Below are 57,182 nucleotides of genomic sequence, written 5' to 3'. Positions count from 1 at the left end.
GACGCCGGCGACTACCGGCTGATGACCCGGCCGGTCGTGGACGACCTGCTCGCGCTGCCGGAGCGGGCCCCGGTCTACCGGCTGCTCGTGCCCTGGCTCGGCTACCCCAGCGCGACCGTCGCGTACGAGCGGGAGGCCCGGGCCGCCGGGCGTACCCACTATCCGCTGGGCCGCATGATCCGGCTGGGCATCGACAGCGTCACGGCGTTCACCGCGTCCCCGCTGCGCTACGCCACCTGGCTCGGCCTCGGGGTGAGCACGCTGTCCGCGCTGCTCGCGGTCTGGGCGGTCGCCGCCCGGCTCGCCGGCCACGTCGTGCCCGGCTGGACGTCCGTGCTGGTCGCGGTCCTCTTCCTCGGCTCGGTGCAGCTGCTCTGCGTGGGCCTGCTGGGGGAGTACCTCGGCCGGCTCTACGCCCAGGCGCAGGGCCGGCCCGCCTACTACGTTGAGACGGCCGGCCGACGGCCGGCTAGGGATGTCGAGGCCGATCTAGCGCGGACGCTAGAGAGCCGCAGAGAGGCTGAGAAACACCTCGAGACGCCCGGCCGGGGCTGACCCGGCGGCTGCTGCGGCCGTGCGCACGAGCGCCCGTGCCGTTTCCTGTCACCCGAGCGGGGGAAGAGAGGGCCGTACCGAGCAGGAGGGAGCACCCGGTGCTCGCGTCACCTGAGGTGGTCGCCAGTGCGATGACCCTGGTCCCGCACGCCACGACGAGTGTCGCCGCGGCGCGCGAGCGGGCCCACTCCGAGCTGCTCGCCCAGGGGCTGCCGCCCACGGTGGTCGAGGACTCCGTGCTCGTGCTCTCCGAGCTGCTCAGCAACGCCCTCAAGCACGCCCGCCCGCTGGCCGACGGCCGGATCCGCGTGACCTGGGCCCTCGCTGAGCACGGCATCGAGCTGCAGGTGACCGACGGCGGGGCGTCGACCCGCCCCCGCGTGCTCCCGCTGTCCGCGTCGGCCAACGGCGGCCGCGGGCTCGGGATCGTGCGCGATCTCTCCACCGACTGGGGCGTCGTCGAGGAAGGCGCGGAGACGACGGTCTGGGCGCGCATCGACCTCGACGACCGCGCCCTGCGGTTGCGCCCCCTGCGGCACCTGCGCAGCTGACCGGGGCGCGTTCGGCACGGCTACCCTCGGTGCCCATGCCGACCTCTCCCGCCTCCTCGCCCGACACCGACGTCCCCGTCGTCGGGCCCCGCCAGCCCTGCCCCTGCGGGAGCGGCAAGCGCTACAAGGCGTGCCACGGCAAGGCCGCGGCCCGGGAGTCCGTACGCCTCGTCACCCGCCCCTTCGAGGGGCTGGCCGGCGAGCCGGACTGGGTGGCGCTGCGCGAGGTCGTGCCCGCCGCGACCGCGCCGCTGCGGCTGGTGGACGCCCCCGAGCGTCAGGTGTCCGTGGCGACCGTGCTGCCCATGGCCTGGCCGGCGTACGTCCGGGCCGACGGGCACGTGTTCGTGGCGCTGCAGGTGCAGGGCGGCTCCGGCGACCCGAGCCGCGACGTGGCGGCCGCGCTGCTGCGCGCGCTCGAGGCCGAGCCCGGCACCCCGGTCCCGCCGGAGGGCCTGCCCGGCCCCGGCCCCCGGCTGCAGGACCTGCTGGCCGCCGACGCCCCGCTCGAGGTGACGGTCCACGAGGGGTTCGGGTTCTGGATGCCCGAGGCCGGCGAGGACGCTCCCGAGGTGGAGGCGGCGCTCTCCGGCGAGGGGCTGCGGGCCGCCGTCGACCGGGCGAACGCCGCCGCGACCCCGACCGTGCGCCTGGTGTCGGTGCAGGCGGCGTACTGGTGCCGGATGGGCGAGCGGGAGCACCTGCGCTGGGCGCTGCCGGAGGACGAGGAGGCGCTGCTCGACGGGCTCGCGCGGCTGCGCGCGGCCGGCGAGGACGGGGTCGGCACGGGGACGCGGCTGCTCGGCACGTTCCGCGCGCACGGGCTGCTGGTGCCGGTCTGGGACATCCCGCTCGGCACCGGCGCGGACGCGGTCGAGGACGAGGCCGCGGCGCTGCGTGCCCGGCTCGACGCAGCGCTGGCGTCCACCACCGCGCTCTCGGCCGCCGAGCGCAAGGCCCGCGCAGGGCTGCAGGGACGCCAGCTCACCCTGCGCTGACTCCATCGAGTTAGTGCGCTTGTACCAACATCGGCACCGCCTCGCTGGCCCGTTACCATGATGTGACTCACGTCACAGCTACGGACGGGGCGTTCGTGGAGTCGGGGCGACCGTTGGGGCGGTCTTGCTAGTAGGGTCGAGAACCGGCCCGGGCGCTGCTGCATCCCCCGTCTGCAGCGCTCGGGTCACTCCATCCCGGCTCCCGGTCAGGCTGCCCCAGCCGGCGGTTGCAGCCCCCGCGCCCCGGCCCCCGAGGTCGCCGCGCCGGCTCCCAGCGGCTCCCGCTCGACCGGGCACGACATGCAGCGCGGCCCGCCCCGGCCGCTTCCCAGCTCGCTGCCGGCGATCGCGACGACCTCGATCCCGGCCTTCTCCAGACGCGCGTTCGTCTCGGTGTTGCGCTCGTAGGCCACGCACACGCGGGGGGCGATCGCGAGCGTGTTGTTGCCGTCGTCCCACTGCTCGCGCTCGGCGACGACCGGGTGCAGGCCCGTGTCGATCACCCGCAGCCGCTCCAGCCCCATCGCGTCCGCGGCGGCCTCGAGGAACGGGCGCGGCCCCTCGACCCGCAGCGCGCCGGGCTCGTCGCCCCCGGTGACGGTGTACGCCTCCAGCGAGTGCGCGACGCCCGGGTACATCACCACGGCGTCGCGGTCGACCATCGTGCAGACCGTGTCCAGGTGCATGGTCGCCCGCCGCTGGGCGACGGGGACGGCGAGGACGGTGTGGGCCAGCCCCTGCGAGAGCAGCCGGAGGGCCAGCCGCTCGACGCCGGCCGGGGTGGTGCGCTCGCCGGTGCCGACGGCGACCACGCCCGGGCCGAGCAGCAGCACGTCCCCGCCCTCGAGCGGCTCGTCCGCCGGGTCGTAGACGTGCCGGGCGCCGGCGAAGCGGGGGTGGTGGGTGTAGAGCACCCGGGTGAGCGTCGTCTCACGCGCCCGGGCGGGCATGGCGAGCCGCGTCACCGCCACCCGGTCCCCGACCCACACGCTGGAGTCGCGGGTGAAGAGCAGGTTCGGCAGCGGGGCCAGGACGAAGTCGTGCGGCTCCAGGAGCCGTGCCACCAGGCCGGTCCCGGCCGGCACCTCCTCCGCGAGCAGGCCGGCGACCAGCGCGACCGTGAGGTCGTGCGGGTGCAGCCCCTCGAGGTGCCCGCGCACGCAGCGGCGCAGCGAGTCCCCCAGCCCCGGCCCGTCCACCGCGGCGGTGATCGCCTCCTCCCGGGCGGCGGGGGAGGCGAGCGCCTCCTCGAGCAGGGCGTCGAGGGTGAGGACCTCGACGCCCCGCGTGCGCAGCGCCTCCGCGAAGGCGTCGTGCTCGTCCTGCGCCCGCGCGACCCAGGGGATCCCGTCGAACAGCAGCGCGTCGTTGTTGCGCGGGGTCAGCCGGGCCAGCTCGGGCCCGGGGCGGTGCAGCAGGACGGTCCGCAGCCGCCCCACCTCGCTGTCGACGTACGCCATCCCGGCCTCCTTCCCCGCGCCCGCCGGACGATCACCTGCCGCAGGCTCAGGGCAGGATCGCGTCGACGTAGCCGCCGTCCACCCGCAGCGCCCCTCCGGTCGTCGCCGACGCCTGCTCGGAGCTCAGGTAGACCACCATGCTGGCGATCTCCTCCGGGCGGATGAGGCGCCGCAGCAGGGAGTTCGGCCGGTGCTCACGCATGAAGCGGGCTTCGGCCTCCTCCCACTCGAGGCCGGTGCCGACGAGCTCGCCGACGAACGTCTCGACGCCCTCGGTCCTCGTCGGGCCCGCGACCACCGTGTTCACCGTCACCCCGGTTCCTGCAACGGCCTTCGCCAGTCCGCGCGACACCCCGAGCAGCGCGGTCTTGGTGACGCCGTAGTGCACCATCTCGGCCGGGATGACGACGGCCGAGTCGCTGGCGAGGAACTGCACCCGCCCCCAGCCGCGCTCGGTCATGCCCGGCAGGTACGCCCGGGCGAGCCGGATGCCCGACAGCACGTTGACCTCGAAGTAGCGCAGCCACTCCTCGTCGCTCACCTCCAGCACCGGCCTCGGGCCGAAGATGCCGAGGTTGTTGACCAGGATGTCGACGGCCGGCAGCTCCTGCACGAGGCGCTCGACGCCGTCCGCGGTGGCCACGTCGGCGGCGACCCCGCGCACCCCGGCGCCGGGCACCCGGTCGCGGAGCTCGGCCACGACCGCGTCGACCCGGCCGCGGTCGCGGCCGTTGACGACGACCTGCGCACCGGCGGCCGCCAGGCCGGAGGCGATGGCCTTGCCGATGCCCTGTGTCGAGCCGCTGACGAATGCCGTCTTACCGGAGAGCGAGATGTCCATGGCCTCATCCTGCCCCGGCCGGAGGGGCGTCCCCGGCCGCACCGTCCGGCCACCCCGGCACCGTCCGGCCGCCCAGCCCAGGGGCCGCGGCGAGCTGCCGGCTCGTGCGCGACGACGGGGAGCGGCTCGCGCAGGCGCGGCGCTGTCCCTCGAGGGGCTGCGGGCGCGGCTGGAGCGGCGCGCGGGCGGCCCGGGGCCGGCGAACTAGCCTGTCCGCCGTGAGCGACTCCCTGCCCTTCGCGGTCGTCGTCCCGGCCCACGACGAGGGCGAGCGGGTCGCCGGCACGGTGCGGGCTGCCGCCGCGCTGCCCGGGGTCGACGTCGTCGTGGTCGTGGACGACGGCTCGGAGGACGCGACCGCCCGCGTCGCCGAGGAGGCGGGCGCGCTCGTCGTCCGGCACGCCCGCAACCGGGGGAAGGCTGCGGCACTGGAGACCGGGGCCGAGCTCGTGCGCGCGCTGGACCGCCGCGAGGGCGTGCGCCGCCACCTGCTGCTGCTCGACGCGGACCTCGGCGCGAGCGCGGCCGGGGCGGCACCGCTGCTCGGCCCGGTGGCCAGCGGAGCGGCCGACATGACGATCGGCGTGCTGCCGGCGCAGACGCGCGACGACGGCACGAGCGCGGGCGGCCTCGGCTTCGTGGTCCGGCTCGCGCGGGACGGCATCCGGCAGGCCACGGGCTGGGAGGCCCGCCAGCCGCTGTCCGGCCAGCGGGCCCTGACCCGCGAGGCGTTCGAGGCCGGGCTGCCGCTGGCGTCCGGGTTCGGCGTGGAGGCCGGGCTGACCGTGGACCTGCTCCGCCGCGGGCTGCGGGTGCGCGAGGTGGACGTGGAGCTGCGCCACCGCGCCACCGGCAACGACTGGCGCGGGCAGCTGCACCGTGCCCGGCAGTGGCGGGACGTGGCCCGCGCGCTGCGCGAGCGCGGCGCCTTCCCGCTGCGCGACACGGTCGGCGACGTGGCGGGGCGTGCCCGGTCGCTGGCGCGGCGCTGAGCCGGTGACCTCCCCGGCACGGCTCGGCGGCGCGGGGGTCGCCGGGGCCCTGGTGAGCGTCGCCCTGGTGCTGCTCACCGGGGTGCTCGGCACGTCGGCCACCCAGCCGCCCCTCGGCGAGCTCGGGCCGCTGCCGCCCTACGCGCTCGACGCCGGCGCGAGCTCCGGGCTCGTGACCGTGCTGCTGGTGTGCGCCCTCGCGGCCGGCGCCGCGGGCCTCGGCTGCGCGGCCGCGGCCGTCGTCCGGGGCTGGCGCCCGTCGCCCCGACGCCTGCTCGTGGCTTCGGCGATCTGCACTGCGGCGCTCGTGTGCGTGCCGCCCATGGGCTCCGCCGACCACCTCAGCTACGCCTCCTACGGCCGGATCGCGGCCCTCGGCGGCGACCCGTACCTCACCCCGCCGGACCAGTTCGCCGGGGACGCGGACCCGGTGGCCAGCGCCGTCCGGGACCCCTGGCGGTCGACGCCGTCGGTGTACGGGCCGGTGGCCACCGGCGTGCAGATGATCGCCTCCCGCGTGGCCGGCGACGACCTCGCGCTCACCGTGTGGTTGCTGTCGCTGACTTCAGGAATCGGGTTTTGGGGAACCGGACTGCTGCTGTCGCGGCTCCGGCCGGGTGACCCGATGCCGCTGCTGCTGTGGGCGCTGAACCCGCTGCTGCTCTGGACCCTGGTCGCCGGCGCGCACGTCGACGCCCTCGCCGTGCTGCCGGCGGTCGGCGCGCTGGCCGCGCTCGCCCGGCGAAGGCACGTCGCTGCGGGCGTGCTGCTGGCCCTCGCCGTCGCGATCAAGCTTCCCTTCGCCCTGGCCGCGCTCGGGGTGGCGTGGGCGCTGCGCCGCGACGCCCGCGCGCTGCTGAGCGCGGCGGCCGGCGGCGTGGCCACCCTCGCCGTCGCGTACGCCCTGGCGGGCCCGAACGCGCTGGACCGGCTCGGCCCGGCCTCCCAGCTGGTGTCGCTCGCGTCGCCCTGGGGGCCGGTCGCCCACGCGCTGGACGGGCCGCTCGGCTTCGGCACGTCGCGCTGGCTCACCCGCTGCGCTGCGGCGGCGCTCGCCCTCCTGCTGGCCCTCGCGCTGCACCGGCTGCTGCCGCCGGCCGGGGAGCGCCGCGAGCAGCAGGCGGCCCGGGTCTGGCTGCTGCTCGCGCTCGCGTACGTGCTGGCCGCGCCCTACGTGCTGCCGTGGTACGACGCGCTGGCGTGGGCACCGCTCGCCGCCCTCGGGGGGCCGGTGCTGGTGACCGCGGTGCTCGCGGCCCGCAGCACGGTGCTCGCCGCGGCGTACGTCCCCGGCCGCGTCGAGGGGATGTCGGCGCGGGTGGAGGACTGGACGCTCACGGGGCGGCGGGACGTGGCGCCCTGGCTGGGGTGGCTGGCCGTGGCGGCGTTGCTGGGCTGGGCGGCGCAGCGGCTTCGTCGAGCTCCAGGGCGTGGACGGTCGCCGCGAGCAGGAACGGGATGATCAGCATCAGCGCGACCGCCGGGATCGCCACGCCGGAGTCGTTGACGGCGAAGCCGACCGCCTGCAGCACGAGCAGCGCGGCGAGGGTGGGGCGCAGCAGCGGCTCGCGCTCGTAGGCGCTCTGCAGCGCGGGGGCGTGCCAGCGGGCAGGGCGGCGCAGCACCAGCACGACGAACACGATCGCGGCGGGCAGCAGCAGGGTCAGCGGCGTGCTGGTGAGCAGCCCGAGGTTGGCCCCGAGCTTGCGGGCGATGACGCTGCCGGCCTCGCCGTCGCGTACCTCGATGACGAAGCGGCCGAGGTGGGTGCGCGACCCTGCGGGGCGGGCGGCGTCGGCCACGCCGACCACGGCGAGCAGCACGACGGCCGCACCGAGCGCGGCCGCCAGCTCGAGGACGGAGACCCGGCGGCCGCTGACGAGCAGGGCGAGCACCGCGAAGCCGGGCAGGATCGCGAGCACGCCGCCGACGTCGGCCCCCAGCGACGGCGCCCCGTCGATGACGAGCGCGGCCAGGCCCACCAGGGCGACCAGGGCCGTCGCGAGCCGGCGGTTGCCGGGCGAGCGGGCGAGCAGCCAGGCGGCGAGCCCGCCCGCGGCGAAGAGCGCGCCGGTGGCGAACAGCGAGAAGGCCTGGTTGCCGAAGCCGTAGAACCGGCCGGCGACGGTCGGGAAGTAGCCCATGAGGCTGCCGAGCTGGAGCCGCGCGCCGAGCAGGACGTCGAGGCCCAGCACGAGGGCCGTGAGGGCGGCGACCGCGGACGGCGGGCCGAGCGGGCGGTGCCGCCAGGGACCCGCGGCGGCCAGCGCCCCGATCGCGACCGCGAGCCCGGCCACGAGGGCCACGATGACCGGCACGGGGGCGCCCGCCCGCCACCAGGGCACGAGGTCGGCCAGGAAGGTCGCGGCGGGCACGGCACCCGAGGCGAGCGCTCCCCAGCGGGTCGCGGTCAGCACCCGTCGGCGGGCCGCCCCCCACGACCGGCGCAGCACGAGCGTCGCGAGCAGGTAGACCACGAGCTGCAGGCCGAGCAGCGTCACCCAGAACCACGACTGGGTCCCGCGCACCACGCGCTCGGCCGTGTCCGCCGCGACCAGGTCGCCCACCGCCGACGCGAGGCCTCCTGCCGGGGCGCCGGCCTCGAGCGGCGAGCCGACCGCCTCGTCAGGCACCGGCGCGCCGACCAGCCCGAGCAGCGTGGGGGTGACGTCGGTCAGCTGGACGACCGCCTGCCGGCGGGTGGAGGAGGAGTCAAGCCAGCGGGGGGACGTCTCGGGGGCGAGGTCGCCGGCGCGCACGGCGACGCCCAGGTGCGTCTGCCCGCTCGCGTCGCCGGACAGCCCGAGCACCAGCCAGGTGGCCGGCCCCTGGCGCAGCTCGCGCACCCGCGCGGCCGCCGCGTCGACCGCCGCCACCTGCGCCGCCCGGTCGCCGGCCCGGGCGTCGACCGAGCCCAGGTCGACCAGGGTGAGCTGGCAGCGGGTCACGTCGGCCGAGGTCGCGTCCGCGACGGAGCCGGCGTAGAAGGCGACCCGGCCCTCGCCGTCCGCGGCCGCCGGCGCCGCGTCCGGGCCGACCGCGGCCACGCACGTCCCCGGTGCCTGCGCGGCCGCCTCGGTCAGCAGCCCGGGCCGGCTGTCGAAGCGCTCGTTGGCGTCCAGCCGCCCGATCGCGTCCCAGCCCTGCACCCGGGCGCCCTCCCCGTCCGGGGTCACCCGCACCCCGTCGGTGGGACAGGTCTCCTTCGATCCCGCCCGCCCGCCGTGCTCCACGGCCTGGGCCCGGGCGCCGGCGCCGACCGTCAGCCAGCCGTCGGCCGGGCAGGTGACCGGCCGGGCCGTACGCGTGACCAGCGAGCCGACCGCGCCCGCGCCGGCCAGCTCCCACAGCGTCGGGGTGGCCTCGGGCGAGACGTCGGACCAGCGCAGCCCGCCGGCGCCGAGCACGACGACCGGGGAGAAGCCGACGGGGGCCTCGGCCGCCCGCGCCGGGCCGGCCGGCAGCGCCAGGGCCGCCAGGGCCGCGAGGGCCGCCAGGGCCGTCGACGGCAGGGCCGCCAGGGCCGTCGCCGGCAGGAGGCGGGCCAGCCGCCGAGCAGATCGTCCGCGGCCGTCGGTCATCGGGCCATTCTCCCCCGCTGCGTAGGCTGGCCCGGATGGCAACGGGGGTCCGGTCCGCGCGACGAGCGGCGACGTGGTCGGCTCCGTGGCCCTGGTGGCTCCTCGGCGCCGCCGTCCTCGCGCTCGGCGTGGGGCCGGCGCTGGTCGAGGCGCTCGACGTGCCGGCCTGGCAGCGCAACGTCGACCTCGAGGTCTACCGCGCCGCCGGGGTGTCGCTGCTGACCGGGCGCCCGCTGTACTCCTACGTCACCGACGTGCCCAACCTGCTGCCCTTCACCTATCCGCCGTTCGCCGCGCTCGTCGCGCTGCCGCTGGGGCTCGTCCCCTTCGGCGTGGCGCAGGCGCTGTGGGCCGCCCTGCAGGTCGCGCTCGTCGTCGTCATCTGCGCGGTGTCGGCCCGGCCGCTCCTCGCCCGCTGCGGCCCCGCGGCGCCGGTGGTGCTGGCGGCGCTGGCCTCGGCGGCGTGCTGGATGCTCCCGGTCTCCGACGGGCTCTTCTTCGGCCAGGTCGGCATCCTGCTGACGACGCTCTGCCTGCTGGACAACGCCGTGCGCGGCCGGTGGCCCCAGGGCCTGCTGGTCGGGCTGTCGGCGGCGCTGAAGCTGACCCCCGGGCTGTTCCTGGTCCACCTGTGGCTGGCCGGCCGGTGGCGGGCCGCGTTCGTGGCGCTGGCCGCAGCCGCTGGGGCGACGACCGGCGCGGCCCTCGTGCTGCCGCAGGAGTCGGTGGCGTACTGGGGGACGGCACTCTTCGACACCGAGCGCATCGGCGTGACCGCCGGCACCTACAACGGCTCGATCACCGGCCTCGGCGCCCGGCTCGGGCCGGACGGCGCGGCGGGGTCGCTGCTCTGGGCGGCCGTCACCGTGGTCGTCGCCGTCTACGGGCTGTGGGTGGCCGCCCGGGCGGCGCGCGCCGGCGAGGACGTCGCGGCGGTCGCCGTCGTGGGCGTGCTGACCGTGCTGCTCTCGCCCGTCGCCTGGCTGCACCACCTGGTGTGGGTCGTCCCCGGGCTGCTGGCCCTGGCCGGCGACGCCCGCTCCCGCGTACGCGTCGGTGCGGCCGTCGCGGTGTGGGCGCTCTTCTCCACGCCGCTCGACCTGCCCTGGCGCGGGGCGCGGCTGCTCTACGACCCCGACGTCCCGCAGGCGTGGGCGCGGCTGCTGCAGTCCTCGTACACCGCCGGCTCGGTGCTGCTGATCGTGGCGCTGCACCTGCTGGTGGTGCGCCCGGCCCGGCGGCGGGCCGGGCCGGGCGACGGTTCTGCCACCGCGGTTGTCGAAAAGTGCGCGGCCGGCGCCGACGTCCGCTAGCTTCTGCGCACCGGAGCGCACGCCGGGTGCTCTTCGAGCCGGTGCCGACCCCCCTCGGCCGGGCTCGAGCACGGGACGTGGAGCGCCGGCCGTGCCCTGACGCGGCCGGCGCTCCACGTCCCCCCTTCCGCTCAGAAGGGGGCGGTCACGCAGCCGACGCGCGCGCCCGCCATGCCGGCCATGCCCGGCTCGGTCGAGGTGTGCTCCGCGTGGATGACCACCGAGCCGGCGCGGCGGTTCGCCGGAAACTGCCAGTCGACCTCCGCCCGGGCGACCGCGTTGCCGCGCGCGTCCGTGGTGAAGTCCAGCCAGATCTCGTTCTCCGGGTTGGCGTACGCCGGGTCGACCGACGGCTGCACCGGGTCCACCACGTACTGGTAGTGCGGGCCGGCGGCCGCGCCCGTCGCGCCGCACGCGTTGACGTGCACGTGCGCGCCGTACTCACGGTCGGGCAGCAGGCCGCGGACGCGCAGCACGACCTCGGTCCCGCCCTTGCGGTCGTACGTCGCGGTGACCCGGGCGCGGGCGTCCTCGGGGACGAGGGCGGTGTCGTAGCGGACGACGTCGCCGCGCTCGCGGACGCGGTCGGCGGCCGTGGCGGCGGGGGCGGCGATCCCGGCGGCCAGGGTGAGCGCGGCGGCGCCGGCGAGGGGGAGCAGAAGCGGGCGGTGCGAGGTGGTGCTCGGCATGGGTCGTCCCTTCTGGTAGGCAGAAATGGGTCGCCCGTCCCCTTCCACCGATGGGCCAGGGGTACGCCCCGCCCGCCGGAGGGCGTTGACGTGCCCTCGGCCGGGCTCCTAGCCTCGCCCCGCCTGCCCGCCGCCGTCGCCGGGCCGTGACACTGCCGACGGGAGCGTGCGATGAGCGACACCACCGACCTGATGCGGGCCAACCTGCTCGAGGTCTTCGACGAGCGCGACCCCGAGCGGCGCCGGGCGGCGATCGCCCGGACGTACGCGCCGGACGTCGCGTTCTCCGATCCCGAGGGCACCGTCACCGGCCACGCCGCCGTGGACGCGAAGGCGCAGAAGGTCCTCGACGACGCGCTTGGCTTCGTCTTCAGCCCGATGGGCGAGGCGTACGAGAGCAGCGACCTGGGCTACCAGGCGTGGGGCCTCGGGCCCGCGGGGGAGCCGCCGGTCGTCCGCGGCATCGACATCGCTCTCGTCGCGGACGGGCGCATCGCTCGGCTCTACACCCTGCTGCTGCGGGACTGAGCCGGATGGCCGCTGCGCTCCCGCCGTTCGCCGCCTGAGCTTCGCCGGCGGTCGAGGACGGGCGCCCGTACGCCGCCCGGCAACGACAGCCGCCCCGACGAGCGAGGCGCGCGGCCCTAGTGCGCCGCCTTCCCTTCGGCGTGCCCGCCGCGCCGGTGGACCGTGAGGGTCATGACGACGACGACCAGCGCGCCGACGGCCAGCCCGACGAGCGCACTGGCCAGGGTGTTGGCGAGCCAGCCGATGACCGAGCCGAGCGCCCCGACAGCGTCGTGCGCCCATTCCTCGAGGTGGTGGACGGCGTCGTACGGGGCGTGCAGCCCGAGCTCGTCGGCGCCGACCAGCAGGATGTGGCCGCCCACCCAGAGCATGGCGGCGGTGCCGACGACGGTGAGCACGGTCAGCAGGCGCGGCATGGCCTTCACCAGCCCGTGCCCGAGCCGGGCCACGCCCTTGCTCGCGCTGCCGGTGAGGCGGAGGCCGACGTCGTCCATCTTCACGATGAGGCCGACGAAGCCGTAGACGAGCAGCGTGATGGCGATCGCCACGATCGCCAGGATGACGGCGCGGGACACGAACGGCTCGTCGACCACCTCGTTGAGCGAGATCACCATGATCTCGGCCGAGAGGATGAAGTCGGTGCGCACCGCCCCCGCCACCACGGTGTCCTCGTTGAGCAGCCCCTGCGAGCCTTCGCCGTGCGCGTCGTGGTGGCCGGAGACCTTGGCCCACACCTTCTCCGCGCCCTCGTAGCACAGGTAGGCGCCGCCGACCATGAGGATCGGCGTCAGCAGGAAGTCGGCGAACTGGCTGAGCAGGAGCACGGCGGGCAGCAGGATGAGCAGTTTGTTGCGCAGCGAGCCGAGCGCGATCCGCCGGATGATCGGCAGCTCCCGCTCGGCGGCGAGGCCCCGGACGTACTGCGGGGTGACGGCCGCGTCGTCCACGACGACGCCGACCGCCTTGGCGCTGGCCCGCCCGGCGGCGACCCCGATGTCGTCGACGGAGGCCGCGGCCGCGCGCGCGATGACCGCGACGTCGTCGAGGAGAGCTACGAGTCCACCCGCCACAGGAGGTCCTTCCGTCGGTTCCGAGCACGCTGCGCGCCCCCGCGCCGTCACCCCGTCCGGCGGGCCGGGGCGACTTCCCGGTACCCGTTGCGGGCGGCGTCACCCCCCGGTGCTACCCCGGCCGGACGGCCCCCGCACCGCTTGCCCTGGGGGCGGGCCGTCGCTGCGGGTGGTGGGCGAGCTGCGCGGCGACGTCGCGCAGCTTGGTGTTGGTGTGCGAGGACAGCTCGACGAGCATCCGGAACGCCTGGTCGGCGTCGAGGCCGTGCCGCTCCATGAGAATGCCCTGGGCCAGGCCGATCACGTGCCGCGAGGCCAGGGCGTCGCGCAGCCCGGACAGCTCGGCGGCGGAGGCGGTGGCCGCCCGGTCGGCGGCGTCCCGGTCGCCGGCGGCACGGGCGCGGGCGGCCGCGCTGCGGTGGCGGTCCTCCTGCGCGGACCGCCGCTCGGCGTGGGACTCGACCCGGTCCGACAGCGCCTCGTCCCGGTCCCGGGCGGACAGGAAGCGGTCCGGGAAGCCCTCGTCGGTGTCCTGGCCCCGCTCGCGGGCCGCGCGGTCGCGCCCGGTGGCCGTGCCCTCCCGGGCCTCGGCGGCCTCGTCGCGCCGGAGCGCGGCCGTGTCCTTCGCGTCGGCCAGCCGGTCCCGCTGGTCCGCCAGCTCGTCCAGCTCGTCGGCGAGCGCCGCGAGCTCGCGTGGCGTCCAGTCCCCGGCGTCGGCGGCCTGCGCCGCCCGCGCGATCAGCTCGGCCTCGAGCAGGTCCAGGCGCTCCTGCCACGCCCTCAAGTCGCCCCCGGCGTTCATGGCGTCACGCTAGCGAAGGGGCCCCGGCCACGCCCGGAGCGGCCGGCCCGCGATGCACGCACGCCTTCGATCAGCGCCGCTGGGTGGTCGCGATCAGCTCGGCGGCGATGTCGCGCAGCTTGCGGTTGCTGCGGCTGGAGGCGCTCACCAGCAGCTGGAACGCCTCGTCGGAGCTACAGCGCCGCTGCCCCATGATCAGGCCCTTGGCCTGCTCGATCACGGCGCGGGACTCCATCGCCTCCTGCAGCTGGCGGGCGACGGCCGCGGTGGTCTCGTAGAGCCGGGAGTTGGCGACGGCGATCGCCGCGTAGCCGGCGAACGAGGTCGCGAGCTCGACGGCCTGCTCGTCGAAGGCGTGAGCCGTCCGGGAGTACACGTTGAGCGCCCCGTTGACCGTTTCCTGCACCGGCAGCGGGACCGACAGCGAGCTGCCGACCCCCACGCGGGCTGCGTCCGGGACGTAACCCGGCCACCGCGTCTCGGCGGTGATGTCGTCGACCAGGACGGTCGTGCCCGTGGTCGCCGCTTCGATGCACGGGCCCTCGCCCTCGCCGTACTGCTGCTCGTCCGCCTCCAGCGCCAGCTGGCCGGTGTAGGCGGGCGTGGCGGCCTCCCGCGTGCGATCAGCGAGGAGGCTGACCGAGACCTCGTCCGCGCCCGGGAGCGTCCGCTGCGCCAGCTCGGCGATGCGCTGCAGCACCGCCGGCAGGTCCGCCGTTCGCAGGTCGATCCTGGCGAGCTCGGCCAGCGCCTCGGTGGGATCGAGCCGGTGTGCCCGCTGCTCCGGGCGAGGGTCGGGGGCGGCGGTGTGGAGGATCTCGTCCAACGAGCGGTCGGAGGCCATGCGGCGACTGCTTTCACGGGGAGGCCGGCCGCCGTCGATGGCGTCGGACGACCGGGAGGAGCACCAGCCGTCCGCCGGTGCCTGCTCAGGTCGAGTTCCGCTCGACCCACGGACCGCGTCACTGCTCAACGCCGATTCGCCGCCCGCAGGCGGCGCAGAGCTTCAGGGTAGGCGCTCGGGACGTGCCCCGTCGACGGCCGCCGTGCCCCCGCTGGAGCCTCGGACGACGAGCCGGTGCGGCGTGTGCACCGCGCGGTGCCCCGCGGGCCCGTCCTCAGGGCCGGGGCGGCCGCGCTCCACCGGGAGCCTGTCGGCGAGGCAGGCGGCAGCGCCGCGGACGAGCGCGGGAAGGTCCGGGGAGACGGTTGTGAGGCTGGGGGTCGCGTACCTGCCGTCCTCGATGTCGTCGAAGCCGACCACGGCGACGTCGGCGGGAACGCGCACGCCCCGGGCGAGCAGTGCGTGCATCGCCCCCAGGGCCAGCTCGTCGGTGAAGCAGAAGAGCCCGTCGGCCTGCACCCCCTCGTCCAGGAGCCGGGCGGCGGCAGCGGCGCCCGCCGCCCGGTGCAGGGAGTCCACGGGCACCTCGAGCGAGGGGTCGGGGGCGAGCCCGGCCGCCGCGTGGGCACGCGCCCAGCCGGCCCGGCGCAGGCGTACCGTCTCCCGGCCCACGGGAGACCTGGCGCCCACCGCGGCGATGCGGCGCCTCCCCGTGGACAGCAGGTGTGCCGTCGCCTCGAAGGCGGCGGCCTCGTTGTCGATCACGACGTGGTCGGCGACGGACACGTCGCCCTGCTCGCCGAGCAGCACGAGCGGTGTGGGGTCCCGGCGCTCGCGCAGCTCGTCCGTGCTCAGCCCCCAGGGGCTGAAGAAGACGCCGTCGACCTGCTGGTCGCGCACCCCGTCGAGGAGCCGGCGCTCCCGCTCGGGGTCGCCGTGGGACTGCTCCACGAGCAGGGTCCAGCCGCGCTCCGCGCACGCCTCGCTGAGCCGGGCCGCCAGGGCGGAGAAGTAGGGCGAGTCGAGCTCGGGGACGACGAGCGCGACCAGCCCGGAGCGGCCGCGGCGCAGGCTGCGCGCTGCGGCGTTCGGGCGGAAGCCGAGCTCGGCCATCGCCTGCTCGACGCGGGCGCGGGTGCCGGCCGCGACGTACGGGGCGTCGTTGACGACGTTCGAGACCGTGCGGGGCGAGACGCCGGCGCGGGCCGCGACGTCGCGCATGCTCACCGCCACGCCGCCTCCTCCGGGCTCGTCCGAGCGTTCGGGCCCATCGTGCCAGGCGCGTCGGCAACGACCCGGTAACAGACCTTGCCACGTGGCAATGCCACGTGGCAAGGTTGAGTCACCCCAGCCCGAGGAGGAGTGACCCGTGATCGTCACCGCCGTGCGCGACACCGACGTGCTGCCCCTGCCGCCGAACGCGGACGAGGAGGCGGTGAGCATCGTCCACGCGCTCTACACCGACGGCATCACGGCCAAGAAGGGCGCCTTCAGCCGGGAGTTCGCCGAGCGGATGCGCGAGGACATCGAGGCCGCCTTCGAGGAGGCGCGCAGCCGCCCCAACGGCGCCGTCGGCCGCGGGCCCAAGCGCTGGTACGTCGAGATCCACCCGGAGCAGCTGCGCGGGTTCGTCGAGATCGTGGACCACCCGTGGTTCGGCAAGGTCTGCGCGTCGGTGCTCGGCCCGGACTACCAGATCGTCGAGGTCGGCTTCGACATCCCGTTCGCCGGCGCGGTCAACCAGCCGTGGCACCGCGACTTCCCGATGCCCGAGACGACCCGCCGCGAGGGCCGGCTGACGAGCCTCGCCTTCAACCTCACGGCGGTCGACACCGAGCAGGACATGGGGCCGTTCGAGATCGCGCCGGGCACGCAGTGGGACTGGTCCGAGGACTTCGGGCACGAGATGTTCCCGCCCAAGCCGTACTACCCGCGCTACGAGGAGCGGGCCGTCCGCAAGTACCCGCAGATGGGCGACATCTCCGCGCGGTCGGCGCTGACGATCCACCGGGGCACGAAGAACTTCTCGCAGAAGTCACGGCCGGTGCTCGTCATCGGCGTCGACGCGCCCGGCGCCGGCAACGCCGAGCACCACGACCTCGCGGTCACCCGGGACTACTGGGAGCAGCTGCCGCAGAGCGTGCGCGACCACCTCGTCTGCCCGATCGTCGACCAGCTGACGCCGATCAGCCAGAAGCACACGATCGAGGGGCTCGTGATGGGCGAGGCCGAGTAGCGACACCCTCGCCGACCCGTGGAGCGCCGGCCGCGTCATCGCGCGGCCGGCGCTCCATGCATGTGCCCGTTGTGTGCCCGCCGTGTGCCCGGCGCGGGCCGGGCACGTGCCTTAGGCTCGCTGCGCCCGCTTCACCCGTGCCCGAAGGACGTGCCCAGCCGTGCCCGAGCTCGACGCGCAGCAGGCCGCGTACCTCGCCCTCTGCGCTGGTGGCGTCGCGCTGCTCGCGCTCGTGCTCGCCCTGGTGGCACTGACCCGGCTCCGCACGGCACGGCGCGCCCTCCGCTCGCTGGGCAGCGTCGAGAACGAGGACGTCCTGGACGTGCTCTCCCGGCACGCGCACGAGGTCGTCCGGCTCCGCCAGGAGGTCGCGGCGACCCGGGCCGAGGCCGAGCGGGCGCGCGCCGAGCTGCGCGACTCGCTCCGCCACGTCGCGGTGGTGCGCTACGACGCCTTCGGCGACATGGGCGGCCGGCTGTCCTTCTCCGCCGCGCTGCTCGACGAGTCCGGCGACGGCCTCGTGCTCACCTCGATCAACGGCCGCAGCGAGACCCGCACCTACGCCAAGGGCGTGAAGTCCGGGCGCAGCGAGCAGTCGCTGTCGCCGGAGGAGGAGCAGGCGATCGGGTACGCCCGACGCGGCACCGACGGCCGCGGCGGCGACAGCCGGGGGATGGACCGCCCGTACGACGGGGCTGCGCGGTGACCGCGCACCGCCCCATCGGGCCGCTGCCCGCCGCGCGCTACGCCTACTTCGGCCCGCGCGGGACGTTCACCGAGGCGGCCCTGCGCACGCTGCCGCACGACCCCGGCGCCGAGCTGGCCCCGTACCCGTCGGTCCCCGCCGCGCTCGAGGCCGTGCGGGCCGGGGACGCTGCCGCGGCGATGGTCCCGATCGAGAACAGCGTGGAGGGGGGCGTCCCCGCCACGCTGGACGAGCTGGCGAACGGCGAGCCGCTCGTGGTGACGCGTGAGGTGCTGCTGCCGGTGCGGTTCGCGCTGATGGCGCGTCCCGGCACGCGGCTCGAGGACGTCAGGTCCTTCGGCACGTTCCCCCATGCCGAAGCCCAATGCCGCAAGTGGGTCGCCGAGAACCTCCCGCGGGCGACGTACCAGACCGCGGCCTCGACCGCTGCGGCCGCAGAGGCGATCGCGAGCGGCACCGCGACGTACGACGCCGCGCTGAGCGCCCCGATCGCCGCCGCGACCTACGGGCTGGACGTGCTCGCCGACGGCCTCGGCGACAACCCGCACGCGGTGACGCGGTTCGTCCTCGTCTCGCGCCCGGTGCCGCCCCCGCTGCCCACAGGGGCCGACCGCACCTCGATCGTGCTCTTCATCCGCGAGGACCACCCGGGCGCGCTGCTGGAGATCCTCACCGAGCTGGCCGTCCGCGGGGTCAACCTGACCCGCATCGAGTCCCGGCCCACCGGCCAGGGGCTGGGCCGCTACCTGTTCTCCATCGACTGCGAGGGCCACGTCGACGAGGCCGCCGTCGGCGAGGCGCTCATGGGGCTGCGCCGGGTCTGCGCGGAGACGCGCTACCTCGGGTCGTACCCCCGGGCCGAGGCGTCGCCCGCGCCGGCGTCCACCTCCTCGGACTCGGCCTTCCGGGAGGCCCAGGCCTGGCTCGCGCGGGTGCGTGAGCGCGGCAACGGCTGACCCTGCGTCCCGCGCAGCGGGTCGACCGCCCGCGCCGTCGCGAGCAGGTACGCCGCGGCCAGCGACCACCCGGCCACCACGTCGCTCGGCCAGTGCGCGCCGATGGCGACCCGGTCCACGCCGACCGCGAGGACGGCGAGCAGGCCGAGCCCGACGACGAGGGCGCGTACCCCTCGGTGGCGGACGAGCGGCAGCAGCGCGACGAGGACGACCCCCACCCCGAGCGCGGACGACGTCGCGTGGCCGGAGGGGAACGACCCGCCGTCCGCCGTGGTGAGCCGCTCCTCCAGGACCGGGCGCGCGCGCCCGACGAGCGCCTTGAGCAGCGGGGTGAGCACCGCGCCGGTGATCGCGACGAGCAGCGCCCAGGCCGCCACCCGCCGCCGGCCGTGCAGCAGCGCGACGGTGATCGCGACCAGCCCGAGCCCCCACCACAGCGGGGCCCGCGTGGCGATCTCCACCGTGCGCAGGGCGTCGGCCAACCCGGGGGACGACAGCGCGTGGGACGACAGCTCGCGGGAGGCCCACCGGTCGGCCCGCTCCAGCGGCTCCCACGCGGCCTCGACGAGCAGCAGCAGCACGAGGGCGGGAACGGCGAGCGCGACCGCGCCGAGGAAGCCCCCGAGGAGCCGCTCGGGGCCGGGGACGTGTCGCTGGGGGAGCGGGGCGGGGGTCACTCCTGAGGAGTGCCCACGAACGGCGGGCTCAGAGCGCGATGGCGAGGACCGCGACGTCGTCCTCGCTGTCGCCGAGCTCCGCGAGCAGGTGGTCGCAGAGCTCGCCGACCTCCTGCGGCCCGGCCGCCAGCGCGCGGCGCAGCCGCTCGATCCCGACGTCGAGGTCCTCCCCGCGCCGCTCGACGAGCCCGTCGGTGTAGGCGAGCAGGGTCGAGCCCGGGGCGACCGACACCGCGGCGCTGACCCGGGGGGTGGAGTCGACGCCGAGGAGCAGGCCGTCGGCCTCGGTGAGCGTGTCGACCGTGCCGTCGGGGCGGCGGACCAGCAGCGGCGGGTGCCCCCCGCTGCTGTAGCGCAGCCGCCAGGTGCCGTCCGGCTGCGCCTCCAGCCGGGCGTACGTGACGCTGGACAGGGTGGCGACCTGCAGGCCCTGCACCAGCCGGTCGACCCGCTCGAGCACGGCCGCGGGGTCACGCCCCGGGCCCTCCTCCACGTCGAACGCGCACGCGCGCAGCAGCCCGCGCAGGTGGCCCATGGCCGCGGCCGCGAGCACGTCGTGGCCGATGACGTCGCCGATGGCCAGCCCGATCGCGCCGTCCGGCAGGTCGATCAGCTCGTAGAAGTCGCCACCCACGTCGGCGCCGGTCTCGCTGGCGAGGTAGCGCGCCGCGGCCCTGATGCCGGGAATGGTGGGCAGGTCGGGCAGCAGGCTGCGCTGCAGCGTCTCGGCGATCCGGTGCTCGGACTCGTAGAGCCGGGCGTTGTCGAGGATCAGGCCGGCCCGGCGCCCGAGGTCGCTGGCGACGGCGAGGTCGTGCTCGGTGTAGGGCGTGCTGCCCGGGCCGCGGACGAGCGCCATGACGCCCGTGACGTGCCGGCGCCCCGGCAGCGGCACGAAGAGCACGCTCTCCGAGCCCAGCCGGTCGGACATGTCGAGCACCGACTCGTCCTCGACCCACTGGCGCCGCTCCGGGCGCCTGCTGCGGCTGCTGTAGTCGGTCAGCAGGCGGGGCGGGGCCCCTTCGAGCATCACGTTGAGGATCGACCCGCGCGTCGAGGTGCGCTCGAGCAGCTCGGTGTAGGTGCGCAGCTCCTCCTCGCGGCCGTCGCGGTGCCGGGCGCGCACGTGTGCCACCTCCCCGTGCTTGCCGGCGGTGGCGATGAGCATCCAGTCCGCGAGCTTGGGGACGACCAGGGCCATGAGCCGCTGGAGCGACTCGTCGACGTCGAGCGTCGAAGCGAGCTGGCTCGTGGCTTCGGCCAGCAGGGCGAGCTGGGCGTGGGCGGCCTCGGCGTCCTCCCGGGCGGCGCGCTCGGCGGTGAGGGCGCGGTCGCGCTCCTCGTCGACCGCCACCCGGGCCGTGACGTCGGTCTGGATCCCGACGAAGTGGGTCAGCTCGCCGTCCGGGCCGTGGATCGGGCTGATCGAGACGTGGTTCCAGAAGGCGGAGCCGTCCTTGCGGTAGTTGAGGACGGGCAGCGACACGTCCCGGCCGCTCTCGAGGGCCTCGCGCATGGTGCGAGGTGCCTCGGGGTCGGTGGCGTCGCCCTGCAGGAAGCGGCAGTTGCGCCCCACGGCCTCCTCGAAGGAGTAGCCGGTGGTCGCGGTGAACGCCGGGTTGACCCAGATCAGCGGCATGTCCTCGGCCTGCGCGTCGGCGACCGTGAACGACATGCCGGTGGCGAGCACGGCCCGGTCGCGCAGCTCGGCCTCGGCGTGCGCCGCCGTGGCCGCCGCCTCGGCGGCCTCGCGGGCCCGCAGCGGCAGGAACACCACGAGCGCGTGCCCCTCGAGCTGTGGCGCGCCGCTCATCGGCAGGCCGACGACCCAGAGCGGCTCGCGACGGCGGCCCAGGTCGGTCGCGCGTGCGGCGGAGACCGCCTGCCCGGCGACCGGCATCGAGTCGGCGACGCGGGAGAGCGGGTGGGACGTCTCGCTCAGCTCGTGGCCGTCGAGGTCGAGCAGCGCAGCGGCGTCGGACCAGGCCTCCAGCCCCACGGGAAGGCGCAGTCCCGGGGCCAGCTGCTCGGCGACCCCGTTGGCGTAGACGACGTGCCGGTCCTGCAGGTCGACCAGGAGCACGGCGGCGGGCTCGTCGCCCGCGACGTGGGCCAGCCCGGCGGTGACACCCCGAGCGAAGGAGGAGCGCGCGGCGGCGCCATCCGTCGCTGCTGCCACTGCCCGCCCGCCCTCCCGGTTCGCCGCCCGCGCGGCTGAACGCCATCAAGGGTAGTGGTCAGCGGCGCAGCTCGCCCGTCAGCGGGGTGATCCGGCGCCTGCCTTCGCGTCGGCCCGGCTGTCGTACGCCTCCCGCGCGGCGGTGACGAGGGGCACCGAGCGCTCGAGCAGGTCGGCCAGCTCGCGCAGGCGGCGGGCGACCTCCTCCCCGAGCGGGGTGAGGGCGTACTCGACGCGGGGAGGGATCGCCGTGACGACGTCGCGGGTCACCAGGCCGTCCCGCTCGAGCGTCTGCAGGGTCTGGGACAGCATCTTCTCGCTGACCCCCTCGACCCGGCGGCGCAGCGCGTTGAACCGGTAGCCGCCCTCGCCCAGCGCGAGCAGAGCGAGCTGCGCCCACTTGCTCCCGATGTCCTCGAGGGTGGCGCGGGACGTGCAGCCGCGGGCGAAGACGTCGGCGACGAGCTCCTGCGACGGGCCGTCGTTCTCGCACGCGCTCATGACCCCACCGTACCCCGGGAATGGACTGGCACTAACCCGAAGTTAGTGCCCGAGGAACGGGAAGCATCTGCGCCCCGGAAGGACCTCAGGAGGGCTCCATGACCACGTACGCCGTCACCGCCGCGACCGGGCACCTCGGCCGGCTCGCCGTCGCCGAGCTGCTGCGCCGGGGCGTCGCCCCGGCCGAGCTCGTCGCGATCGCCCGGACCCCGGCCAAGGCTGCCGACATCGCGGCGCTCGGCGTCGAGGTCCGTGAGGGCGACTACTCGCGTCCCGAGACCCTCGCCCCCGCGCTCGCCGGGATCGACCGCCTGCTCTTCATCTCCGGCAGCGAGGCGGGCCGGCGGGTCGCCCAGCACGCGAACGTCGTCGCGGCGGCCCGAACGGCGGGCGTGGGCCGGATCGCGTACACCAGCATCCTCAAGGCCGGCGCGACCTCCAACCCGCTCGCGCCCGAGCACCAGGCGACCGAGCAGGCCCTGCGCGAGTCGGGCATCCCCGTCACGTTCCTGCGCAACGGCTGGTACCTCGAGAACTACACCTCCCAGCTGGCGGGCTACGTCGCCCGCGGCGAGATCCTCGGCGCGACCGGCACGGGCCGCGTCGCCGGCGCAGCCCGCGCGGACTACGCCGCCGCTGCGGCCGCCGCGCTGCTCGCGGACGCGCCCGACGAGGCCTACGAGCTCGGCGGCACGCCGTTCACCTTCGCCGAGCTGGCCGCGACGGTGTCCGCGGAGACCGGGCGCGACGTGGCGTACCGCGACGTGACCGTCCCCGAGCTGGTGGCCGCGCTGCAGGCCGCGGGCCTGGACGAGGGCACGGCGTCGTTCGTGGCCGCTATCGACGCGGCCATCGCCGCGGGCGAGCTGGACACCGACAGCGGTGACCTGGAGCGCCTTCTCGGGCGCCCGGCCACGCCGCTCGCCGACGCCGTCCGGGAGGCGAAGGCCGCGCTCTGATCGCGGGCCTCCGGCGACCCCGCACATGCGGTGATCGTGGGCTCGGGCGCAGGACACGCGGTGTCGCGAGCCCACGGTCAGCGCGATGGCCCCGGGCCGTGGACGCGCGCTCGGCCTCAGCCCGCGTCGGGCGAGGCGGACGTCGACGGCGCGGGCGTGGTGCTCGCGCGGGGCGGAGCCGGCTCGGCCCGGCAGTAGATCTGGTTGGCCGGGTTGTAGCGGGTGTGGAACGTCTCCTTGCGGGTCTTCTTGCCCTTCTCGGTGATCGTCCGCGTCACGTCGACGTCGAACCCGCTCACCCCGCCCTGCGGCACGCAGCCGGCCGAGGTGTCGTAGACCGTGCTGAAGCCCCGGTAGTTGTAGCGCGCGGACTTCGACGCCGTCACCTCGCGGTGCTTGGTCGAGAACATGCGCACCGTCAGCGAGTCGCCCGGGTCGTGGACCGTCTGGATGAAGACGCCGTAGGACGTGTCGTTCAGGAACTTCAGATCCAACGTCGGCCAGGCGACGGTGGCCTCGCGGCCCTCCGGGTAGCGGCTGATGTAGAAGCTGTGCGGCTTGTGCTGGACGTCCTTCAGCCCGGCGAAGAACATCGCGTTGAAGGTCGTCGTCGCGACCTGCGAGACGCCCCCGCCCAGCTCCTCCGCGAAGCGGCCCCCGCGGATGATCGTGCCGACGGCGAAGCCGTTCTCGAGCGTGCGCTCCCCGACGATGCCGTTGAGGCTGAACTCCTCGCCGGGCTCGAGCAGCGTGCCGTCGATCAGCTCGGCGGCCCGGCCGATGTTGGTGACGCGATAGGCCGCGTAGGGGTAGTAGGTCGTGAACTCGGAGACGAGCTCCTTGACGCCGAGCTTGCGCGCCTCGGCGGTGGTCAGGTCGGGCTCGGCCTCCTCGAGCGAGGCGTTCACCACCCGGTCCGCGGACGCCGCCTCGGGCAGGACGTCCAGCAGGTCCGCGGCGAGCGCGGTCATGTCCACCTGACGGCCGGGCCTGGCGGGCACGACGCGCGGGCGGTCGCCCTCGATCTCGAAGGTCGCGTTCCGCGCGGGGACCTCGGCGCCGGTCAGCCGCGGGCGCAGTGACTCCGCGAGCTCGTCGGTGTCGAGCTCCGGCACCAGCCGTCCGTCCGCGCCGCCGGTGAGGGACAGCGCCTGCGTGACGGCGCCGGGCGGGACACGCACGCGCTCGCCGGCGGCGACGATCGTGACCGGCGACGCGACCGCGGGCTCGACGAACTCGGCCAACGCCCGCTGCACCTCGTCCGCGTCGACCGCAGGCTCGGTGACGGCCGCGGGCAGCGGGTGGTCCCCGGGGCGCAGGTAGGCCTCCTGCAGCGCAGCGGGCGCGGCGTCCTGGTCGAGCGTGACCCCCGGCCTTGCCTCGGTCGTCACGGGCTCCTTGCCGTCGAACGTGACGGCGCCGTCCTGCGGGGCCTTGTCCGCCTTCGCCGCGAGGCCCGCGACCGCCGAGGCCAGCTTGGCGGCGTCCGTGCGCACGACCGGGTCGACCTCGTCGCCGCCGGTGAAGCGCCGCACGATGTCGGCGGGGTTCCAGCTGCGCGCCGCGCCGGCGGCCCGCACCGTGGCCGCGGCGTCGAGGCTGAGGCCGGCGTCCTTCGGGTCGACGGTGAACTTGCCGTCCCCGACGGTCACCCGGATCGGCGCGGAGACCCGGTCCTGCAGCCCGGTGGTCAGCTTGTCGCGCGCCGCGTCGGCGGCGAGCCCCCCGATCGGGACGCCCAGCACGCTGGTGCCGCGCGGCGCGGTCTCCCCCGCCAGGGCGTAGCCGCCCACCCAGAGGACCGCCCCCAGCCCCACGACGCCACCGGCTGCCAGTCCCAGCCGTCGGCTGAGCCCGCGGTCGAGGTGCGGCACGCGGCGTTCTCCTGGCAGGGCGCGATCGGGTACGGGCGCCCGCCATCCTAGGTGAGCGGGTGACGGGCCGCGGGGAATCGAGCGGCGCGCCGGTCGGACGGTCAGCCGATGCCGAGGTGGCGCAGGGCCTCGGCGAGCGCGACGTCGGGCTCGACGAAGTGCACGGCGGTGATGCCCAGGGCTCGCGCGCCCTCGACGTTCTCGGCCCGGTCGTCCACGAAGACCACGTCCTCGGCGGCGGCGCCGAGCGCGTCGAGCGCCGCCGTGTACGCCGCCGGGTCCGGCTTGGCCGCCGGGATGTCACAGCTGAACGTCATCGCGTGCAGTGCCTGCGTCCAGGGCTGCTCCTCCAGCCGGCGCGCGATGGCTGCGGGGGCGTTGGACAGCAGCCCGAGGCGTACGCCCCGCGCCCGCAGCCCGGGCAGGGCCCCGGCGACCGCCTGGTTGACGTGGAGCCAGCTGTCGACGTCACGCCGCACCAGCTCGGCCAGCTCGTCCCCGGTCGCGGGCCGGCCGAGGACGGCCGCCCAGTAGGCCGCGTCGTCCAGGCCGAGGTCGTAGTCGAGCCGGTGCGCCCAGTACGCCTCCCACAGCGCGGCGGGCGGGACCTGCGGCACGACCGCCTCGAGGCCGCGCAGGTCCTCCTCGGTCTGGACGAAGGAGATGACGGCGCCGTAGTCGAGCAGGAGTGTGGTGGCCACGGTCGGCCATGATTCCCGACGGCCGCCCCGCCCGGGTGCCGGCACGCAGGCCACGGGCGGTTGGTGACAGACCGACATCGACCGAGGGCAGAACGTGACGAGGTGGCTCGGCCGGGCGTCCCTGATCCACTCGCGCCCACTAGGCTCGGCCCGTGATCGACCTGCGCCTTCTCCGCGAGGACCCGGACGCCGTACGCGCCAGCCAGCGGGCGCGCGGGGAGGACCCCGGGCTCGTGGACGTGCTGCTCGCGGCCGACGCGGCCCGCCGCAGCGCCATCGGCCGCTTCGAGGCGCTGCGCGCCGAGCAGAAGACGCTCGGCTCCCAGGTCGCCAAGGCCAAGGGCGAGGAGAAGGCGGCGCTGCTCGCGCGCACCAAGGAGCTCGCGGCGCAGGTCAAGGCGGCCGAGGCGGAGTCGACGGCCACCGCGGCCGACGTCGACCGCGCCCTGCTCGCGCTCTCCAACGTCGTCGACCCGGTGGCCCCGATCGGCGGCGAGGAGGACTTCGCGCTGGTCGAGGAGGTGGGCGCCAAGCCCGAGTTCGGCTTCGAGCCGAAGGACCACGTCGAGCTGGGCAAGCTGCTCGGGGCGCTCGACCTGGACCGCGGCGCGAAGGTCTCGGGCTCGCGCTTCTACTTCTTCACCGGGGTCGGCGCCCTGCTCGCGTCGGCGATCGTGCGGTGCGCGCAGGACTACGCCGTGCGCGAGGGGCTGATCCCGGTGCTGCCGCCGGTGCTCGTGCGCCCGGAGGCGATGGAGGGCACCGGCTTCCTCGGCCAGGCGGCGGAGAACGTCTACGCGATGCCCGACGACGGGCTCTACCTCGTCGGCACGTCCGAGGTCCCGCTCGCGGCGTACCACATGGACGAGATCCTCGACGCCGGCTCGCTGCCGCTGCGCTATGCGGCGTACTCGCCCTGCTTCCGCCGGGAGGCCGGCGCGCACGGGCGCGACACCCGCGGCATCATCCGGGTGCACCAGTTCGACAAGGTCGAGATGTTCGTCTTCTGCCGCCCGGAGGACGCCAAGGACGAGCACGAGAAGCTGCTCGCGCACGAGAAGGCCTTCCTCGGCCTGCTGGAGCTGCCGTTCCGCGTGATCGACGTGGCCACCGGCGACCTGGGCGCGAGCGCGGCCCGCAAGTTCGACTGCGAGGCGTGGGTCCCGACGCAGGGCAAGTACCGCGAGGTCACCTCGACGTCCAACTGCACCGACTTCCAGGCCCGTCGGCTCAAGATCCGCACCCGTGACGAGGCCGGCACCCGGCCCGTCGCGACCCTCAACGGCACGCTGGCGGCGGTCCCGCGCCTGGTCGTCGCGATCCTGGAGAACTTCCAGCAGGCCGACGGGTCCGTGCGCCTGCCCGCGGCGCTGGTGCCCTACGTCGGACGCGAGGTCCTCGAGCCCGTCGCGGCTCGCTGATCCGCTCGCCCGGCATGCGAAGCGCGTACGACGAGCCGGGCTGGTGCCCGGGCCTCGTGGCCCTCGACATCGACGGCACCCTCGTCTCCCCGGACGAGCGGGTCTCGCCCGCCGTGGCGGAGGCCGTGCGCCGGGTCCTCGATGCGGGGGTGCACGTCGTGCTGTCGACCGGCCGATCGGTCCACGCGACGCGGCCGGTGGCGGCGACGCTCGGCCTGACCGAGGGCTGGCTGGTCTGCAGCAACGGGGCGGTCACCGCCACCATCGACCCTCCCGTCGTCGTCGAGACCGTCACGTTCGACGCCGCCCCCGCTGTCCGGCTGCTCCGCCAGCACCTGCCCGACGCGCTCGTCGCGGTGGAGGAGCTCGGCGTCGGCTACCGGGTCAGCGCGCCCTTCCCGGCCGGCGAGCTCGCGGGGGAGCAGGTGCTCATGGACGTCGACGAGCTCGTCCGCGACCCGGTGACCCGCGTGGTGCTGCGCAGCCCGGAGAAGGAGCCGGGCGACTTCCTGGACGTCGTCGGCCGGCTGGGGCTGCACGACGTGTCGTACGCCGTCGGCTACACCGCCTGGCTCGACCTCGCCCCCGACGGGGTCACCAAGGCGTACGCGCTGGAGCCCGTTCGCGAGCGGCTGGGTGTCCCCGCCGACCGCACGCTGGCCATCGGCGACGGCCGCAACGACCTCGAGATGCTGCAGTGGGCGGCCTGCGGGGTCGCCATGGGGCACGCCCCGGCCGAGGTGCAGGACGCCGCCGACGTGGTGACGGGCACGTTCGACGACGATGGCGCCGCCCGGGCGCTGGAACGGTGGTTCGCGTGATCCGGCTCGTGGCGTCCGACCTCGACGGCACGCTGGTGCGCAGCGACGGCACCATCTCCGCCCGCACGGTCGACGCGCTGCGCGCCGTGGAGGAGAACGGCGGGACCGTCGTCTTCGTCACCGGGCGCCCGCCACGCTGGATGGCCGAGGTCGCGCAGGCGACGGGCCACACCGGGCTCGCGGTCTGCGCCAACGGCGCGCTCCTCTACGACCTGCACAGCGAGCGGGTCGTCGAGCGCTTCCCGCTCGCGGCCGAGACGGCCCGCGAGACCGTGCGCGTCCTGCGCCACGCGATGCACGACCTGCACTTCGCCGTCGAGAGCGAGCACGGGTTCGGGCTCGAGCCGACCTACCGCACCCGCTACTCGCTCCCGGCCGACGTGCGCGTCGCCGCGGTCGAGGAGCTGCTGACCGACCCCGTCGTGAAGCTGCTGGTCCGCAGCTCGGACCGGTCCTCGGACGAGCTGCTGGCCGCCGCCCGCGACGTGCTCGGCGACACGGTCACCGCCACCCACTCGACCCCCGGCGGCAACGGCGCGCTGCTGGAGATCTCCGCCGCGGGCGTCTCGAAGGCGACGACTCTCGCCCGGCTGTGCGCCGCGCGCGGCGTCCGCGCCGAGGAGGTCGTGGCCTTCGGCGACATGCCCAACGACCTGCCGATGCTGGCGTGGGCCGGGACCTCGTACGCCGTGGCCAACGCGCACCCCGACGTGCTCGCCGCGGTGGACCGGTCGACGGCGACCAACGACGAGGACGGGGTGGCGCAGGTGCTGGAAGGGCTGTTCCCGGCAGCGGGCTGAGGGAGCCCGCTGTCGGTAGCTGCGGCTAGGTTCCTGCCCGTCCACACGGGGAGCGCGGCTTCACGATCGGCTGCGCCGGACGGAGGAGGCCGAGGCCTGTGCTCGCTCTGGGGCTGCGCGCGGTCGGGGGCTACGCCCGCGGGGTCCGCGCGACGTGGCGGTGGGTCGGGGACCGGCTCACGCCCGCGCAACCGCTCGCCGAGCCGGTCCGCCGCCTGCAGCTGGTGCGCTCCTGGGTCGGTTTCGCCGCCGTCGTCGCCATCCTGCTGGGCAACGGCGAGGCGGCCGGGGACGCGTTCGCGGGCCGGTTGATGGAGGGCGCCTTCCAGGCGCCGCTCTACAAGGCCGCGCTCGCCGCGCCGTGCTTCCTGCTCGGGGCCTGCCTGGTCGCGGCCCTGACCCCGGGCGCGGGCCGCCACGCCAAGCTGGTCAGGGACCTCAAGCCGCTGGGCTTCGCCGTCGTCGTGACCGTGGTCCCCCCGGGCCTGGTCGGGGCGCTCGTGCTGCTCGGCCAGCGTGAGCTCGCGGACGACGGCGCGACGAACGGCCCGGTGGCCGTGCTCGCAGTCGTCGGCGCCCTGACGCTGCCCGTGCTGCTGACCGCGTACTTCCGCTCCCAGGCGCTGGCGATCCGCTACTCCTTCCGCGCGGGCGAGGTGCACCCGCTCCTGCCGGCCGCGATCGGCCTCGTGCTCGCGGTGCTCGCGTTGCGCGAGGGGATCGGGACCGTCGCGGGCTCCTCCGGACGGCTCGAGACGCAGCTCGGCTGGCTCGGTGTCGCGGGCGCGGTGTCGCTCGCGGCCCTCTCCGGGATCGAGGCCCGCCGGCTCTGGGCGTCCCTCACCGCGCTCGGCCCGCACGGGCTCGCGCGCCCCGGGAGGTCCGGCTACGCCCTGATCGCGGGAGCGGTGTCCGTGGTCGCCGTGCTCGTGGCCGGTGCGGCGGCGGGCGTCGCCCAGGTCAAGCACGCGTCCAAGGTCCGGGCGGCGGCGATCGCCCGGTCCCTGGCCGCGCTGGAAGGGCCCGCCGAGGGGCGCTACGAGATCGGCAGGACCATCGTGCGGGCGCCGGGCGCCCCCGTGCTCGTGCGCGCGGAGGCGGACGGCCAGGCGGTGCGCTACTCCGTCGCCTACCGCAACGACACCGGCAAGCCCCGGCTGGCGACGACCTGCCCGGCCGAGGGCGCCCGTTCCAGGCAGGCGCCGCGAATCCAGTACGGCCCCGAGAGAGCGGACGCCTTCATGGCCGCCACGGAGGCCTACTGCTACGAGCACCCCGGCAAGCGGGTGATCGTGCCGGCCAGGGACCGGGTCGTGCTGTGGGCGGTCTTCCCGCGCGACGGCAGGCTGCGCGAGCGGGTCACGTTCTGGTGGGGCGAGAAGGGCAAGCTCCGGGTGGACCTGACCGAGTACGCGCCGCGCGCGCTCTGACTCCGCCGCTCCGGGCCCCTGCTCCGCCCCGTTCCGCCGCCGCCTCGCGGGCGCGGTCACGGCGGCCGGGGGGTGGCGGCGGCGTACCTCCCGCTGTCGATCTGCAGCGTGCTCGTGCCGTAGCTGGCGCTCGGCGGTGCGGCCACGGCGCGGTGGTTCGGGCGACTGGGACGAGCCCGCCCTGATGGCGTCGCAACTGGCGCGATGGCAGCCTGAGGACGACGACGAAGGAGGCCGCCATGGTGCGAGCGACGTGGAACGGCGCGGTGATCGCCGAGTCCGAGGTGACCGAGCAGGTCGAGGGCAACCACTACTTCCCGCGGGGGGTGGTGAAGGACGAGTACCTGCGGCCGAGCGACACGCACACGGTCTGCCCGTGGAAGGGGACCGCGAGCTACTTCACGCTCGCGGTCGACGGGGCGGAGAACCCGGACGCGGCCTGGTACTACCCCGAGCCCAAGGACGCGGCGGTGAGCATCAAGGGCCACGTCGCGTTCTGGCGCGGGGTCGAGGTGTCCGAGGGCTGAGCTCCTGCACCGCCGGCCCCACCTCGGGGCCCTTGCACGGGGCCCGAGGTGAGGCCGGCGGTGAAGAGGACGCGGGTCAGGCCTGCGCCTTCTTGCTGAACACCATCCCGACGCTGACCACGATCAGCCACAGCGGCATCGTGAAGCCCGGCATGCCCGGCAGCGCCATCCCGATCGCCATGCCCACCGGCGGGAGCAGCAGCAGGATGCTGACGACGCCCATCCACTTGGGCAGCAGGGCGTTGCGACCGAACGACAGCGCCGTGACGCACCCCGCGGCGACGGCGCCGCCCCACCAGCCGAGGAGCAGGCCGAAGTCGAGGTACGTCCAGTTCACGAACATCGATTCCGGAGTCAGCCAGCCACTGTCGGTCCCGCCGGGCAGGTAGAGCGCCATCGAGCCGGCGAGGCTGTAGCCGATGACGTTGATCGCGGCGGTCGCCGCGAGGGCCTGGGAGACCGTGCGCGCGGCGATGCTGCGCGGTGCTCGTTCCTCCGCCCACCGTCGCCAGCCGGACGAGGCGACGAGCAACGAGGCCACGGAGACGAGGCCGAGCAGGAACGCGATGTGGTAGTTCCCGCGGTTCACGTCGTCCAGGATCGCGAGGCCCTTGTTCTCGTTCTTCTCGGCGTAGTTGCCCGTGAGGCCGATGAACGCTGCGGCGAAGCTCGTGGCGCCCCCCAGCACGCCGGCGAGCGGCCAGAGCGCGCGCCGCGGGGTTGCAGGGCGCCCGGAGGCAGCGGTGGAGGTGGAGGCGATCGAGGGGGCAGCGGTCGGAAGCGTGCTGGTCACGGGAGGCTCCTGGCGTGGACGCGTTGTCTGACACCAGAACTCTGCTCCGGGCGGGCGCGCGGGCCCACCGTGCTCCCTGGCGGCTTCCGGGTGTGGCCAGCACACCCGGAAGCCGGGCGGAGGCAGGAGGTACGGCCCCTGCGGACCGGCCCCTGCGGCTACCGCCCTAGAGGTACTGGCCGGTGGGCCGCTCGGCCGGCACGCCCTGCACGGCGCCCGGCGGCAGCGCCCGCCGCCCCCCGGCCTCCATCTGCGCCCGGGCGTTCATCTGCTGGGCGAAGAGCGCGGCCTGGATCCCGTGGAAGAGGCCCTCGAGCCACCCGACCAGCTGGGCCTGCGCGACCCGCAGCTCCCCGTCGGTCGGGATCTCGGACTCGCTGAAGGGCAGCGTGATGCGGCGCAGCTCCTCGACCAGCTCCGGGGCGAGGCCGGCCTCGAGCTCCCGGATGGAGGAGGAGTGGATCTCGCGCAGCCGGGCCCGGCTCGCCTCGTCGAGCGGGGCGCTGCGCACCTCCTCGAGCAGCTGCTTGACCATGCTGCCGATCCGCATGACCTTGTCCGGCTGCTCGACCAGCTCCGTGACCGGCGTCGAGTCGTCGTCCTGCTGCTCCTGCTGCGGCGGGGTCCCCGTGCTGACGCCCATGCCGTCCGGTCCGACGACGACGATGCGGGGGGTCGGGTCGGCGCTGCTCGGCTCAGTCATGCACACCATCCTGCCAACGCGGGAGCCGGGGAAACCGCTCGCCTCGAACGGGGTCGGGCTGCCATGGTCGTCGGCGTGCTCGCCCTGCGCCCTCCGTACTCGTCCCGCCGTGCCCTCCCGTCCGACGCCGAGGCCGCGTACGCCGTGGCCGGCGCGGACGACGAGCGCGTGCTCGGGCACCCTGACGGCACGCTGGCCGACCTGCGCGACGACCTGGAGAGCGCGACGCTCGAGGCCTGGCTCGTCGAGCATCCGCAGGCCGGCCCCGTCGGGTACGCGACGGTCGAGCCGAAGGGCGACGCGGTCGTCTACCTCGATCTCTACACCGTCGACCCCGGGCTCGGGCCGCAGCTGCTGGCGGCGCTGACCGCGCGCGGCCGCGAGCTGCTCGCCGTGGCCGGTGAGCTGCGGACGAGCATCCTGCGGCCCGACGAGCGGACCGCAGCGTGGCTGGAGGACGCCGGCTGGCGGCGGGCCACCAGCTGGGCGCGGCTCCGGCTCGAGCTCGCCGACCCGCCGCCCGCTCCCGCGCCGCCGGGCGACGTGACGGTCCGCCGCGTCCCGCCCGGCGACGAGCAGGGCCTGCGGGCGGTGCACGGGGTCATCGACGCGGCCTTCGCCGACTCGTACGGCCATGTCCCCGAGCCGTTCGAGGAGTGGTTCGCCCGCCTCGACGCGCGCAGCACCGTCGACTGGTCCCAGGTGTGGCTCGCCGAGACGGCGTCCGGCCCGGTGGGCGCCCTCTACGGCAGCGACGACTACGTCGAGGACGAGCAGGCGGGGTACGTCGCCCGGCTCGGCGTGCTGCGCGCGGCGCGCGGCCGAGGGGTCGCCCGCGCGCTGCTGCTGACCGCGTTCGCGGACGTCCGGGCGCGCGGCCTGCCCGCGGTGCTGCTGCACGTCGACGAGCAGGGCACGACCGGGGCGTACGCGCTCTACGAGTCGGTGGGCATGCGGCGCGTCCTGCAGGTCGACGCCTGGGTGCTGCCGGCCGGCTGACCCGTGCTCAGGCCGGGGCGCCGGCGTCGCCGGGGAGCAGGGCGTACATCACCACGTCGGCGCGGCGGCCGTGCAGCAGCAGCCGGCCGCGCAGGACCCCCTCGGCGGTGAAGCCCGCCGCCTCCGCGACCCGGCGCGAGGCCGTGTTGCCCGGCTCGACGACCAGCTCCACCCGGGCCGCCCCCCGCTCGGCGAGCAGCCAGCGGGTGAGCGTGCGCAGCGCGTCCGAGACGTAGCCGCGGCCCCGGGCGGGCGCGGCGCCCCAGTAGCCCACGTCGGCGACGCCGTCCACCACCGAGTGCGCGGCGATGCTCGCCACGAGCACGCCGGAGCCCCGCTCCGTCACCGCGAACGCCCCGCCACCGGCGGCCCAGGCGGCCGGGGCGACGCCGGTCACGAACGCGACCGCGTCCGCGCGGGCGTACGGGGAGGGCACGCGGGTCCACCGGGAGAGCTCGGGGTCCTGGCAGGCCGCGGCGAGCGCGTCCACGTCGGCGAGGCTCCAGGGGCGCAGGACCGTGCGGCTGCCCTGCAGCGTGGGCTGCGCTCCGCTCATGCCCGGAGCAGGACCTTGCCCGTCACGTCCCCGCCGGCCATGCGCCGGTGGGCCTCGCCGGCCCGCTCCATGGGGTACGTCGAGTCGACCACGACGCGCACCCGGCCGTCCGCGACCATCGGCCACACGTGCTCGCGCACCTGGGCGACGATCTGCGCCTTCTGCGCGATCGGCCGGGAGCGCAGCGCGGTCGCGTGCACCGCGCCGCGCTTGGCCAGCAGGGTGCCGAGGTCGAGCTCGCCACGGGTCCCGCCCTGCATGCCGATGACGACCAGGCGCCCGTCCGGGGCGAGGACGTCGACGTTCGGGCCGAGGTACTTGGCGCCGATCGGGTCCAGCACCACGTCGGCGCCGCCGCCGGTGATCGCGCGGACGTCGGCCACCCAGTCCCCGCGGTAGCTGACCGCGGCCTCCGCGCCGAGCTGGCGGCAGAGCGCGAGCTTCTCCTCCGACCCCGCCGTCGCGACGACCCGGGCGCCCAGGGCGGCTCCGATCTGGACGGCGGCCGTGCCGATGCCGCCCGCCCCGCCGTGGACGAGCAGCCACTCGCCGGCCGCCAGCCCGGCCCGCATGACCAGGTTCGACCACACGGTGCAGGCCGTCTCCGGAAGGCCGGCCGCCGTCACCAGGTCGACCCCGCGCGGCAGCGGGAGCACCTGCCCGGCCGGCACCGCGACGCGCTCGGCGTAGCCGCCGCCGGCGAGCAGCGCGCACACCTCGTCGCCGGCCGCCCATCCCGTCACTCCGGGCCCGAGCGCGGCCACGCGCCCGCTCACCTCCAGCCCCGGGTACGCCGGGGCGCCCGGGGGCGGCGGGTAGTGGCCCTGGCGCTGCAGCAGGTCCGCGCGGTTGAGGCCGGCGGCGACGACGTCGAGCAGCAGCTCGCCCGGCCCGGGCGCCGGGTCGTCCACCTCGGCCCACACCAGCGCCTCGGGACCGCCCGGCACCGGGATCGTGACGGCGTGCACAGGGCCGCCTAGCGCCGGACGCGGTCCACGAGCGCCCACGTCGCGGGCAGCAGCCCCGCGGCGGCGGCGGACTTCACCAGGTCGCCGGGGACGAAGTCCCAGAGGCCGTAGTCGAGCCCCTGCGCGAGGCCGACGTCCAGCGTCGCCATGAGCCACGGCACGCCGACGGCGTAGATGAGCACCGAGCCCAGCAGGTTGAGCGCCAGGACCCGCCACGGGCTGCGCGTGCTCATCCGCTCGCTGAGCCGGCCGACGACCAGCGCCGCCAGCAGGAAGCCCAGGATGTAGCCGAACGAGGGGCTCCCGCCCCAGCCGGACCGGCCGTCGGAGAACCACGGCACGCCCGCGACGCCGATCAGCAGGTAGACCGTCGTGGCCAGCAGGCTGCGCACGGAGCCGAGCGCGGTCGCGGCGAGCAGGACGGCGAACGTCTGCAGCGTCAGCGGGACCGGCCAGAGCGGGATCGACACCTGCGCGCACACGCCGATCAGCGCGGCGGCCCCGACGACGAGGACGGCGTCGGCCGTCAGCGACCGCGGGACGAGGTCGGCGAGGACCCGGGGGACGCGCGGGGCGTACGGCGAGGCGGGATGCGACAGCGAGCTCATGACCGGACAGCCTGCCAGCACCCCGTACCGTTCTGCAGTGCCTCCCACCCCTGCCCCGGCGCCGGGCGCCCCCGCCGCGCAGCTGCCCGCCGACGCCCCGGTCGTGATCGCCGCGCACGGCACCGCCGAGGAGGCCGGGCTGCGCACCGTCGAGGCGATGGCCGAGCGGGTGGCCACCGCGCTGCCCGGGCGCCAGGTCCGGGTCGGCTACCTCGACGTCGTGGGGCCGACGGTCGGGGAGACGCTCGCCGCGCTCGACGCGCCCGCCCTGGTCGTCCCGCTGCTGCTCGCGCCCGGCTACCACGTCGACGTCGACCTGCCCGCGGTCGCCGCCGCAGCGGCCCATCCGGTGGTCTGCACAGCACCCGTCGGGCCCGACGAGCGGCTGGTCGGGTTGGCCCTCCGGCGGCTGCTCGAGGCCGGCTACGAGCCGGGCGGCCCGGTCGTGCTCGGCGCCGCCGGCTCCAGCTCGGCCCGCTCGGCCGCCGCCACCGCCCAGGCGGTGCGCTGGCTCGCGGCCCGCACCGGCGGCGAGGTGGTCGCGGCGTACGCCTCGGCGACCCCGCCGACGCCGGCCGAGGCGGTGGCGCGGCTGCGGGCCGGGGGAGCGCGCAGGGTCGCCCTCGCGACGTACCTGCTCGCCCCCGGCTTCTTCGCCGAGCGCATGCACGACGCCGGCGCCGACCTGGTGTCCGCCCCGCTGGGCGACGCGCCGGAGGTGACCGAGGTGGTGCTCGACCGGGTCGCGGGCAGGGGGCCGGCGCCGCTCCCCTAGGCTGGCGAGCCGTGATCCCCTCTGGCGAGCAGGTCGAGCTCTCGGCGGCCGGGTACACCGCCGTCGTGACGCAGGTCGGCGCCGGGCTGCGCAGCCTGCGCGCCCACGGGCGCCCGCTCGTCCGCGAGTACCCCGCGGACTCCCTCACGCCCGTCAGCAGCGGCGTGGTCCTGGCGCCCTGGCCCAACCGCATCCGCGACGGGGCGTACTCCTTCGACGGCCGGGACCACCTCGTCCCGATCAACGAGCACGACCGCGGCAACGCCCTGCACGGGCTGGTCGCCTGGTCGGCCTGGGACGTCGCCGAGCGGTCCGCCGAGCGCGCGGTGCTGCGCACCCGGGTGTGGCCTTCCCCGGCGTACCCCACGATCCTCGACCTCGAGGCGGAGTACGCGCTCGGCCCGGACGGGCTGGAGTGGACGCTGCGCGCGGTCAACGCCGGGGACGTCAGCGCCCCGTACGGCGCGTCGATCCACCCGTACGTGCTGCCGGGCGCGGCCGGGACCGTCGACGACTGGACGCTGCGGCTGCCCGCGGCGCGCTATCTCGACGTCGACCCCGAGCGGCTGCTGCCGCGCGAGGTGCTGCCCGTCGAGGGGACGCCGTTCGACTTCCGCGCCGGCCGGGCCGTCGAAGACCTGTTCGTGGATCATGCGTTTACCGAAGTGTCGTTCGGCGAAGACGGCTACGCCCGCGTGCAGGTGCTCGGCGCCGACGGCACCGGGGTCGAGGTGGTCTGGGACAGCGCGAGCCCCTGGGTCCAGGTGCACACCGCCGACCGCCCCGAGCCGGAGCTGAACCGCACCGGGCTCGCGGTCGAGCCGATGACCTGCCCGCCCGACGCGTTCAACAGCGGCACCGACCTCGTCACGCTGGCGCCCGGCGCGGAGCACGCGGTGAGCTGGCGCATCCGGGCGCTCGACGGGAGCTGAGCCCGCTCAGGCGACGGCCACGTGCCAGTCGGCCCGGTCCCCGCTGAGCCACCGGTCGTGCCAGGCCTCGAACTGCGGCGCGGGCATGGGCGGCGCGAACAGGTAGCCCTGCCCGCGGCGCACGCCGAGGTCCCACAGCATGCGGGCGACGTCGCGCGTCTCGATGCCCTCGGCGATCACGTTCATCCCGAGCTCGTCGGCGAGCGCGACGATCGAGCGCACGATCGCGACGTCACGCCGGTCGCCGGTGATGCCGGTGACGAAGCTGCGGTCGATCTTCAGCGTCTGCACCGGCAGCTGCTTGAGCCGGCCGAGGGACGAGTAGCCCGTGCCGAAGTCGTCGACGGCGACCCGGATGCCCTCGGCGTTCATGCGGCGCAGGGCCGAGACCGCGGACTCGCTCACCAGCGTCGTCTCGGTCACCTCGACCTTGAGCAGGCTCGGGGGCAGGCGCAGCTCGCGCAGCGTGCGCTGCAGCTCGGCGGGGTAGCCGGGGTCGGCGAGCACCACGCCGGAGAGATTGACCGCGACCGGCATCCGCCGCCCGCTGCTCTCCCACGCCACGCACTGGGCGGCCGCGCTGCGCAGCACGACGTCGGTCAGGCCGCCGATGAGCCCGCTCTGCTCGGCGAGCGGCACGAACGTGGCCGGTGACTGGACGCCGCGGGCGAGCGAGGCCCAGCGCACCAGGGCCTCCGCGCCGGTGGCCGTCCCGGTGGCGAGGTCGACCACGGGCTGGTACGCGACCCGCAGCTGCCCGCCCTCGATGGCGCTGCGCAGGTCGTTGACCAGGCCCAGCCGCGCGCTGGCGTCCTCGTCGACCTGGGGGTCGAACGCCGCCCAGCCGGTGCGCTCGCGCTTGGCGCGGTACATCGCCAGGTCCGCGTGCTTGAGCAGGGTGTGGGTGTCCGGGCCGTGCCGGGGCGCGATGGCCACGCCGATGCTGCCGCCGAGCAGCACCGGCCCGGCGGGCGTGTCGAAGGGGCGCAGCAGCTGCTCGTAGAGCCCGGCGGCGACGGTCACCGCGTCGTCGGCGTCCTTGAGGTCGAGCAGCCCCACCGCGAACTCGTCGCCGCCCAGCCGCGCGACGACGTCCCCGCGGCGTACGCGCTCGCGCAGCCTGGTGGCGACCTGGCCGAGCACGACGTCGCCTGCCTGGTGGCCGAGCGAGTCGTTGACGTCCTTGAACCCGTCGAGGTCGATGAGCAGAAGGGCGGTCGCGGTGCCGGCCGCCCGGTCGGCGCTCAGGGCGGCGCCCATCCGCTCGTGCAGCAGCCCGCGGTTGGGCAGTCCCGTGAGCGCGTCGTGCGTCGCGCTGTAGCGCACCTCGGCCTCGACCCGGAAACGCTCCACCGCGGCGGCGACGACGTTCGAGACCGCGTGCAGGAAGTGCAGCGCCTCCTCGCCGAAGGCTCCCTGCTGGCGCGAGTGGACCGCGAGGACCCCCCACCGGCGCACGCTGCCCACGACGATCACCGCACTGCTGCGGATGCCGGCGTCGGTGAGCAGCGGGTGCTCGCCGGGGTCGCGCAGCGCATGGTCGGAGATCACGACCGGCGCGCCGGTCTCCAGCGCCTGCGCGGTGATCCCGCCGTTGACCGGGCGCGCGCCGGGCGGGAAGCTCGCGCCGTACGTCGCGGCGAAGCGCAGCCCGTCCGGGACGCACTCGATGAGGTTGGCCATGGGCGCGTCCAGCGTGCTCGCGACCGTCGCCACGACGGTACGCAGCAGCTCGGGCAGGTCGTCCGCGGTCAGCGCGGCCTGCCCCAGCTCGGCGACCGCGGCCTGCTGGCGCTCCCGGGCGCGCAGCTCGCGGTCGAGCGCGGCCTTGGCGTCCGCGACCAGCTGGGCGTTGTCGATCGCGAGGGCGGCCTGCGCGGCGAAGGCCTCGAGCAGCTCCAGCTGCGACCCCGAGGGCCGGGGCGCGCCGTGCGGGAGGTCCACGCAGAGCACGCCGAGCAGCCCGTGGCGGGTCGAGCGCAGGGGCGCGCAGAGGATGTCCTCGGCGTGCCACCGCCCCGGGGCGTCCGGCCCCTCGGCCCGCGGCAGCTGCCAGCTCTGCAGCCCGTTCGCGGGCTCGCGCCCGGCGGGCACGAAGCAGAGCTCGCCGAACGGGCCCACGGGGTCGCCGGCGGCGAGCAACGCCTCCCAGTCCGCGCGCGAGCCCGAGCCGCCGAGCAGCGCGGCACTGGCCTCCTCGGAGCCGGCCACCGCCACCGTGCGCAGGTCGCCCGACGGCTCGACGAGGCTGAGCGTCGCCACCGTGAACCCGAGGTCGTGCACCGCCGCGGCGGCGACGGCCTCCAGCGTGGGCTGCAGCCCGCGCAGGGCGCTGATGTCGCGGACCAGCCGGGCCAGCGTGGTGAGCGGGGCGGAGCCGGGCGCCACGGGCGCGGCGGAACGAGCGTCCGGCACTCCAACTCCCTTGCGTCCGTGGGTCAGCGGCGACCTATCGGACGAGGGCGGCGACAGCTGAGCGACAGCTCCCGTCGTGACCCCCGTCTAGACCAGGATGCGGGATGCGGCCGCGGGGCGGAAACCCCCCAGGAGGGAGCCCCAGAGCTGCGCGAGGCGGTCGACCGCGTCGACCAGGACGGGCTCGGGTGCCGTGAAGGGCAGCCGCACGAAACGGTCGAACGCCCCGTCGATGCCGAAGCGGGGCCCGGGCGCCACCCGCAGGCCGGCCTCCGGCGCGGCCGCGGCCAGCGCCGTGCTGCCCGGGGCGTCGAGGCCCACCCACAGCGACATGCCGCCGCGCGGGACCCGCGCCGACCACTCGGGGAGCCGCTCGGCGAGCGCCGCGACGAGCACGTCCCGGCGCGAGCGCAGCAGCTCGCGGCGCTCCGCGACCACGGCGTCGAGGCGGCGCAGCAGGGCCAGCGCGACCAGCTGGCCGTGGACGGGCGGCCCCATGTCCGAGACCGCCCGGACCTCGGCCACCCGGCGGACCAGAGCGGGGTCGGCGCGCAGCCACCCCGTGCGCAGCCCGCCCCAGACGCTCTTGCTCAGCGAGCCCACGCACACCAGCTGGCCGCCGTGGGGCAGCCGGGCCGTGCGCGGGGGCTCCGGCCCCTCGAGCACCAGGTCGGCCATTGCCTCGTCGACCACGGTGACGGTGCCCGAGCGGGCAGCCGCGTCCAGGACACGGGCGCGCACCTGCTCGGGCATGACCGCGCCCGTCGGGTTGTGGAAGTCCGGCACGACGTAGGCGAGCCGTGGCCCCCGCCGCAGCGCGTCGACCAGCATGACGGGGTCCCACCCCTCCGCGGCGTCGACGGGGACCGGGTGCAGGCGCGCACGCGCCGTCCGCAGCGAGTCCAGGGCGTTCGGGTACGTCGGCACCTCGACCAGCGCGGTGTCGCCCGGCCCCAGGACGGTCCGGGCCAGCAGGTCCAGGGCGGACTGGCCCCCGGTCGTGACCAGGATCTGGTCCGGGGTCGTCGGCGCGCCCAGGCTCGTGTAGCGATCGGCGATCGCCGCCCGCAGCTCCGGCATCCCGAGCAGGTCGTAGCCGTGACCGCCCAGGTGGGCCGGGAGCAGCTCGCCGGCCTCCGCGACCGCCGCCAGCATCGCGGACGCCGGTGCCGGCAGGCTCGCGATCGTCATGTCGACGACGTCCGGGCCCCCGGTCCGCGGCACCCACGCCCCGGCCGGCAGCGGCGACTCCAGCGGAAGGGCGGTGAAGCTGCCAGCGCCCACGCGGCGCTCGAGCAGCCCCTCCTCGCGCAGCCGGTCGTACGCCGCGGACGCCACCCCGCGGCTGACTCCCAGGGCCGCAGCCAGGTCCCGGTCGGCGGGCAGGCGGGCCCCGACCGGCACGCGCCCGTCGACCACCAGAGCGCGCAGCGCCGTGCTCAGCAGGTCGGCCATGGGGCGGCGGGTGGGGGACGGCGACGTGCGCCAGTCCCCGAGGAGCACGACGAGCCGACTGGCGGGCATGGTCCGGATCACGGAGGCCATTCCACCTCGATCGGCCTGCGTCGCGCCAGCCATTTCCGCCGATCGCGCAGGCCCTCGTGCCGGGTCCGCTCCCGGACGGGTGACTCAACCGGGTGGATCAGGGCGCCGACATTCGCCCCGTGAACGTACGCCTGCACCCCGGCACCGCTGACGACGCCGAGGCCGACGCCCAGCGCCGAAGCCTGCAGGGGGAGCTGCGCCGGTTCTGGCGCGCCCTCGCGCTCGCTCTCTCGGTGCTGCTCGTCACCATCGCCTCCAGCGCGGCGTACAGCCAGCTCGTCGTGCAGCCGCGGGCGCTGCTCACCACCGCCGTGGTCAAGCAGCTGCGGCTGCTGCACGAGGGGATGCTCGACCAGGAGACGGGCCTGCGCGCGTACGCGGCGACGGGCAACCCGTCCTTCCTCGCGGCCTACTCCGCCGGGGCGACGAAGACCAACCGGGCCGAGGACGAGCTCATCGGGCTGGTGGCCGGGGACCCCACCGAGACCCGCATGCTCGTCGACACCATCCTGGCCCACCGCGCCTGGGCGGTGAGCTGGGCGAGCGAGGGGCTGGCCGTGCCGCCGGGCGAGCCCCTGGAGACCGCGAAGCTGTCGGCGTTCCTGGCCCGGGGCAAGACGCTGTTCGACCGCTACCGCGCGGTGCAGTCGGTGGCGACCGAGCGTGCCGCCAACCGCCGGGACGCCGCCCTCGACAGCCAGCGCCACACCCTGCTGGTGGCCGGCGGCATCAACGTGCTCGTCGTCGCCGGCATCTTCGGGGTCGGGATGCGCCGCCGGCGCCAGCTGGCCCTCGTCATCGACGCCCCCGTGCGCGCGCTGCTGGACATGATCTCGCGGATGGAGGCCGGCGAGCTGGGCGTCCAGGCCCCCGGGCTCGGGTCCTCGGAGTTCCGCCGGCTCGGCGACGGCCTGGCCGCGATGGCCCGGCGCATCGAGGCCCAGCAGGCCCGCGGGATGATGCGCGAGGAGGCCGCGAGCCAGCTCGCCGCCCGGCTGCAGGTCATCCTGCGCGTCGCCCGCGAGACCTCCGGGTCGCTCGACCCGCGGTTCGTCGCGGAGTCGGTCGCTGCCGCGGCCGTCGAGCTGGGGCGGACCCGCGCCGTCGTGTGGGAGCGGCAGACCGACGGCGAGTTCGTCGCGATCCGGCGCAGCGACGACCCGAAGGGCGCCCGCCCGCCGGCGGGCCTCGTCGCCCCGCCGCACGTGGAGGTCTCGGCCGCGGAGGCCCGCACGGTCACCGTCGGCACCATGACGTACTTCCCGCTCGTCGTCCGCGGCGCCGTCGTCGGCGTCATGGAGGTCGAGGCCGAGGCCTGGGACGACGAGGACTCGGCCCAGGTGGACTCGGTGCTCGAGGCCCTCGCGCTGAGCGCCGCGTCCGCCCTGGACTCGGCCCGCCTGCACGCCAGCGTCACCGAGCAGGCGCGCCTGGACGGGCTCACCGGCCTGCGCAACCGGCGCAGCCTGGAGGAGGAGACGCCGCACGAGTACGGGCGCTCCCGCCGCTACGACCGCCCGCTCAGTGTCTGCATGATCGACCTGGACCACTTCAAGCGCATCAACGACACCGCCGGGCACGCCATCGGCGACGAGTGGCTGCGGCGCTCGGCCCAGGCCGTCGTCGCGGGCCTGCGCGGCAGCGACGTCGCCTACCGGTACGGCGGGGAGGAGCTGGTCGTGGTGCTGCCGGAGACGGCCGCGGACGCCGCGCTCATCGTGGCCGAGCGCATGCGCCGGGCGATCGAGGAGATCGACGGGCCGCCGGAGTACCCGAAGATCACCGCCTCCGTGGGCGTCGCGACCCTGACCTACGCGATGCGCGACATGACCGACCTGATCGCGGCCGCCGACACCGCGCTCTACGCGGCCAAGTCCGGCGGCCGGAACCAGGTCGTCGCCGCCGCGCCCCCGGCGGTTCTCTCGCTTCCCGGGCCCCAGTCGGGCTGAGGGACGGCTAGCGTTCGGCTCGCCGGAACCGACGACGGAGTCGGGGACGAAAGGGGCGAGTCATGGTCTCGATCCATGAGCTGTCACGGCGCAGCGGCGTCTCCGTCTCCACCGTCAGCCGCGCGCTGAACGGCTACACCGACGTCAGCGCCGCGACCCGGCAGCGGGTGCAGGAGCTGGCCCGCGAGCTGGGCTACTCCCCGAGCGAGGCCGCCCGGACCCTCGTCCGCCGGCGCAGCACCATGGTCGGCGTCGTCTGGGACCCGGGCTTCGGCCAGCCGGCGCCCCACCCGTTCCTGCACCAGGTGCTCGACGGGATCCGCTACGGCCTCGGCAACCGCGGCTACGACACGCTGCTCGTCGCCCCCGTCCTCGACGAGGCGGCCCAGGACGCCGAGGCGTACGTCCGGCGCGCCCGGCAGCTCAGCCTCGCCGGCGTCGTGGTGATGGGCGTCGACCCGGCACAGCCCTGCGTGCGCGGGCTCATCGACAGCGACGTCCCGGTGGTCCTCGTCGACATCGACCGGCGCGGCCCGCGCACCGTCCGGCTGACCTCGGACAACGTCGGTGGCGCCGCCCTGGCCGCGAGGCACCTGCACGCTCTCGGCCGGCGCAGGCTCGCCTGCATCTCCGGCCCGCTTGACCTGCCGACCTCCGAGGACCGGCTGCGCGGGTTCCGCGACGAGCTCGCCGGGCTCGGCCACGACCTGCCCGGCGAGCTCGTCGCCGCCGGCGACTTCTTCCACGACGGCGGCGCCGAGGCGATGCGCGGCCTGCTGGCGCTGCCCGAGCGGCCCGACGGCGTCTTCGGCTGCAGCGACCTCATGGCGCTGGGCGCGATGTCGGCGATCGGGGACGCCGGCCTTCGGGTGCCCGACGACATCGCGGTGGTCGGCTTCGACGACGTGCCCGCAGCGGCGTACGCCCGGCCGCGGCTCACGACCGTCCGGCAGGACGTCCCCGCCTTCAGCGCCGCCGCCGCCGAGCAGGTCCTCGCGCTCGCCGCGAGCCCGCCCGACGAGGAGCCCGAGGGGGCGGTCGTGCTCGAGACCAGCCTGGTGGTGCGCGAGTCCTGCGGCGCCGCGGGCTGAGCCCGGGCCCTCGGGCGCTACCGTGGGCGTCCTCCGGGAGGGCTGTCCGAGTGGCCGATGGAGGCGGTCTTGAAAACCGCTAGGCAGGACACCAAGCCTGCCTCATGGGTTCGAATCCCATGCCCTCCGCGCACGCGCCGGGACGGCGCACCGCCTGCCGAGGTGCCCGGGATCGAGGCGCGGGCGGCTACGTGCCGTCCTGTCGCCGAAATGCGAACGCCGCAGCTGCCGGGGCTGGCGACGAATGCCCTCCAGTCGATAGCGCGCTGCGGCGCGGGCCGGTCGCGCGCAATTCCTTCGGACGGCCGACAACTTCGACGGTGAGAAAGAGTCCGCCGAGGCAGTCAAGGGCCGTGGAATACCGCCTCGACGTTGTGGCCGTCGGGGTCGCGCAAGAACACCGCGTAGTAGCCCGGGTGGTACTCCGGCCACTCGCGCGGCGGGTGCAGCACCTCCACCCCGGACGAGACCGCCGCTGTGTGGACCGCGTCCACGGCCGCCCGGTCCGGTGCCGCGAACGCGATGTGCAGCTCGCGGGCCTCGCCGGCACCGGCCGGGCTGAGCCAGAAGTCAGGGCTGCCTGCGGGGCCTGCCAGCCCCACGACGAACGACTCCCCCACCGGGTGGCGCATCGCCTCCTGCACACCGCAGGACGCGAACATCCGCAGGTAGAACTCGAGCGACGCCTCGACGTCGGACACCGGCACACCGAGGTGATCCAGCATGGACGGAGGCTAGCGAGCACAGCGGCCCACCGCACCTGGGCACGGGTGCGCATCGACGTGCCGGCGCATACCGTGGCCGGCCGATCACGCTGCAGCGTCACGGGTGGGACCGGCCGCTCTCGTCCGGGCGAATTCGGCGTGGAGGGCGGGCTGCGGCGAACGGTTGCCGCGCGCACGTGATACGACCGACGTGGACCTGCCGGCAGACCGTCGACGGGCGGCGAGCGGAGGAGCGCACATGATGCAGCGGGCTCGCCTGCGCGCTCCCCGGCTGTTGCACTGCCTCGACGCGTCGCGCGCCGAGGGCGCCTTGTCCGGCCGCGCGGGGCGCGCCTACTGTTCGCCCGGTCGGCCGGCCCTGCGCCCGACCGGCGCGGCCGCAAGGTGCCGTGGGCCTGTCGTCGACCAGGAAGGCCGCTGCCCGGATGAGTGCTGACGACGTCGCCCGCAGGATGCGCGCCGCGATGGACTCGTGGTCGGCCCAGGCCGCGCCCGGGCTGGCCGAGCTCCTCGCCGCGGACCCTGCGGCGCGCGCAGCAGGACGGTCGGCGCACGGGCCCTCCGGCTCGGCGCGCGGCCATGCGCGTACGCCGGGGCTCCCGGCCCTGGACCGGCAGCTGGCCGTCTTCGAGGGCGTGCAGCCCATCGCTCTGCGGGCGACCACCGCGGTGGAGTACGTCGCGGCGTCCTGGTGGGTGCGCGCGCACCGGCAGGCGCAGGCCGCCCGGCTCCTGCTGCTCGAGGGGTTCGCCGCCGAGGCGGAGGTCAACACCCGCGACGTGGTGGAGCACTCGATCGCGCTGGAGACGCTCGCGGCCTTCGACGCCCGCGACGAGGCGGCGCGGTTCCTCTCGGGGCTGGCCGCCGGCCCCATGCCGCCGAGCCTCGACGTCCTGCCCACGGCGAGCACGGGCATCGGCACCGCGGTGCCCTACCTGCGGCGCGTGGCGCGCGGCGAGCGCTTCGAGCGGGCACCGGAGGCGGTGGACGAGGAGGCCATCGTGCCGCTGCTCCTCGAGGCTCTCACCACCTGCAACGCGACGTTCGACGTCTTCCTCGCCGAGCCGGTGCTCGCCGCCCTGGCCAACTCCGGCCCCACCGGCGCGACCGGCCCGACGGGGCCGGCGGGGACGACGGGCACGGACGTGCCCACCAGCGGCCTGCCCGCCGGCGGGCCGCTCGGCGTCCCCGACCCGCTGCCCCGGGGGCGCACCGCGCCACGGCCCGACGCGGTGCCGGACACCCGGCTGCCCGAGCGCGGCGACGGCTCCGGCCGGCGCTGAGGCCCGCTCTGCCGCGGAGACGTCGGGAGGCGTCGGGAGGCGTCGGGAGGACGTCACCGTCCCGCCGGACGCGGGGCGGGGCGCGACGAGCGTGACCTGGGCCACCCGGCCCCGGCGCAGCGGCGAGAATTCTCCGCATTTGTTCCCTCGTCTTTTGTGCGACGCCGTCTCTGGTCACTCAGTGCGACGAGTGCTGATAAGCCAACTGAGCTATGGCCGCCGATTTCGTCGCACAGTGCGATCGTTGGCACCTAAGGTTTTGTCTCGGTCACCCTGGGTCTTCGGCGGCTTGTGCCGCGATGCCACGGCTCCACCCACCGTTACTTTGTGACAGCATCCTGTTGCTCGCGGTGACGTCAACGTGGAGGCCCGGGGGGAGGCATCCGCGACGAGATGTCCGGCGCCGGGTCAAGGAGCACCCAGTGCCTGCCGAAGAGCCGGTGTCCTCGCCTGGGGGCCGCCGGTCGCACAGTCCGATTCGGGGCCGGCGCTCGGACCGGCCCAGGAGGGTGGAGTTCGAGATGCTCGCTCGACTTCTTGTCCCGTCCAGCGGGGCGCACGCAGGGTCCCTGGCCGGTGTCGGCCGACGTTCGCCGGCCACGGCCGCGCTGGCTGCGGCGGTGCTCGCCTGCGGCACGGGGGTGGCCGGCCCCGGAGCCGGCGCTGCCGCCGCCGGTGAGGACGGCCCGCTGCCGGGGGTGGCGTCCGCGGCCGACGCGCTCGGCGCCCCGGTCCGCGTCGTCGTCGGTGCCCTCGCCGCGGACCAGGCCGTCGTCTCACGGTCGATCACGGCAGCGGGCGGGCGGGTGGTCGACGCCGCATCGGACGTCGCGACCCTCGTCGCCGAGGTGCCGGGCTCGGCCGTCGCGGCCCTCCCCGGGGCGCCGGGCGTGCGGTGGGTGACTCCGGACCTGCAGGTCAAGCTGCTGGAGTCGAGCGCGGACGGCGCCGGCGCCGCGGGCCGGACGCTGCACAGCATCGCCGAGGAGGTGGGTGCGACCGCCGCATGGCAGCGCGGGGCCACCGGCCAGGGCGTCGACGTCGCGCTGATCGACTCCGGCGTCGCCCCCGTCCCCGGCCTCGACGGCCGCGCCAAGGTCGTCACCGGCCCGGACTCCACGCTCGACCCCGCACAGCCGGAGGCCGCGAACGCGGCTGCGCAGGGGATCGACACCTTCGGCCACGGGACCGTGATGGCGAGCATCATCGCCGGCGACGACGCGGCCCGCCCGATCGGCGACCCGGACGCCGCCGACGGCATCGCCCCCGACGCCGGGCTGGTCAACATCCGGGTCGCAGGCACCGACGGCGAGGTCAGCCTGGGTGACCTCGTCATGGCGATCGGCTGGGTGGTCGAGCACGGCCGCGACCACGGCCTCAACGTCCGCGTGCTCAACCTGTCGGTCGGCGGCTACGGCCCCGACAGCCACACGGTCGACCCGCTCGCCTGGGCGGCCAGCGCGGCGGTCGACGCGGGCATCGTCGTGGTGACCTCGTCGGGCAACGACGGCTCGGAGTACGAGCGGGTCACCTCGCCCGCCATCGCCCCCGCGGTGATCGCGGTCGGCTCCTCCACGCGTACGGCGAACGGCGCGGCGGCCTCGGCGTACACGAACCTCGGCAACGAGGAGCGCGGCGTCGACGTCTTCGCGCCCGGCGACTCGGTGCTGGGCCTGCGCGCCCCGGGCTCCACGCTCGACCAGTCCTACCCCGGCGCCCGCGTGGGCGACCGCTGGTTCCGCGGCAGCGGCACGTCGCACGCGGCGGCCGTCGTCAGCGGCGCCGCGGCCCTGCTGCTGTCCGAGCGCCCCGAGCTGACGCCCGACCAGGTCAAGACGCTGCTCGCCACGACCGCCGAGCCGCTCGCCTCCCCGGCCGCGGCCCCCGGAGGCGTTCTCGACATCGACGCCGCGCTCGCCGCCCCGGCCCCGGCGCCGAAGGCTCCGGTCAAGCTCTTCGCGCTGCCCGACGGCTGGGACGAGGCCCAGGCCGCGGACGACGCCGAGGCGGCGGGCGCCTGGGCGGGCCTGCGGTGGAACGGGCTGCGGTGGAACGGGCTGCGGTGGAACGGGCTGCGGTGGAACGGGCTGCGCTGGAACGGGCTGCGCTGGAACGGGCTGCGCTGGAACGGCCTGCGGTGGAACGGCCTTCGCTGGAACGGCCTGCGCTGGAACGGCCTCAGGTGGAACTCTGAGCTCTGGGGTTAGGAGGTCCCACCTCGCGCGCGAGGTGGAGCGATGGGATAGGACTGCGTCGTGGCGGACCGTGGAAGGGGTCTGCGTGGGCCGCTGTCGGCGAACGCCCGCGCCACCCTGCTGACGGCTGCCCTCGTGCTCCTCGCCGCGGGCCTGTGGTACGCCACGGGCCCGCGGCGTACCACTCTGGAACAGCCCTGGATCGTCGCCGCCCTGGTCGTGGCCTTCATCTGCACCGAGCTCGGCCAGCTGCACGTCATCGTCGGCAAGCAGACCCGGTCGATCCACTTCAGCGAGCTCCCCGGCGTCGTGGCGCTCTTCCTGGTCGGCCCCGCCGGGTTCCTGCTCTCGCACGTGCTGGCCACCGCCGCGGTCGTGCTGAGGAACCGCACCCCCGCGACCAAGGCCGCCTTCAACCTCGCGCTGTCGGCCAACGAGTGCCTCGTGCTCATCGTGGTGCTCGAGTACATCGGGGACGGGGCCGAGCTGACGTTGCGCTCGGCCCTCGCCGTCTTCGTCGGCGTCTTCGCCGTCAACGCGCTGGACCTCACCGCCCTGCGCGCCGTCATCTGGCTCACCGAGGGGCGTCCCCCGAGCCGGCAGCGCTCGGACTGGGTCGCGGCGGTCCTCGGCGTGGGCGGGGTGTTCAGCGCCGCGCTCGGGCTGGTCGTCGTCGCGCTCGTGAAGCCCGGCGGCTGGCAGTGGATGCTGCTGCTGCCGCTGGCCGGCGTGCTCTGGACGGCGTACCGCACCTACTCGACGCTGCTGGAGCGGCACCTCGCGCTCGAGCGGCTCTACGACTTCTCCCAGACCACCCGCAACGGGTCCCGCTGGGGCGACGTGGTGCCCGAGCTGCTCGAGCAGGCCCGCTCCCTGCTCAACGCCGAGCGCGCGGTCATCCGGGTGCACGGCCCGGACGACGAGGACGAGGTGATCGCGGTCGCCGACTCCTCCGGCTTCGACAGCGGGCCCGCTCCCGGTGAGCGGCCGGTGGGCCTGGCGGTGCACGGCAGCGGGACGCCGGCCGAGGCCCCGCGGGCCCCCGCCCGCGACGAGATCCACGACGAGGTGCTGCTCTCCCGCAAGGCGTTGCTCGTGGCCCGCGGGACGACCGACCCCCGGCTGCGCGAGTGGCTGGCGGCCCGCGGCGCGCGCGACGCCATGGTCGTGCCGCTCGTGGGCGACACCGGGGCGTTCGGCACGCTGGAGGTGGCGGGCCACCAGGCCGACGCGCGCACCTTCACCCCTGCCGACCTGCGCCTGCTGGAGACCCTCGCGACGCACACCGGCTTCGCGCTGGAGAACAGCCAGCTGCTCGACCGGCTGCGGCACGACGCCCACCACGACCACCTGACCGGCCTGGCGAACCGCGGCTACTTCATGGAGCGGCTCGACGAGGCGGTCGCCGCCCGCCGGCAGTTCGCCGTCATGATCATGGACCTCGACCGGTTCAAGGACATCAACGACGCGCTGGGCCACCACAGCGGCGACCAGTTGCTGCGCGCCGTGGCCTCGCGGCTGCTGCTCGCCGCACCCGACGGGGCGACGGTCGCGCGGCTCGGCGGTGACGAGTTCGCCGTCCTGCTGCCCGCCCCGGGCCAGCGCGACGAGGCCGAGCAGCTCGGGCGGCGCATCTCCGAGGCGCTCATGGGCCCGGTCCCGTTCGAGGACGCCGCCATCGACGTCGAGGGGTCGGTCGGCATCGCCCTCCACCCCGAGCACGGCACCGACGCCGCCGCGCTGCTGCAGCACGCGGACATCGCGATGTACGCCGCCAAGACCCAGGCGCTGGGCGTACGCGTCTACGACCCGTCCCTGGACGAGGGCGGCCCCCGGCGGCTGGCCCTCATGGCCGAGCTGCGCAGCGCGCTGCGCGCCGACGAGATCGTCGTCTACTACCAGCCCAAGGTGCGGCTCAGCGACGCCGAGCTCGTCGGCGTCGAGGCCCTCGCCCGCTGGCAGCACCCGAACCGCGGCCTCGTCCCGCCCGACGAGTTCATCCCGCTCGCCGAGCACACGGGGGTCATCACGCCGCTGACGCTCCGGGTGCTCGAGACCGCGCTGGCGCAGTGCCGGCAGTGGCTCGAGGAGGGCAAGAGCATCCCGGTCGCGGTCAACATCTCGGTGCGCGCGCTGCTGGACCCCGGCTTCCCCGCTCAGGTGGTCCGGGTGCTCGCGGCGCAGGGCGTCCCGCCCGCGCTGCTGACCCTCGAGCTGACCGAGACCAGCATCATGAGCGACCGGGCCCGCGCGGTGCCCGCGCTCGAGCAGCTCACCGGCCACGGGGTGAAGGTGTCCGTGGACGACTTCGGGACGGGCTACTCCTCCCTCGCCCACCTGCGCCGGCTGCCGGTGACCGAGGTGAAGATCGACAAGTCGTTCGTCTTCAGCATGGCCACCGAGCCCGAGGACGCCGCCATCGTCGAGGCGATCGTCCAGCTGGCCCACTTCATGGGCAAGCAGGTCGTCGCCGAGGGCGTCGAGGACGCGCTCAGCTGGCACAAGCTCACGGCCATGGGATGCGACATCGCCCAGGGCTACCTCATGTCGCGGCCGCTCCCGCCCGAGCGGCTCGAGACGTGGCTGCGCGACAACGCGCTGCCGCCACGGCCGGGCGTCAACGAGCCCGCGTCGGTGCTGCGCAAGGCCCGCCCGCTGCGGCTGGCGACGCAGACCTGACCCGGGCCGGCGGCCCGGCTCGTGACGGCCCCGTCCCGGGCGCCCGCCGGGCGGCTGGCACGATCGGCTCGTGAGCCCCTCCCGCCACGCCCCTGGAGCCCCCCGCCACTCGTACGCCCTGCGCCCCGGCGCCGACAGGGCCGCCCTCACCCTCGTCGTCTCCGCGGCGCTCGACGTGCTCGCGCCGGTGCTGGCCACCGCGTGGATCGACGAGCCGCCGCTCGGGAGCGTGCCGGCGGAGGCGGCCGGCGCGCTCGAGCGGCTGCGCGCCGCCGCGCGGGCGCAGGTCCAGGAGGGCCGGCTGCCGCGTACGGACGGGCCGCACCTCGGCGTCGACGTCGACGTCTCGGACCCGGGGCAGGCCTCCGCGTTCGCCGAGCTCGCGGCCTGGACGACGGCCGGCGAGGCCTACACCGCCGACGAGGACGAGGTCGTCCGGGCGGGCGACACCGGCGGCTCGCTGGTGCTGTCGCTCACCGATCAGGAGCACACGGCCCTGCTGCAGCGCCTGCCCGCGACGGCGGCGGGGCTGCTGGAGCCGCGGTGAGGCCGGGCGGCCGGATCGTTCGCGCCACCGGCGTCAGCGGGTGCGCCGGTAGCGCTCCCGGACCACGCCCGAGCCGTACTCCGACGTCTCGACCAGGGCCAGGGCGCGCCTCCCGCTGACCGGCGGCAGGAGCGGGGTGCCGCCGCCGAGGAGGACCGGGTAGCGGAACATCCGCAGCTCGTCGACGAGGTCGAGCTCGATGGCCGCCCCGGCCAGTGCCGCGCCGCCGATCGAGACGTCCCGGTCCGTCGCGGCGAGGGCAGCTGCGACCTCCTCGGCCAGGGGAGCGGTGGCGAGCCGGGCGTTCCCCTGCACGCGGTCGAGGGTGCGGCTGAAGACGACCTTCGGCAGCGCGCACCAGGCGTCGGCGAACTGCGCCCGCGGCTCGTCCGCCCGCATCGACGGGTCCGTCTCCCAGACCAGCATCGCCTCGTAGAGCCGGCGTCCGCAGAGGTAGCCGCCGAGCTGCCGCACCCCCTCGAGGTGGACGCCGAACACCTCCTCGCTGGGCGCGCTCCACCCGAAGTCGCCGTGGCGGTCGGAGACGAAGCCGTCCACGGAGACGCTCATCGAGACGATCAGCACGGCGTCGTGCCGCGGGGGGACGTGCTCCAGCTGGGCATGGGCGTCGCCTTCCTCGGGTGGGTCGTCGCCACCTGGTGACCGCCTGCGGGGCGAGAACTCATCGGCGAGGACGAATGTCACGAGCGCGTCGGTGCATCTGTCAGGCGGCTGACAGACGGCCACTGCCGCGAGGAGCAGGCTGGTCGCTGTCAGGACGAAGAGCTCGCCCGAGAAGGAGCCCCCGATGAGCCCCCAGGCCCGCCCCGCGTACGCCGCCGCCGCGAACGGCTCGCGCCCCCGCGGCGCCCGGCGCACGACGATGCTGCTCCCGCTGATGCACGCGCACCCGGTGGGCCGTCCGGTGTGGCCGGCGACAGCGCTCCCGTCGCTCCTGCCGGCGGACGCCGGTGGGCACGCGCAGCACCGCGTACACCTCTGCCGCTACGCCGTCCCCGGCGGCACCACGTCCGGGCGGGCCCGTCCCGCCGTCCCGCTGCGGGTCTGACCGACTCCGCGCCGTGAAGGGCCCCGGCGGCCGCGCCATCACCTGTGGGAGGGGAGTGATGGGGCGCCGGCGGGGCCCTTCGTCGTCGGTCCCGGGGGGAGGGGGGAGGGTCAGGCCTCGTGCGCGGGGTCCCACAGCCGCGCGCCCCCGAGCAGACCGGCAAGGTTGGGCACGACGGTGACGTCGGGCCCGAGGTCGACCGTGAGATGCCGGGTGTTGCCGCCGCCGACGTAGAGCCGGTCCCACCAGAACACCCACCGCAGGCCCTCGACCGCCTCGGCGACCCGGGCGTTCCACCGCTCGCGGCCGATGCGGGCACGGGTGAGGTTGCCGAGCCGCTCGTCGTAGGACTCGCCCTTCTTCAGCCGGTGCGCGGACATCTCCACCTTCGGCAACAGCCGCCCGTCGTCGAACATCGCGAAGCCGAAGCCGGTCCCGAGGGTGACGACGACCTCGAACCCGACCCCGGACACCACGGCGCAGCCCTGCATCTCCGCGTCGTTGACGGCGCGTACGGGGGCGAGCAGTGCCTTCTCGAGCGCGGCCGCCACGTCGAAGCCCCGCCACTGCCGGACCAGCTGCGGGTCCGGCTCGGTGAAGGGCCCGCCCACCGTGACGAAGTGCGGGGTGTGCAGCACACGCCCCTTGCGGATGACCCCGGGCACCCCGACGGACACCCGGTCGTACTGCCCGGAGCTCCCCGACTTCCCTGGCTGCCTCAGCTGCTCGGCCAGCCCGGCCACCGTCGCGACGAAGACGTCGGTCGGGCAGGGGTACGGCGTCGGCACCCGGACGCGCGGGGCCACCATGCGGCCGTCGGGCCCGAGGACCGTCGCCTTGATGCCGGTGCCCCCGCAGTCGACGACGAGGGTGCGGGGGCCGTCCTGGCCCCCCGGTGGTGTCGCGGTCACGGAGGACAGCCTGCCCTGCCGGGCCCGCCCTACCCTGGTCCGCTATGGCAGACGCTCCGCTCATCACCCGCTACGGCAACCCTGTGCTGCACCGCGCCGCCCGCCCCGTCGAGACGTTCGACGACGAGCTCGTGGCCCTCGCCGAGCGGATGCGGGCGAGCATGGCCGCGGCCGACGGGGTGGGCGTCGCCGGGCCGCAGGTCGGCGTCGGGCTGCGCATCTTCGTCATCGACTGTCCCGGCGCCGACGGGGAGAACGTCGTCGCGACGCTCGTCAACCCGGTGCTGGAGGTCGGGGCGGAGCGTGAGCTCGACGAGTCCGAGGAGGGCTGCCTGTCCGTGCCCGGGGTGTGGAACGTCGTGCCGCGCCCGGCGTGGGCGGCGGTCAGCGGGCTCGACGAGTTCGGCAAGCCGGTGCGCGTCGAGGGGACCGGCCTGCTGGCGCGCTGCCTGCAGCACGAGTACGACCACCTCGACGGCATCGTGTACGTCGACCGGCTGCCCAAGCGCGTGCGGCGCAAGCTGCTCGACGCGATGGGCACGCCGTCGTGGGGCGAGCCTCCGGCCTGAGCGGGCCGGGTCAGCCCGCCCGGCGGGTCGGCAGCGGCGCCGCGCCGATGACGGGCAGCGCGGTGGGCTCGAGGTCCGGCGGCTCGAGCGTGACCGACCGGACCGCGGGCACCCCCGCGGCGGGCATCGGGCGGCCGAACAGGTAGCCCTGCGCCCGGTCGCAGCCCATGGCGCGCAGCAGGGCCGCCTGGCCGTACGTCTCCACGCCCTCGGCGACGACGACGAGGTCGTGCGCGTGCGCGAGGTCGATGACGGCCGCGACGACCGCGTCCCCCTGCCGGGTGCCGAGCCGGGACACGAACGACCGGTCGATCTTCAGCGCATCGAGCTCGAAGCGGCCGAGGTACGCCAGGGCCGAGTAGCCCGTCCCGAAGTCGTCGACGGCCATGTGCGCCCCGAGCTCGCGCAGCCGGCGCAGGGACTGCTCCACGACCGCGCTGCCTCCGAGGAGGCTGCGCTCGGTCAGCTCGACGAGCAGCTCGCCCTTGGCCGCAGGATGGCGCAGCAGCGCCTGCTCGAACCGGCGTCCGTAGTGCGGCAGCTGCAGCGAGCGGGGGGACACGTTCACCCCGACCCGTGTGGTGCACCCGGCCGCACGCCACGCGGCGACCTGCTCGGCGGCCGCCTCCAGCACCTGGCCGTCGAGCTCGGCGATCAGGCCGCTCTCCTCGGCGACCTCGATGAACGCGGCGGGGGGCAGCAGGCCGCGCCCCGGCTCGTCGATGCGGACCAGCGCCTCGACGGCTCGGACCGATCCGTCGACGAGACTGACGACGGGCTGGTAGAGCAGCACGAGCCGGCGCTCGTCCAGCGCGCGGCGCAGGGTCTGCTCGGCGCCCAGCCGCTCGTCCACCTCCTGGCGCAGCTCCGCGTCGAACAGCGCGAACCGGTCGCGGCCGTTCTCCTTCGCGCGGTACAGCGCCAGGTCGGCCTCCCGGAACAGCTCCGCGGCCGAGCGCTGCCCGTCCTCGCAGGTGCTCACGCCGATGCTCGCGCTGGTGACGAGGGTGACCCCGTCCCGGGTGTCGTACGGCGCCCGCAGCACCTCGAGCACGCGGCGGGCGAGCGCGGCCGCCCCGCCCGGGCCGTCGACGTCGGGCAGCAGCACGACGAACTCGTCGCCGCCCAGCCGGGCCACGGTCGCGTCGGAGCGGCAGGTGCCCGCGAGCCGGCCCCCGGCCTCCACCAGGAGCTGGTCGCCCAAATGGTGGCCCAGGCTGTCGTTGATGAGCTTGAAGCGGTCCAGGTCGAGCATGAGCAGCGCGAGGCACCCGCCGGACCGGGCGTGGTCCGCGAGCGTCTCCTCGAGCCGCCGCATGAGCAGGGCCCGGTTCGCCAGCCCGGTCAGGGTGTCGTACAGGGCGAGCCGCTCGAGCTCGGCCTGCGTCCGGCGCTGCTCGGTCAGGTCCTGCACGAAGCAGACGGCGTAGAGCGGGCGTCCCTGGGCGTCCGGCGCGACGGCGGCCTCCAGCCGCACGTCCACCTCGTGGCCGTCGCGGTGGCGCATCCGCATCTCGGCGGTGCCCCGCGTCAGCTCGCCCTGCTCCATGCGGTGCAGGGCGTCGAGCGTGCTCTCCCGGTGCGCCGGTGGCATCAGCTCGCCCGGCGCGAGCGCGCGGCTCTCCTCCTCCGACAGCCCGAGCATCGCGCACCAGGCGGGGTTGGCGCGCAGGATGGCGCCGTGGCGCTCCCCTCGCAGCCCCACGAGCAGCATGCCGACCGGCGCGCCGTCGAAGGAGAGCCGGAAGTGCTCCTCGGACGTGCGCAGGGCAGCGGCGGCCTCCTCGCGTTCGGTCACGTTCTGCATGACGCCCCAGACACCGTCGGGGGTGCCGTCGGGGGCCAGGCTGACGTCGGACCAGAAGGCCAGCCAGCGGGCGCTGCCGTCCGGCTGCGGGACCCGGACGACCCCCTGGCCGGGGGTGCCCTGCAGGCAGGAGCCCGCGAGCTGCCGCGCGGCGAGAGCGTCAGCCGGGTGCAGCCGGTCGAAGACCCGCTCGACCGTGACCTCCTCCTCCGGCGACAGCCCGAGCAGGGCGTGCATCTTCGCGTCGACCGTCAGCTCGCGGGTCGACATGCGCCAGGACCACAGGCCCAGCCCGCTGAGCTCCTGGGCCGCGCGCAGCCGCTGGGTGGTCGTACGCAGCGCCGACGAGGCGAGGCTGCGCTCGGAGAGCGCGACCGCATGCGCCATGCGCGAGGAGAGCACGTCCGTGACGAGGGCCAGCACGGCGAGGTCGCTCTCGTCGAACGCCCCCGACCGGTGGGAGATCGCCGAGAGGCAGGCGAAGGCGCGGCCGTTGTCCAGCAGCGGGACGACCACCGACGAGCGCAGGCCGAACCGGCGGTTCAGCTCGGGCAGGGTGGGCTCGTCGCCGGAGTAGGCGTCGGACACGAGGACCGGGCGGCGGGTGGAGAGCGCCTCACCGGCGGTCGTGCCGGCCAGCGGGATGCTGGTGTCGAGCCCCTCGGGCACGCCGACCCCCGCCCGCAGCACGCACTGGTCGCCCTGCGGCACGCCCACGATGACGGTGTCCGCCGCGAGCAGGCCGCGCACGATGCGGGCGGCGAGGTCGAACAGCACGTCCGGGTCCGCGGCGGCGCACGCGACCTCGCGCAGCGCGGCCACGACGGCGGGGAGGCGCTCGACGGGGACGTCGGGGGAGGCGAGGGGAAGGCCCTGCGCCATCGTGCCCGGTTCCTCGCTCACGAGTCCAGAGTCGACCGCCCGCGGTGGGACCTGAGACTGCGTGCCGGAGCGCACCTCCAACGGCCGAACGCCGCTCCGGCCCTCCCCGCTTTGGCTCGTACGGCCAGGGCCGCTACGCTCGTCCCTGCTGGAGGCGTCGCCTAGTCCGGTCTATGGCGCCCGCCTGCTAAGCGGGTTGAGGGCAAAAACCCTCTCGCGGGTTCAAATCCCGCCGCCTCCGCAACGGACGGCCCGTGCCCCGGGGACTCCCCGAGGCATGGGCCGTCTGCTTTGTCCGCATACACGTGGCCCGCTGCACGTGCCCCTGCCGTGCGACGCCGGTCCCCCGGTCGGCTCAAGCTGCGCCCGCGCCGTGCCGATGGCGCAGGCAGCGGAGGGAGAGCCCCGACGTGGACGGGAGAGACGACATGACCGTGGGCGCGACCGATCCGATGCACCAGGTGCGGGTCTTCCTGCTCGACGACCACGAGATCGTGCGCCGCGGGCTGCGCGACCTGCTCGAGAGCGACCCGCGCATCGCGGTCGTCGGCGAGGCCGGTACCGCGGCCGAGGCGCGCGCGGGCATCCTCGCGGTCCGGCCGGACGTCGCCGTGCTCGACGGCCGGCTGCCCGACGGCAGCGGCGTGGAGGTCGCCCGCGACGTCCGCTCCGCAGACCCGCGCGTCCGCGTCCTCATCCTGACCTCGTACGACGACGACGAGGCGCTCTTCGCCGCCATCACGGCCGGGGCCTCGGGCTACCTGCTCAAGCAGATGCGCGGCGACGACCTGGTCGACGCGGTGCACCGCGTCGCCGCCGGCCAATCCCTGCTCGACCCCGCTGTGACCGCGCGCGTGCTGGAGCGGCTGCGCGGCGGGGGGCGCCCGGACCGCCTGGCCAGCCTCACCGAGCAGGAGCGCCGGATCCTCGCTCACATCGCCGAAGGCATGACGAACCGGCAGATCGCCGAGCGGCTGACGCTCGCCGAGAAGACGGTCAAGAACCACGTGTCGAACCTGCTCGGCAAGCTCGGCCTCGAGAGCCGTACGCAGGCCGCCATCTTCGCGACCAAGCACGTGGCGCGCGCCGGCCGGTAGCCACAGCCGTCGACGGAGCCGTGCACCATCCGGGGGTGCACGGCTCTTGTCGCGTGCGCTCCTGTCGTGCGC

The 57,182-nt window shown here is 75.7% G+C and carries 50 protein-coding genes, 2 tRNA genes and 1 pseudogene (1 of these 53 only partly in view); 30 read left to right on the top strand and 23 right to left on the bottom strand.

What is annotated here, in order from left to right; all coding sequences use genetic code 11:
* The 3 genes from G9H72_RS13865 to G9H72_RS13855 form a co-directional block, all read left to right on the top strand.
* Positions 1–555 carry the 3' portion of a glycosyltransferase family 2 protein gene (locus tag G9H72_RS13865; RefSeq protein ID WP_331272295.1) on the top strand. 453 nt of this gene lie to the left of the window's left edge, so 555 of the gene's 1,008 nt are visible here — the last part of the coding sequence; its start codon lies off the left edge, out of view; the stop codon is at positions 553–555.
* Between the two features lie 98 nt (positions 556–653).
* On the top strand, positions 654–1,106 hold the full coding sequence (locus G9H72_RS13860) for an ATP-binding protein (protein ID WP_166172045.1): 453 nt from the start codon (positions 654–656) through the stop codon (positions 1,104–1,106).
* Between the two features lie 35 nt (positions 1,107–1,141).
* Positions 1,142–2,104 (top strand): DUF5926 family protein, encoded by a 963-nt coding sequence (locus G9H72_RS13855; RefSeq protein WP_166172043.1) that lies wholly within the window; start codon positions 1,142–1,144, stop codon positions 2,102–2,104.
* A 206-nt stretch (positions 2,105–2,310) separates the two neighbouring features.
* Here the strand turns inward: G9H72_RS13855 and G9H72_RS13850 are convergent, their stop codons facing one another.
* Positions 2,311–3,564 carry an arginine deiminase gene (locus G9H72_RS13850; protein ID WP_166172041.1) on the bottom strand — a complete coding sequence of 418 codons (1,254 nt, stop codon included), beginning with the start codon at positions 3,562–3,564 and terminating at the stop codon, positions 2,311–2,313.
* Between the two features lie 46 nt (positions 3,565–3,610).
* Positions 3,611–4,405, bottom strand: a complete 795-nt coding sequence (locus G9H72_RS13845; protein ID WP_166172039.1) for an SDR family NAD(P)-dependent oxidoreductase — start codon at positions 4,403–4,405, stop codon at positions 3,611–3,613.
* Positions 4,406–4,623: 218 nt separating this feature from the next.
* Between G9H72_RS13845 and G9H72_RS13840 the strand changes: the two genes are divergently transcribed.
* From G9H72_RS13840 to G9H72_RS13830, 3 genes are all read left to right on the top strand, one after another.
* A complete protein-coding gene (locus G9H72_RS13840; RefSeq protein WP_331272293.1) occupies positions 4,624–5,397 on the top strand; it encodes a glycosyltransferase in 774 nt (257 codons plus the stop codon).
* A 4-nt stretch (positions 5,398–5,401) separates the two neighbouring features.
* Positions 5,402–6,859 carry a polyprenol phosphomannose-dependent alpha 1,6 mannosyltransferase MptB gene (mptB, locus tag G9H72_RS23040; protein WP_166172037.1) on the top strand — a complete coding sequence of 486 codons (1,458 nt, stop codon included), beginning with the start codon at positions 5,402–5,404 and terminating at the stop codon, positions 6,857–6,859.
* 2,154 nt (positions 6,860–9,013) lie between these two features.
* Positions 9,014–10,291, top strand: a complete 1,278-nt coding sequence (locus tag G9H72_RS13830; RefSeq protein ID WP_166172035.1) for a glycosyltransferase 87 family protein — start codon at positions 9,014–9,016, stop codon at positions 10,289–10,291.
* A gap of 131 nt (positions 10,292–10,422) precedes the next feature.
* Here the strand turns inward: G9H72_RS13830 and G9H72_RS13825 are convergent, their stop codons facing one another.
* The gene (locus tag G9H72_RS13825) at positions 10,423–10,980 is read right to left on the bottom strand and encodes a superoxide dismutase family protein (protein ID WP_166172033.1); all 558 of its coding nucleotides are present in this window, start codon (positions 10,978–10,980) and stop codon (positions 10,423–10,425) included.
* 171 nt (positions 10,981–11,151) lie between these two features.
* Between G9H72_RS13825 and G9H72_RS13820 the strand changes: the two genes are divergently transcribed.
* Complete coding sequence (locus tag G9H72_RS13820) at positions 11,152–11,508, top strand: nuclear transport factor 2 family protein (RefSeq protein WP_166172031.1); 357 nt, start codon at positions 11,152–11,154, stop codon at positions 11,506–11,508.
* A gap of 116 nt (positions 11,509–11,624) precedes the next feature.
* Here G9H72_RS13820 and G9H72_RS13815 read toward each other — a convergent pair whose 3' ends face one another.
* From G9H72_RS13815 to G9H72_RS13800, 4 genes are all read right to left on the bottom strand, one after another.
* Complete coding sequence (locus G9H72_RS13815) at positions 11,625–12,578, bottom strand: DUF808 domain-containing protein (RefSeq protein ID WP_166172029.1); 954 nt, start codon at positions 12,576–12,578, stop codon at positions 11,625–11,627.
* Between the two features lie 112 nt (positions 12,579–12,690).
* On the bottom strand, positions 12,691–13,380 hold the full coding sequence (locus G9H72_RS13810; protein ID WP_166172027.1) for an ANTAR domain-containing protein: 690 nt from the start codon (positions 13,378–13,380) through the stop codon (positions 12,691–12,693).
* A 70-nt stretch (positions 13,381–13,450) separates the two neighbouring features.
* A complete protein-coding gene (locus G9H72_RS13805; RefSeq protein ID WP_166172025.1) occupies positions 13,451–14,224 on the bottom strand; it encodes a GAF and ANTAR domain-containing protein in 774 nt (257 codons plus the stop codon).
* Positions 14,225–14,386: 162 nt separating this feature from the next.
* On the bottom strand, positions 14,387–15,457 hold the full coding sequence (locus G9H72_RS13800) for a LacI family DNA-binding transcriptional regulator (RefSeq protein WP_166172023.1): 1,071 nt from the start codon (positions 15,455–15,457) through the stop codon (positions 14,387–14,389).
* Positions 15,458–15,623: 166 nt separating this feature from the next.
* On the opposite strand from G9H72_RS13800, the gene G9H72_RS13795 reads away from it, so the two are divergent.
* The 3 genes from G9H72_RS13795 to pheA all read left to right on the top strand — a co-directional run bounded on the left by G9H72_RS13795 (position 15,624) and on the right by pheA (position 18,122).
* Positions 15,624–16,460, top strand: coding sequence for a phytanoyl-CoA dioxygenase family protein (locus G9H72_RS13795; RefSeq protein WP_407939593.1), 837 nt, complete (start codon positions 15,624–15,626; stop codon positions 16,458–16,460).
* A gap of 160 nt (positions 16,461–16,620) precedes the next feature.
* Entirely contained in the window at positions 16,621–17,166 is a 546-nt protein-coding gene (locus G9H72_RS13790; protein ID WP_166172021.1) for a DUF4446 family protein, read from the top strand.
* 23 nt (positions 17,167–17,189) lie between these two features.
* Complete coding sequence (gene pheA / locus G9H72_RS13785; RefSeq protein ID WP_166172241.1) at positions 17,190–18,122, top strand: prephenate dehydratase; 933 nt, start codon at positions 17,190–17,192, stop codon at positions 18,120–18,122.
* A gap of 35 nt (positions 18,123–18,157) precedes the next feature.
* Here the strand turns inward: pheA and G9H72_RS21700 are convergent.
* The 3 genes and pseudogenes from G9H72_RS21700 to G9H72_RS13775 form a co-directional block, all read right to left on the bottom strand.
* Positions 18,158–18,499: pseudogene (locus tag G9H72_RS21700) on the bottom strand (phosphatase PAP2 family protein); the annotation flags it as partial.
* 328 nt (positions 18,500–18,827) lie between these two features.
* Positions 18,828–20,978 (bottom strand): PP2C family protein-serine/threonine phosphatase, encoded by a 2,151-nt coding sequence (locus tag G9H72_RS13780; protein ID WP_166172019.1) that lies wholly within the window; start codon positions 20,976–20,978, stop codon positions 18,828–18,830.
* Between the two features lie 78 nt (positions 20,979–21,056).
* Positions 21,057–21,479, bottom strand: coding sequence for a winged helix-turn-helix transcriptional regulator (locus tag G9H72_RS13775; RefSeq protein ID WP_166172017.1), 423 nt, complete (start codon positions 21,477–21,479; stop codon positions 21,057–21,059).
* A 98-nt stretch (positions 21,480–21,577) separates the two neighbouring features.
* Between G9H72_RS13775 and G9H72_RS13770 the strand changes: the two genes are divergently transcribed.
* The gene (locus tag G9H72_RS13770; RefSeq protein ID WP_166172015.1) at positions 21,578–22,438 is read left to right on the top strand and encodes an NAD(P)H-binding protein; all 861 of its coding nucleotides are present in this window, start codon (positions 21,578–21,580) and stop codon (positions 22,436–22,438) included.
* A gap of 116 nt (positions 22,439–22,554) precedes the next feature.
* On the opposite strand, the gene G9H72_RS13765 is transcribed toward G9H72_RS13770, so the two are convergent.
* Together G9H72_RS13765 and G9H72_RS13760 are read right to left on the bottom strand one after the other, a co-directional pair.
* Positions 22,555–24,312, bottom strand: coding sequence for a VanW family protein (locus tag G9H72_RS13765; protein ID WP_166172013.1), 1,758 nt, complete (start codon positions 24,310–24,312; stop codon positions 22,555–22,557).
* A gap of 101 nt (positions 24,313–24,413) precedes the next feature.
* Positions 24,414–25,013: an HAD-IA family hydrolase gene (locus G9H72_RS13760; protein ID WP_166172011.1), complete on the bottom strand. Its 600-nt coding sequence runs from the start codon at positions 25,011–25,013 to the stop codon at positions 24,414–24,416.
* A gap of 152 nt (positions 25,014–25,165) precedes the next feature.
* Here G9H72_RS13760 and serS point away from each other — a divergent pair, with 152 nt between their 5' ends.
* The 5 genes from serS (at position 25,166) to G9H72_RS13735 (ending at position 30,012) form a co-directional block, all read left to right on the top strand.
* Positions 25,166–26,434, top strand: coding sequence for a serine--tRNA ligase (gene serS / locus G9H72_RS13755; protein WP_166172010.1), 1,269 nt, complete (start codon positions 25,166–25,168; stop codon positions 26,432–26,434).
* 14 nt (positions 26,435–26,448) lie between these two features.
* Positions 26,449–27,255, top strand: a complete 807-nt coding sequence (locus G9H72_RS13750; protein ID WP_166172008.1) for an HAD family hydrolase — start codon at positions 26,449–26,451, stop codon at positions 27,253–27,255.
* The gene (locus G9H72_RS13745; protein WP_331272290.1) at positions 27,252–28,055 is read left to right on the top strand and encodes a Cof-type HAD-IIB family hydrolase; all 804 of its coding nucleotides are present in this window, start codon (positions 27,252–27,254) and stop codon (positions 28,053–28,055) included. The genes G9H72_RS13750 and G9H72_RS13745 overlap by 4 nt, the downstream gene beginning before the upstream one ends.
* Before the next feature lie 98 nt (positions 28,056–28,153).
* Positions 28,154–29,485: a hypothetical protein gene (locus tag G9H72_RS13740; RefSeq protein ID WP_166172006.1), complete on the top strand. Its 1,332-nt coding sequence runs from the start codon at positions 28,154–28,156 to the stop codon at positions 29,483–29,485.
* A gap of 239 nt (positions 29,486–29,724) precedes the next feature.
* Positions 29,725–30,012, top strand: a complete 288-nt coding sequence (locus G9H72_RS13735; protein ID WP_166172004.1) for a DUF427 domain-containing protein — start codon at positions 29,725–29,727, stop codon at positions 30,010–30,012.
* A 76-nt stretch (positions 30,013–30,088) separates the two neighbouring features.
* Here the strand turns inward: G9H72_RS13735 and G9H72_RS13730 are convergent, their stop codons facing one another.
* The gene (locus G9H72_RS13730) at positions 30,089–30,805 is read right to left on the bottom strand and encodes a hypothetical protein (RefSeq protein WP_166172002.1); all 717 of its coding nucleotides are present in this window, start codon (positions 30,803–30,805) and stop codon (positions 30,089–30,091) included.
* Between the two features lie 166 nt (positions 30,806–30,971).
* Positions 30,972–31,508: a bacterial proteasome activator family protein gene (locus G9H72_RS13725; RefSeq protein ID WP_166172000.1), complete on the bottom strand. Its 537-nt coding sequence runs from the start codon at positions 31,506–31,508 to the stop codon at positions 30,972–30,974.
* 75 nt (positions 31,509–31,583) lie between these two features.
* Between G9H72_RS13725 and G9H72_RS13720 the strand changes: the two genes are divergently transcribed.
* Positions 31,584–32,507 carry a GNAT family N-acetyltransferase gene (locus tag G9H72_RS13720; protein ID WP_166171998.1) on the top strand — a complete coding sequence of 308 codons (924 nt, stop codon included), beginning with the start codon at positions 31,584–31,586 and terminating at the stop codon, positions 32,505–32,507.
* Positions 32,508–32,514: 7 nt separating this feature from the next.
* Here the strand turns inward: G9H72_RS13720 and G9H72_RS13715 are convergent, their stop codons facing one another.
* The 3 genes from G9H72_RS13715 to G9H72_RS13705 are packed head-to-tail and all read right to left on the bottom strand — an operon-like array spanning position 32,515 to position 34,639.
* Complete coding sequence (locus G9H72_RS13715) at positions 32,515–33,063, bottom strand: GNAT family N-acetyltransferase (protein WP_166171996.1); 549 nt, start codon at positions 33,061–33,063, stop codon at positions 32,515–32,517.
* Positions 33,060–34,031 (bottom strand): NAD(P)H-quinone oxidoreductase, encoded by a 972-nt coding sequence (locus tag G9H72_RS13710; protein WP_166171994.1) that lies wholly within the window; start codon positions 34,029–34,031, stop codon positions 33,060–33,062. The genes G9H72_RS13715 and G9H72_RS13710 overlap by 4 nt, the downstream gene beginning before the upstream one ends.
* 8 nt (positions 34,032–34,039) lie before the next feature.
* Complete coding sequence (locus G9H72_RS13705) at positions 34,040–34,639, bottom strand: biotin transporter BioY (protein ID WP_166171992.1); 600 nt, start codon at positions 34,637–34,639, stop codon at positions 34,040–34,042.
* A gap of 37 nt (positions 34,640–34,676) precedes the next feature.
* Here G9H72_RS13705 and G9H72_RS13700 point away from each other — a divergent pair, with 37 nt between their 5' ends.
* Positions 34,677–35,414 (top strand): sirohydrochlorin chelatase, encoded by a 738-nt coding sequence (locus tag G9H72_RS13700; protein ID WP_166171990.1) that lies wholly within the window; start codon positions 34,677–34,679, stop codon positions 35,412–35,414.
* An 11-nt stretch (positions 35,415–35,425) separates the two neighbouring features.
* Positions 35,426–36,346 carry an aldose 1-epimerase family protein gene (locus tag G9H72_RS13695; RefSeq protein WP_166171988.1) on the top strand — a complete coding sequence of 307 codons (921 nt, stop codon included), beginning with the start codon at positions 35,426–35,428 and terminating at the stop codon, positions 36,344–36,346.
* 6 nt (positions 36,347–36,352) lie between these two features.
* On the opposite strand, the gene G9H72_RS13690 is transcribed toward G9H72_RS13695, so the two are convergent.
* Together G9H72_RS13690 and yczR are read right to left on the bottom strand one after the other, a co-directional pair.
* Positions 36,353–38,761 carry a putative bifunctional diguanylate cyclase/phosphodiesterase gene (locus tag G9H72_RS13690; protein WP_166171986.1) on the bottom strand — a complete coding sequence of 803 codons (2,409 nt, stop codon included), beginning with the start codon at positions 38,759–38,761 and terminating at the stop codon, positions 36,353–36,355.
* A gap of 87 nt (positions 38,762–38,848) precedes the next feature.
* Positions 38,849–40,297 (bottom strand): MocR-like transcription factor YczR, encoded by a 1,449-nt coding sequence (yczR, locus tag G9H72_RS13685; protein ID WP_331272289.1) that lies wholly within the window; start codon positions 40,295–40,297, stop codon positions 38,849–38,851.
* Positions 40,298–40,425: 128 nt separating this feature from the next.
* On the opposite strand from yczR, the gene G9H72_RS13680 reads away from it, so the two are divergent.
* The 3 genes from G9H72_RS13680 (at position 40,426) to G9H72_RS13670 (ending at position 43,475) form a co-directional block, all read left to right on the top strand.
* On the top strand, positions 40,426–42,255 hold the full coding sequence (locus G9H72_RS13680; RefSeq protein WP_166171982.1) for a sensor domain-containing diguanylate cyclase: 1,830 nt from the start codon (positions 40,426–40,428) through the stop codon (positions 42,253–42,255).
* Positions 42,256–42,317: 62 nt separating this feature from the next.
* Positions 42,318–43,346, top strand: coding sequence for a LacI family DNA-binding transcriptional regulator (locus G9H72_RS13675; protein ID WP_166171980.1), 1,029 nt, complete (start codon positions 42,318–42,320; stop codon positions 43,344–43,346).
* A 36-nt stretch (positions 43,347–43,382) separates the two neighbouring features.
* A tRNA-Ser gene (locus G9H72_RS13670) sits at positions 43,383–43,475 on the top strand.
* Positions 43,476–43,690: 215 nt separating this feature from the next.
* Here the strand turns inward: G9H72_RS13670 and G9H72_RS13665 are convergent.
* Entirely contained in the window at positions 43,691–44,071 is a 381-nt protein-coding gene (locus G9H72_RS13665) for a VOC family protein (RefSeq protein ID WP_166171978.1), read from the bottom strand.
* Between the two features lie 425 nt (positions 44,072–44,496).
* Here G9H72_RS13665 and G9H72_RS13660 point away from each other — a divergent pair, with 425 nt between their 5' ends.
* From G9H72_RS13660 to G9H72_RS13645, 4 genes are all read left to right on the top strand, one after another.
* Positions 44,497–45,354 (top strand): hypothetical protein, encoded by an 858-nt coding sequence (locus G9H72_RS13660; RefSeq protein ID WP_166171976.1) that lies wholly within the window; start codon positions 44,497–44,499, stop codon positions 45,352–45,354.
* Between the two features lie 521 nt (positions 45,355–45,875).
* A complete protein-coding gene (locus G9H72_RS13655) occupies positions 45,876–47,561 on the top strand; it encodes a S8 family serine peptidase (RefSeq protein ID WP_166171974.1) in 1,686 nt (561 codons plus the stop codon).
* Positions 47,562–47,609: 48 nt separating this feature from the next.
* The gene (locus G9H72_RS13650; protein WP_166171972.1) at positions 47,610–50,228 is read left to right on the top strand and encodes a putative bifunctional diguanylate cyclase/phosphodiesterase; all 2,619 of its coding nucleotides are present in this window, start codon (positions 47,610–47,612) and stop codon (positions 50,226–50,228) included.
* A gap of 70 nt (positions 50,229–50,298) precedes the next feature.
* Positions 50,299–50,775 (top strand): hypothetical protein, encoded by a 477-nt coding sequence (locus G9H72_RS13645; protein WP_166171970.1) that lies wholly within the window; start codon positions 50,299–50,301, stop codon positions 50,773–50,775.
* Positions 50,776–50,808: 33 nt separating this feature from the next.
* Here G9H72_RS13645 and G9H72_RS13640 read toward each other — a convergent pair whose 3' ends face one another.
* Complete coding sequence (locus tag G9H72_RS13640; protein WP_166172237.1) at positions 50,809–51,360, bottom strand: dihydrofolate reductase family protein; 552 nt, start codon at positions 51,358–51,360, stop codon at positions 50,809–50,811.
* 223 nt (positions 51,361–51,583) lie between these two features.
* Here G9H72_RS13640 and G9H72_RS13635 point away from each other — a divergent pair, with 223 nt between their 5' ends.
* Positions 51,584–51,844 carry a hypothetical protein gene (locus G9H72_RS13635; protein ID WP_166171968.1) on the top strand — a complete coding sequence of 87 codons (261 nt, stop codon included), beginning with the start codon at positions 51,584–51,586 and terminating at the stop codon, positions 51,842–51,844.
* 110 nt (positions 51,845–51,954) lie between these two features.
* Here the strand turns inward: G9H72_RS13635 and G9H72_RS13630 are convergent, their stop codons facing one another.
* Positions 51,955–52,755 (bottom strand): ROK family protein, encoded by an 801-nt coding sequence (locus G9H72_RS13630; protein ID WP_166171966.1) that lies wholly within the window; start codon positions 52,753–52,755, stop codon positions 51,955–51,957.
* Between the two features lie 44 nt (positions 52,756–52,799).
* Between G9H72_RS13630 and def the strand changes: the two genes are divergently transcribed.
* Complete coding sequence (gene def, locus G9H72_RS13625; protein ID WP_166171964.1) at positions 52,800–53,324, top strand: peptide deformylase; 525 nt, start codon at positions 52,800–52,802, stop codon at positions 53,322–53,324.
* 10 nt (positions 53,325–53,334) lie between these two features.
* Here def and G9H72_RS13620 read toward each other — a convergent pair whose 3' ends face one another.
* Positions 53,335–56,034, bottom strand: a complete 2,700-nt coding sequence (locus G9H72_RS13620) for a bifunctional diguanylate cyclase/phosphodiesterase (protein ID WP_166171962.1) — start codon at positions 56,032–56,034, stop codon at positions 53,335–53,337.
* Between the two features lie 129 nt (positions 56,035–56,163).
* Here G9H72_RS13620 and G9H72_RS13615 point away from each other — a divergent pair.
* Positions 56,164–56,254 (top strand) — tRNA-Ser (locus G9H72_RS13615).
* A 211-nt stretch (positions 56,255–56,465) separates the two neighbouring features.
* Positions 56,466–57,110 (top strand): response regulator, encoded by a 645-nt coding sequence (locus tag G9H72_RS13610; RefSeq protein ID WP_166172235.1) that lies wholly within the window; start codon positions 56,466–56,468, stop codon positions 57,108–57,110.
* Positions 57,111–57,182: the final 72 nt, after the last annotated feature.

The organism is Motilibacter aurantiacus (assembly GCF_011250645.1).
GTDB lineage: Bacteria > Actinomycetota > Actinomycetes > Motilibacterales > Motilibacteraceae > Motilibacter_A > Motilibacter_A aurantiacus.
This window is presented reverse-complemented; position numbering and strand designations above follow the sequence as displayed.

Coding starts and splice junctions, on each gene's coding strand:
- G9H72_RS13855 (WP_166172043.1), top strand. CDS start 1,142: ATGCCGACCTCTCCCGCCTCCTCGCCCGACACCGACGTCCCCGTCGTC.
- G9H72_RS13850 (WP_166172041.1), bottom strand. CDS start 3,564: ATGGCGTACGTCGACAGCGAGGTGGGGCGGCTGCGGACCGTCCTGCTG.
- G9H72_RS13845 (WP_166172039.1), bottom strand. CDS start 4,405: ATGGACATCTCGCTCTCCGGTAAGACGGCATTCGTCAGCGGCTCGACA.
- G9H72_RS13830 (WP_166172035.1), top strand. CDS start 9,014: ATGGCAACGGGGGTCCGGTCCGCGCGACGAGCGGCGACGTGGTCGGCT.
- G9H72_RS13825 (WP_166172033.1), bottom strand. CDS start 10,980: ATGCCGAGCACCACCTCGCACCGCCCGCTTCTGCTCCCCCTCGCCGGC.
- G9H72_RS13820 (WP_166172031.1), top strand. CDS start 11,152: ATGAGCGACACCACCGACCTGATGCGGGCCAACCTGCTCGAGGTCTTC.
- G9H72_RS13810 (WP_166172027.1), bottom strand. CDS start 13,380: ATGAACGCCGGGGGCGACTTGAGGGCGTGGCAGGAGCGCCTGGACCTG.
- G9H72_RS13805 (WP_166172025.1), bottom strand. CDS start 14,224: ATGGCCTCCGACCGCTCGTTGGACGAGATCCTCCACACCGCCGCCCCC.
- G9H72_RS13775 (WP_166172017.1), bottom strand. CDS start 21,479: ATGAGCGCGTGCGAGAACGACGGCCCGTCGCAGGAGCTCGTCGCCGAC.
- G9H72_RS13770 (WP_166172015.1), top strand. CDS start 21,578: ATGACCACGTACGCCGTCACCGCCGCGACCGGGCACCTCGGCCGGCTC.
- G9H72_RS13750 (WP_166172008.1), top strand. CDS start 26,449: ATGCGAAGCGCGTACGACGAGCCGGGCTGGTGCCCGGGCCTCGTGGCC.
- G9H72_RS13735 (WP_166172004.1), top strand. CDS start 29,725: ATGGTGCGAGCGACGTGGAACGGCGCGGTGATCGCCGAGTCCGAGGTG.
- G9H72_RS13725 (WP_166172000.1), bottom strand. CDS start 31,508: ATGACTGAGCCGAGCAGCGCCGACCCGACCCCCCGCATCGTCGTCGTC.
- G9H72_RS13715 (WP_166171996.1), bottom strand. CDS start 33,063: ATGAGCGGAGCGCAGCCCACGCTGCAGGGCAGCCGCACGGTCCTGCGC.
- G9H72_RS13705 (WP_166171992.1), bottom strand. CDS start 34,639: ATGAGCTCGCTGTCGCATCCCGCCTCGCCGTACGCCCCGCGCGTCCCC.
- G9H72_RS13675 (WP_166171980.1), top strand. CDS start 42,318: ATGGTCTCGATCCATGAGCTGTCACGGCGCAGCGGCGTCTCCGTCTCC.
- G9H72_RS13665 (WP_166171978.1), bottom strand. CDS start 44,071: ATGCTGGATCACCTCGGTGTGCCGGTGTCCGACGTCGAGGCGTCGCTC.
- G9H72_RS13660 (WP_166171976.1), top strand. CDS start 44,497: ATGAGTGCTGACGACGTCGCCCGCAGGATGCGCGCCGCGATGGACTCG.
- G9H72_RS13655 (WP_166171974.1), top strand. CDS start 45,876: ATGCTCGCTCGACTTCTTGTCCCGTCCAGCGGGGCGCACGCAGGGTCC.
- G9H72_RS13635 (WP_166171968.1), top strand. CDS start 51,584: ATGAGCCCCCAGGCCCGCCCCGCGTACGCCGCCGCCGCGAACGGCTCG.
- def (WP_166171964.1), top strand. CDS start 52,800: ATGGCAGACGCTCCGCTCATCACCCGCTACGGCAACCCTGTGCTGCAC.
- G9H72_RS13610 (WP_166172235.1), top strand. CDS start 56,466: ATGCACCAGGTGCGGGTCTTCCTGCTCGACGACCACGAGATCGTGCGC.